This is a genomic window from Sunxiuqinia indica (assembly GCF_009847015.1).
GTDB lineage: Bacteria > Bacteroidota > Bacteroidia > Bacteroidales > Prolixibacteraceae > Sunxiuqinia > Sunxiuqinia indica.
This window is the reverse complement of sequence record NZ_WVEM01000010.1, coordinates 115,344-173,014: the sequence shown is the minus strand read 5'-3', so window position 1 is coordinate 173,014 and position 57,671 is coordinate 115,344. Positions and strand designations below refer to the sequence as shown.

Genomic DNA, 57,671 nt, shown 5'->3' with positions numbered 1-57,671 from the left:
GTGATCGGCTGCTGCGGAGGCGGTAGCAATTTTGCCGGACTTTCATTTCCATTTATCTACGACAAAATTAATGGAGCCGACATCCAGATCATTGGAGCTGAGCCATTTTCGTGCCCAACTCTAACCAAAGCTCCTTTTATTTACGACAATGGTGATGTGGCACAAATGACCCCGCTCATGGCGATGCACAGTTTGGGACATAACTTTGTTCCTGCGCCAATTCATGCTGGTGGTTTGCGTTACCATGGAATGTCTCCATTAGTAAGTGCTGCTTTACGCGACAACCTGATGGAAGCTCAAGCGATTCACCAAAGTGAGTGTTTCGAAGCCGGCCTATTATTCTCAAAAACAGAAGGCATCATTCCGGCACCAGAAACAACACACGCCATAGCTGCCACTATTCGCGAAGCCAAAAAGGCTAAAGAAGAAGGTAAAGAAAAGACCATTCTTTTCAACTTTAGTGGTCATGGCTTAATGGACTTGGTTGGTTACGACAAATACCTGAACGGAGAATTACACGACTACGAATACCCAGATGCAGAGATTGCACTAAATCTGGAAAAACTGAAGGGATATCCTCTTCCAAAGTAGAAGACAAAGTTATCTTAATTACTATAATTAAGTCCTGCCATTTTGGTGGGACTTTTTTGTAACTTTGCCGGAAATTCAATTTAACATGGAATCAACTCGTCAACAAAAAATAAGCAGACTGCTGCAAAAGGAGTTAGCGGACATTTTTCTGAAGGAAAGCCGCAACCTATTTATGGGAAAAATGATCAGCGTAACTACGGTACGCGTAAGCCCTGACCTTGGTCTTGCGAAATCGTATATCAGCATTTTTCCAACTGAAAATCGCAAAGAAGTTTTAAAGCAAATCAGAATTGCGAATCCAAAAATTCGAGGATTACTTGGACGCAAAGTTGGTAAACAATTACGTGTGATTCCCGAGTTGGAATTTTACATCGACGACAGTTTGGATTACATTGATAATATCGACCGCCTTTTAAATAAGTAAACATGCAGTACGACCCAATTAAGCGCTCGCTAGGCAAGGTTTTTAACCAAAATCCATTTCTTCGGAAAACCTTTTACCAATTACTCGATTGGCTACTGCTACGTTCCTGGCATATTCGCAAGGAGTTGCGGGTTTTAAGAAAACAGGGAATGGCTAGTCCAACTATTTTAGATGCCGGTTCAGGATTCGGACAATACACTTATCGTATGTCGAAGCTTTTTCCGGGTTCTAAAATTACAGCTGCCGATATAAAACCCGAACAAATTGAAGACTGCAACCAGTTTTTCAAACAAATAGGGAAAGAAGAGCAGGTTAAATTTCAATATGCTGATTTGACAAAATATACCAACAAAGAAGCGTACGATTTAGTGATTTCCATTGACGTAATGGAACACATCGAAGAGGACACCAAGGTATTTGAAAACTTTTGCCAGTCAATGAAGAAAGGCAGTGTTCTTTTAATTTCAACCCCTTCAGACCAGGGCGGATCAGATTCGCATCACGACCACGAAGAAGAAGGCGTACATGGCTTTATTGATGAGCATGTGCGTGACGGATACAATATCAATGAAATAGAAGACAAACTAAAAAATGCCGGGTTTAGCAAAGTAGAAGCCCGCTATTCGTATGGTGCTCCCGGAAAAATTTCCTGGAAACTGTCGATGAAATATCCCATTTTGCTATTGGGTGTCAGCAAATTGTTTTTCATTTTGCTTCCATTCTACTATTTAATTGTTTTTCCACTTTCTCTTGTGCTGAATTATTTAGATGTCAGCAATACGCATAAAACCGGAACCGGACTGATTGTTAAAGCCTACAAATAATTGAAGCTTGCCTTTTACATAGCGCGTCGTTATCTGATATCCAAAAAGTCAGCCAATATTGTCAACCTGATTTCTGCGATTTCAATGGTTGGTGTCGCTGTTGGAACCACCGCTTTAATTGTTGTACTTTCAGCTTTTAACGGGATCGACAGCTTTATTGGAGGCATGCTTTCCAACTTTGATCCTGACATTAAAATTACCGCTGTAAAAGGCAAGAGCTTTACTTTGGAAGATGCTGATTTCGAATCAGTCAAACACCTGGAAGGAGTAATTGACTATGCTGAGGTGGTTGAAGAGAATGCACTTCTTCGTTACGAAGACCGGCAAAAATATGCCGTTGTTAAAGGTGTTCCGAACGACTACGTTAACTTTTCAGGATTGGATTCTATTTTACTTGAAGGCGACTTTTTCCTAAAAAAAGGCTCGCAAAGCTACGCCGTTATAGGCGAAGGTGTGCGGCATGACCTATCGATCGGATTATCGTTCATCAGTCCTATTCATGTGTACGTTCCGCGTAAAGATTTTAAAAACCTGATAAACCTGGAGCAAGCACTCAATCATGATTATATTTTTACCGCCGGTGTTTTCTCTGTTGAGCAGGAAATCGACAGCAAGTATATCTTGGTTCCCATTGATTTTGCTCGCTCCATATTTGAAATGGAAGGGCGAATTTCTTCATTCGAATTGAAGCTCGATAATCAAGCGGACATCGACCGGGTAAAGTCAGCTTCGAAACAAATATTGGGTGATGATTTTGTGGTACAAGATCGCTTTGAACAGCACGAATTCCTATACCGGGTAATGCAATCAGAAAAATGGTCGAGCTTTTTAATACTGAGCTTCATTTTGGTTATCGCTTCATTTAACCTGCTGGGCTCGCTAACCATGATTATTATTGACAAAAAAAACGACATTAAAATACTGGAAAGCATGGGAGCCAACAGAAAACTGATTCGACAAATTTTTCTGTTTGAAGGATGGTTGGTTTCATTTTCAGGCGCCATTTTAGGAATGCTACTAGGAATTGCCCTGGTTTGGGCGCAAACAAAATTCGAGTTATTAAAACTTCCGGGCAATGGCTCTTTTGCACTATCGGCTTACCCTGTAAGTTTGCAATTCTTCGACGTTTTAGCTACTTTTTTAATCGTATTAAGTATCGGATTTTTTGCTGCCTGGTATCCGGTCAAAAACTTATCTTCAAGATTGGACTAGCCCACAGAGATCTCTGACAGGTATTTTTTATTCGAAATTTAACGTTAATTATTTGTTAATTACACATCTCTCGACTTAACTTTGTCTTAACAAACAGAAAAGTACTAATAACAATAAAGAAAGGAGCCCCAATGAAACAATTCAGCTTAATTATCAGCTTATTAATGTTTTTTGCTTTATATACCAGCTCACAAAACATCAACGAAATTAATGGTGTCTATTATGCCGATTCAACACCATACACCGGCCAGTACACGACTTATTTCGAAAATGGCAATACAAATGTACAAATGACCCTGAAGGATGGATTAAAAGATGGTGAAGTAAAAATCTATTTTGAAAATGGTAAATTAAACGAAATTCGGAATTATAAGAATGGTAAAATGGACGGAACATGGACCACTTATAACGACAAAGCTCAAAAAATTGCATTAGCAAATTACAAAGAAGGTGTTAAAAATGGTAAATGGTTAATTTGGAACGACAATGGCAAACTGATTTATGAAATGATGTATGCCGAAGGAAATAAAGTCGGAACATGGAAAAAGTACGATGAAGTTGGTGAGTTAATCAGTGAGCGTACATTCTGAATTGAGTTAATAAACAAAAAAGACCAGCATCCAAAATGGATGCTGGTCTTTTTTGCTTCGTGTTGCACAAGATACTATCTCTTCATAATACCGTAACACAATATTTTTAAAATATTATCGACTCCTTTTTCTAAATTTACTGCGCCATAATTTCCGGCCGACATAGGCATTTCCAATCCTTTAATAGCAGTCGTAATTCCAATGGCAGCCAAGGTGAAATCATAAATTTCAAACTCGTTTTTACGAACCCCCTCAATCAAAATACGTTTGATCATCCGGATTTCTTCCTGATCGTATTTGTCTTTAATGTTGTCAATAAATTCGATGGCTGTTACATCGTTTTCCAGCGCATGATAAAAATTAGCCAACCCGCGATAGGTCGTCAGCTTTGTTAAAATATATTCTCTGAGTTTCTCTACCGGATCCGTGTTTCGGAGTACAACTTTTTCAAGCTCGCGTTTTAGCACGTCAACTTCTTTCATGATAACTGCCTGGAACAGATCCTCTTTACTTTCAAAATAATAATACAAAGAGCTCTTTCCTTTACGAACGGCATTAGCGATGTCATCCAGAGTCGTTTTCTTATAACCATATTTACTGAAGATATCCTGAGCTATCTTTAAGATATTTTCCCGGTTGGCGTCTCTTTTATTCACCCCGTTTTGCAGATTCATCACCATCGCTTATTGATTTTCTTTTGAGTGTTTAAATATATTCAATTTTTCGAATAAAATGGCCTTGTTTTTCCCAAGAAATAGGCATCACCCCTCAATGAGCTTAAAATCAAGCTGCTTTCGCTCAAGATTTGCTCTCGAAATTTCGACTTTTACATTTTCACCCAACTGATACTTTTTATTTCCGTGCTTACCAACCAAGCAATAATTTTTCTCATCAAAGATGTAAAAGTCATCATCCAGCTCCCGAATTGGAACCATGCCTTCGCACTTATTCTCCAGCTCCACATAAATTCCCCAATCAGTAATCCCCGAAATTACTCCGGGAAAAACTTCGCCAATCTTATCCTTCATAAACTCAACCTGCTTATATTTAATTGACGAGCGCTCTGCCTGGGAAGCACGAGATTCCATTTCGCTGGAATGCTGGCACATATCTTCGTATTTCTGTGCATTTGCCGATCGTCCACCCTCTAAATAGCGCTCCAATAAGCGATGCACCATAATGTCGGGATAACGACGAATAGGCGATGTAAAGTGCGAGTAATATTCGAAACCAAGCCCATAGTGCCCAATGTTGCGGGTCGAATACTCAGCTTTTGCCATCGACCGAATCGCAAGCGTTTCAATCACATTTTGTTCGTTTTTCCCCTTCACCTCTTCCATCAAAACATTCATCGATTTTGAAATGGCACGCGAACTGGTGGTTTGAATACCATAACCAAACTTCTTGATAAAGTGATTGAAGTTTTCCAGTTTTTCGGGATCCGGTTTATCATGAATTCGATACACAAAAGTTTTCGCCTGCTTTTTGTTTTTTTCTCTTCCAATAAATTCTGCGACCCTCTTATTTGCCAGCAGCATAAACTCTTCAATCAGCTTATTACTTTCTTTCGATTCTTTAAAGAACACAGAAAGCGGCTTCCCGGTTTCTTCTTCAATTTTGAATTTCACTTCAATCCGATCAAATGCCAGCGAACCTTCTTTGAATCGTCTGTTTCGTAATTTAACAGCCAAATCCTGTAAGGTTAATACTTCACTTTTCAGGTCGCCTTTTCCGGTTTCAATAATCTCCTGAGCCTCGTCGTAAGTAAACCGCCGATTAGAATGGATCACTGTTCGTCCAAACCATTCGTTGCTGACATCAGCATTATCGTCCATCTGAAAAACAGCCGAATAGCATAATTTATCTTCGTTTGGGCGCAACGAGCACACACCATTTGATAGTCGTTCCGGTAACATGGGAACCACCCGATCAACCAAATAAACCGAGGTAGCTCTTGAAAAAGCCTCGTCATCCAATATCGTATTCGGACGAACGTAGTGACTCACGTCGGCAATGTGTATACCAACTTCCCACAGCCCGTTATCCAGTTTGCGAATCGATAAGGCATCATCAAAGTCCTTGGCATCCTCCGGATCAATTGTAAATGTGGTTACCTCCCGCATATCCCGACGATTTTTGATCTCCTCGCCCGGAATTTCAAGTGGAATTTTCTCTGCGGCACCCAATACGTTTTCCGGGAACCGAAGCGGAAGATCATACTCAGCTAAAATAGCGTGCATCTCGGTTTCATTAGCTCCCGAGTCTCCCAATACTTCAATGATTTCGCCAAAGGGATTTTTTGCTTTCTGCGGCCATTCGGTAATTTTGCCAACTGCTTTTTGCCCGTCTTTAGCTCCATTCAGTTTCTCGGCCGGAATAAAAAGATCGAACCCGACTTTACCAACCGGAACCAAAAAAGCAAAATTACGAGAGCGCTCAACGGTACCTACAAAAGTGGTTTTGGCGCGTTCAACAATCTCTGAAACTTCTCCTTCTATTTGATGTTTCTTCCGTCGGGCATACAGGTAAACGCGAACTTTGTCGCCTCCCATGGCATGGTTCAAATTCCCTTGGGACACCAATATAGGCTGGTCCACTTCTTCGCTTACAACATAAGCAAATCCCTGACGCTGCATCTCCACACGCCCGAGAACATATCCGCCACGCGATTTTAACTTAAACTTACCTCGTTGTATCTGTTCTAATTTTTCATCTCCAGTCAATTCATCCAGAACAACATTGATAAGCTTTCTGGTTTCCATGTCTTTCACCCCAAGAAGGCTACCTAACTGTTTGTAGTTGTATGTTTTTTGAGCGTCGCCATAAAATATTTCCAGTATGGAAGTTTTTAGCTGGCGCTTATTGAAATTCGAGAGTTTTTTCGTCTTATTTTTCTTATTTTTCTTCTTTGTCATTCTTAATAAAATATTTTTTTTGAAGGTAGCCTATTCAATAATAATAAAAAAGAGGAACGCATTAATTCGCAATCCTCTTACTATTATTTTTTTGTATTCTAATTTTACTTCGGCTCATACATTGATTTTATCGGATAAACTTCAAGTTTTTCAACAAAAAGCTCACCCCCTGTATTATATAAAACAAGATCCCGGGCATCTGGTTCAGCCGTGTAGCAAGAACTTAAAACAGCCTTACCCCCATTCCCAAACAACTCAATGGAAGTCCGGTCAAGTAACACCTCCAGTTCAATTTTTCCATCTTCGGGTGCTAATTTAACTCCTTTACCCTGACATGATAAAATCCCCTTTGTTACATCGTAACGGATTTCAATACCCACGGCTTTTTTCGAATTTCGTACGACAAAACCAAAACTACTCGCTGATTTCAAGTCGAAAGTCCCTTGAACATGAAGACAATCGCCTTTTACCTTTTTAGTTAAGTTCTTGCCTAATCCTGGGATAAGATTCTTCTCCTCCCAGGTATCTCCTTTTTCATGAAGCAATTCCAATTCATTTACAGGTTTGCGCATCAGATAAACGCCATCAAGGTATTTTTTTAAGCCCAGCTCACATGGAAAGCTTAATTGCCCTTCAAAAGGCATCCCTGGATACTCTCCACCTTCCATAAAAGCTAATTGAAAAATTCGGTCATCTCCGCCTGAACCGTTTTGGAAGGTAATCGGTCCCTGATAGTTCTTCCCAAAATCGCCCTGAGCTTTGGCTGTTTCAGGTTCAAACTTCTTACCGTCGAAACTCCCAATGGTATAGGAGCCATCACCTTCAAAAGCTACCCATCGGGTATCATCATCTCTTCGGTTAACCTTTAACTTAACCATGTCGACACAAGTACCGGGTCCGGCAAAGTGGCTTTCAAAATTCCAGTCAATCAGGTTTTCTGATGAATAATACGAAACCCCCTGCGAGCTTAAATCCCGGCCGGGTACCCGATAAACTGTTAAAATATATTTCTTGCTATCTGGATCCCAAAAAACTTTCGGATCATCGATTAAATCATCCTCAGCAACTGATAGGTCAATTTTGTCAGGGTATTGTTTCCAGTTTTGGCCTTCGTCGATGCTATATAAAATAATTAGTTCTGACCTTCCGTTTAAACAAAAAACAAGTAACGAAGATGTTTCACCGGCATTTTGCAAATTTAGCAGATTCTGGGTGTCAACAAGAACTGATCCTACAGCGAACAATTCGTCTTTTTCATCATCCGGGGCAGGAAGTAAAATAGCGGACTGTTGCCGCCAATGGACCAAATCAGTTCCAACAGCACGATTGCACAATACCTGACGATCTTGCAATCCTTTTAGCTCTTGAGGATAAAAAAGATGGTATTTCCCATTTAAAAAGACGATTCCATTGGGCTTACTTAACAAACTTTCGGCTGGAGTATAGTGAAATTGCGGTCGATAGACCTCATCAATCAATTGGTTTTGCGCACTTAAAACCGGACTCAGAACAACTAAACTAAATAAGATGAACAGGTTACAAAAACTTTTCATGCCTTGTTTGTTAAAGTATATAGATAACACAAATTAACAAAAATCAGACAAGAATTCTTTTAATTTTGAAGGGAATATTGACGCTATTATCCATGAAACAAATAACGCTGACATTAATTATTTTAACAATTACTTTTTCGTCTTTTGCACAAAAAGAATGGCAAAAAAAGGGTGTAAAATTCCCGCCTCCTATTTGTTATGGCTCCGAGGAAGTGCATCAAAGCTTTGTTGATGCTCCCGACCAATATTTAAAACGGTTGAAATCGACCCAACAAAAAAAGTCGTCAATCATTGTTGATTATATTGGATTCAGTGCTGCTCCAAAAGCCGCCTTTCAATATGCAGTCGAAATTTGGGAACACCTGGTAGCTTCACCCGTACCGATTTACCTAAGTGCCCGCTGGACTGCACTCGATGAAGGAGTCTTGGGAAGTTGTGGACCCTACATCTTTTTTGAAAATTTTGACTCTGCCCCCTACAAAGACCGCTACTACCCTGTAGCTTTGGTTGAAAAGCTGGAGGGTGAAGAAATTACAGATGAAAGTGTTCCAGACATGATTGCTCAGTTTAACAGTGATAATGACTCTTGGTATTTTGGTACTGATGGCAATACTCCGAGAGGAGAATACGACTTCGTATCGGTGGTTTTGCACGAAATAGGGCACGGTTTGGGGTTTACAGGCTTTTTCTACGAACAAGGTGGTTTAGGAACTTACGGACATGTGCTTCCTTATCCCGGAATTTTTGATGAGTTTGTCATTAATGGTTCCGGACAACAATTGATTGACACGAGTGAATTTGCCAATCCATCGGCTGCATTGTATGAGCAAATGCGCTCAAATAATTTATATTTTAAAAGCCAAACGGTGAAATCAAACAACCCTTCTGATTCCTATCCGCGCTTGTATGCGCCATCCAGCTTTGATGAAGGATCAAGTATTTATCATTTGAATGAATTCACCTATAATGTTGGAGATACAAACTCTCTGATGACTCCATTCTTCGATAAGGCTGAAGCGATTCATGATCCGGGCCCGCTGATGTTGGCAATATTTTCGGATATGGGCTGGGATTATACATCCATCATTCATTCTCCAATACCTGACACAGAAACAGCAACGATTATCCCCATAGAAGCAACGATTGAAGCTGATTCCCAAATCGATAGTACTTCTGTAGCAATGGTCATTTCGGCCGATTCATTTTTAACTTCTGATACGATAGACCTTGTCTACTCCGCAGATCAGGATCATTTTGTTGCCAACCTCATTCCACAGTTTGCCGAAACCTATCAGTATTACCTGATGGTAAACGATTCAAGTGGAAAAACATTCTACCTTCCGGGTCAAGCTCCAACAGAATATTTCGAATTTACAATTGGCCCCGACCTGGTAAATCCCGAACTAACTCACGATCCGGTAAGTTCAATGCTGGAGTCAGATCTTAACGTTGAAGTAGCCGCTGAAGCAACCGATAACATTGGTATTTTAAGTGTTGTTATGCCATATCGCATCAACGAAGGAAGCCCCGGAACCTTGATTCTTGAAGATCAGGGTGAGAACCTTTATAAAAGCACACTTAGTCTTACCGGATTGACAGACGGCGACTCGATTCGCTACCAAATTATTGCCACCGACAGCGGTTCTAACAACAACCGTACAATTTTACCTGTCGAAGATGAATATTACACCATTTATATCGATGGATTAAACGCCCCCGTTAAAACCTATACGAACGATTTCAACAGCGATACACGAGATTTTATCTCCTCCGACTTTTATATCGGTATAGAAGATCTGTTTGACGATGGAGCTTTACACAGCCCGCACCCATACCCGAGTCCTGATGAAGATGATACGGAATACAATTTTACAGCACTCTTAAAATACCCAATCATCATTGATGATCGCGCCATGGTCTCTTTTAACGAAGTTGTTCTTGTTGAACCCGCCGAAAAGGGTGCCGAGTTCGGAGATTCCGATTTTTGGGATTATGTAATTGTTGAAGGATCCAAAACAGGCAACAGCAACTGGCAACCTCTAATAGATGGCTACGACTCGCGGGCAAACGCCACTTGGGAGATGAACTACAATAACAATCAGGTTGGAAACAATTCAGCGGCGCAAGGCAAAGCGACCTATTACATCAACCGTGAATTTAAGATGACCGAAAATGGCAATTTTGCTGAAGGGGATACCCTCTTTGTCCGGTTCCGGTTATTCTCTGATCCTTATGCCCACGGATGGGGATGGGCAATTGATGATTTAAGAATCCAGGATCCGCCAACTGCCAATGGAGAACTTACTTTTTCACCGGGAGAAGTCATGATTTACCCCAATCCTGTAACCAGCAAACTATACATTAACGGTAGTTTCAAATCGAAAGTTGGTCAGCTTAAACTAGCCATTTTCAATAGCTACGGACAGCAAATACGTTTGGATGAGATTAACCTAGCTTCGAACCAACTTCACCAAACAATTGACGTTGAGAACTTAAAGAAAGGATTATACCTGTTGTCATTCCAATTTGAGAACGGGCAGATAATCACAAAAAAGTTTGTCAAACGATAATTAAAGGTTTTTATTTAGACAAAATACAAACTATCAACTAGTTCATTTGGTGAATCTTACCGTCACAAAAAACAAAGCAAAACGAAAAATAACAATCGCTTAAGTTTTGATTTTAAAAGAAATGGCTATATTTGCTTCCGAATTAACACAGCGCACCATGATTTTTAGCAATTCTTTTTATTACTGGTTTTATTATTTCGGTTCAAACAACGGGGTCGAACAGTAGTGTATTGCTTTAAATTCAAAAATATATTACAGAAAGGTCCCGAGAAATCGGGATCTTTTTTTTTACACTAAATCGAATGTATTTGAGACAGGAGATTTAGATAAACGAATCGACAGAAAGATGAATATAACAGTTATTGGATTGGGATTGATTGGGGGCTCGATGGCTAAAGACCTGCGAAAAAGTGGTTTTGCCACCTCAATTATTGGCGTAGACTCGAACAGGAAACATGCTGAAAAAGCCAAGGAAATTGGCCTGGTCGATGAAATTCTGACAATGCCAAAGGCTCTTGAAAAAGCTGATCTGGTTATTATTGCCATTCCGGTTGATAAAATAAAGGTCGTGCTTCCACAAGTACTTGATCAGGTTTCCGATAGCACAACGGTAACCGACATGGGCTCTACAAAAAAGGAATTGTGCCGTGTGGTAGAGAACCATCAAAAACGTAGAAACTACGTGGCAGCCCACCCCATGTCGGGAACCGAAAACTCCGGGCCTGAAGCTGCTTTGGAAGGTCTGTTCAACAACAAAATAACGATTATCTGCGATCATGAAAAAAGCGGACCTCAACACCTGGCACTGATGGAGAAGATGTTTCAAACGTTGGGAATGGACATTGCTTACATGTCGGCTGACGAACAAGACCACAGCACCGCATTTATTTCGCACCTACCACATGCCGCCGCATACGCACTGGCCAACGCTGTTCAGGATAAGGAAAAGCGATCGATCATATTTGATTTGGCAAGTGGTGGTTTCCGCTCTACTGTTCGACTGGCAAAAAGCACCCCTTCAATGTGGGGACCAATCTTTCAGCAAAATAAAGGTTACGTTGTTGAATCGCTTGAAGTTTACATCAAACACCTGAACGAATTTAAAGACAGTATTGAACAAGACGAAGACAGAATGTACGAGCTCATGAAAAATGCCAACAACATTCGCTCGATATTGGGTGGAGACAGCCCTTCATTAATAAAAAACGAAGAGAAGATTATTAAATTTTACACAAAATAAGATGGGAATAGAATTAGACATCAGACCAATGAAAGATTGGTTACCACAGCTGGATAATCCGCTGTTAATCTCAGGTCCTTGCAGTTTAGAATCTGAAGAGCAAACCATGGAAACTGCTCGCCAGTTAAAAAAAGACAAACGGGTTTTTGTCTTTCGCGGTGGCGTATGGAAACCACGTACTCGCCCGGGCAGTTTTGAAGGTGTTGGATCAATTGGTTTGAAATGGCTTCAGCAAGTAAAAAAAGAAACCGGACTTCCGGTGGGAACTGAAGTTGCCAACGCACAACACACGGAAGAAGCTCTGAACGCCGGACTGGATGTTCTTTGGATTGGAGCCCGATCAACCGCCAGCCCTTTTGTTGTGCAAGAGATTGCTGATGTTGTGAAGGGAACTGATGCGGTGGTGATGGTAAAAAACCCGGTTAACCCCGATGTACAACTTTGGATGGGTGCGCTGGAACGTTTGAACCAGGCTGGTATAAAAAACCTGGTAGGAATCCACCGCGGATTCACCCCTTTCCGGGAAACAAAATACCGTAACTACCCCAACTGGAAAACCTTTATCGAATTGCGTCGATTGTTGCCCAATCTACCCGTAATTTGCGATCCGAGTCACATTGCCGGGAAACGTGAATACCTGTTGGAAGTATCTCAAAAAGCATTCGACATGGGCATGGAAGGACTAATGCTTGAATCACATCGTGATCCTTCGTGCGCATTAAGCGATAAAGATCAACAAGTGACACCAGAGGAGCTCGGAAAGATTCTGGATAAATTGGTGATCCGTCAGTCAACTTCAGCAAATAAGCAATTTGAAAATCAGTTGGAATTACTTCGTAACCGCATTGATGCATTGGATTCGGAGTTGATGGAAACCCTGTCCTCGCGAATGGAAATTGTGCGTGAAATTGGTCGGTACAAAAGAGACAATAATGTTACCGCACTACAAATGAGTCGGTGGACTGAGTTGATGAATAAGCGTATTACTACTGGAGAACAGTTAAATTTGAACAAGACGTTTGTGCAAATTCTCTTTCAATTGATCCACGAAGATTCGGTAAGAATGCAGACTGAAATTATGGATCAAGAGTAGACTGAAATTATTGACTACCATATCGAAGGGATTGCTGCTGGCAGTCCCTTTTTTTATTGCAAAAGCTCAGCTAACTTCCCGAGTGCCTTTTGCATGCTTTTCTCAATTAGCTGGTAATCTTTCTCTTCCCTTGCAGTGTAAATAAACATTAAAGCGACTTGTTTGCCTGAGGGAATTGCCTCATAAAACCCGGGCTTATTCAACCGATAAGCTTCACGCATTCGACGTTTCAATAAGTTTCGCTGAACGGCGTGCTTGAAATTCCTTTTTGAAACCGTAAAACCAACCTGAGCCGGGTGATTCTCCCAAAGCGATGTTTCAAGGTAAACAACTTTCAATGGAAAGCAGAAAAACGACTCTCCTGAATCGAAGAGTTTCCCGATCAGTTTGGTACTGCATAGCCGTTCTTTCTTTGTCAACTTGAGGTTGTTCATTCTGATATCGAAAATACAATAAAAAAAGGGGAAACAACTTCCCCTTTTCCTTATTGAATATGTTGAGTATTTCTTACTTCGACTTGTTATGTTTTTTAATAAACTGCTCTAAAGCCATCGTCATCGAAGGAGCCTGTGCTGTTGGCGCTTGAATATCCAAGCGTAAACCGGCCTCTTGCACCGCTTTTGCAGTTGTTGGTCCAAATGAAGCAATCTTCGTGCTGTTCTGCTCAAAATCCGGAAAATTCTGAATCAGCGACTTGATTCCCGAAGGACTAAAGAAAACCAGGATATCATAATTCACATCTTTTAAATCAGACAAATTACTTGTAATTGTCTTATACAAAATTGCTTTCGTATAGTCGTATCCGCCTTTATCAAGTAATTCAGGAATTTCTTGTTTGTGGATATGAGAAAGAGGAACCAGGAATTTTTCTCCCTTGTGTTTTTTCATAACCTCCATCAAGTCGTCGAAACGGCCATTTCCGTAAAAGATTTTACGTTTTCTGTAGACGATGTACTTTTGCAGATAGTAAGCAGTAGCTTCTGAAATGCAGAAGTATTTCATGGAGTCGGGTACAGTAACCCTTGTTTCCTCGCAAATTCTAAAAAAATGATCAATAGCTGTGCGACTTGTAAAAATCACAGCTGAATGATCAAGAATCTGAATTCTTGTTTGACGAAATTCTTTTGACGAAACTGCTTCTACCTGAATGAATGGTCTGAAGTCGACCTGTACGTTCGTTTTTTCAGCCAAGTCAAAATATGGTGATTTTGCAGATTCAGGCTTTGGCTGCGAAACTAATATTTTCTTGATTTTCAAGTTGTAAAACTTTTAAATTATTTAATCCCGTTTTTAACCAATACCATGTTATAGATAAAAATCAACGGTAAAATTTCAAGGGTACAAAGGTACAAAATCAAATAAAAAATAGAAAAATGTTTTGTCATTAATATTTTTGCCCCACGAATTAAGAGCAACAAGTAAAAAAAAGCCACCACAAAAAGTCCTGCATATACCATCAACCGTGGATTTTGCAAAGCACCAAATGCAATGACAAGTGTTACCGGAATTAGGAATAATCCTAAAACACGGTTGTGCAAATGCATATTATACAGAAATTCAGCTGTTTCAGCAGTACTTCCGGCAACAATCCCAGCGAAAGAATAAGCCACCCGTTTCAAGATATAATAGCCAATAACCATCCCCAAGATAAGTAAATAAGTAATAATGCTTGACTGATTGAAAGACACGTGAAATAAATCGAAAAACTGGTAAACAAAAACACCAAACGTAAAGTAAAAAATCAAATCAAGCCGAAAAGAAGCATGTGTTAAACTTAGTGTTCGTTCCCGAAACAGGCGTGCCGAAGTCGGATAATTGATGATGGCATGAAACAGTTGGTTCAGGTATTTATTAAAAAACAAACGCACGGTGGCCAGTAAAACAAAAATCAAGATAAAAATCCCAATCAACCAATCTGGTCGTTCACGCTCAAAAGACTTTTCAGGTAAAACGATGCCGGGCTTCGAGTCCTTTTCTGTAAAAACCTTGACTTGTCCTGACTGGATTGGTTGAACTGAATCCAACTTGCGGCTATTATTTCGGGGAAGTTTTGAGCTGACCGATTGTGAATTTTGATTGACCCTTGTATTGGATGGAGCGCTAATGTCCGGAATTTCCACGGTCGCTGAATCTACTGTTTCAATAGGCTGTTGCTCGATCAACGTTCTTACTGTGTTAATCGTGTTTGCACCAACTGCCTGGTCAAGCTGTTTTAATATTGTATCGTTTTGTTGCGTGCGTTGTAACATTCCGGGCAGTTGTAAAATTTCACACAAAAATAAGGATTTCCAAGGTTAAATTGACTGGCTTGCTACCTTTGTATTTAAATTAGTTATAAACAACCTATGTCCGAACAGGATTCTTTCTACTTTGCTCCATTACAGGGATTCACCGATTTTGTTTATCGCCGCTGTTATCACGAAGTTTTCGGTTCCATTGATGAATACTACATCCCATATATTGCCATTGGGCCGGGACAAAAAATAAGAAACAGCCAATACCGCGATGTTTTGCCCGAGAATAATGAAAATGTGCCGGTAGTTCCTCAAATACTTTGTGCCAATGTTGGAGAACTCAAGTTATTGGCCGACGAACTCAAGCTAATGAGTTATACAACAATCAACTTAAACCTGGGATGTCCCTACCCCATGGCAACTAAGCGTGGCCGCGGAACTGCTCTGTTGGAAAATCCCGATCAACTTAAACAAGTATTGGATTACCTCTTTGCTGAATATGATTTCAAGGTATCGGTGAAATTTCGGGCAGGCTTAACAGATGAAAGCACGATTGTTAAACAATTTGAACTTTTGCAGGCCTATCCCTTCGAAAAGCTGATCTTTCATCCGCGCACTGCAAAACAATTATACAAAGGTGCTGCCAACCGCCAACTTTTTGCCGAATTAGCTGCCAAATCAAAAAGTCCGTTGGTTTACAATGGCGATATCCAATCCATTGATGACCTGAACGAAATAAGACAACAGGTTCCCAACCAAAGCGAATGGATGATTGGCCGCGGCATTTTAAACGACCCGTTTTTACCCACCAAACTAAAAGGCGAGCTTCACTCTGATGAAGTCAAACTTGAAAAGCTGATCGCTTTTCACAACGAGATCCTGAAAAACTATCAGGTTATCTGGACGGACGAGGGAATTGTGATTCATCGCATGATCCAGTTTTGGAGCTACTTCCAGCAATCGTTCATGCAAGGCCGAAAAGCCTACAAAGTGGCCAAGAAAGCCCGAAATTTAGACAGTTATCAATCCGGAATTGATAGCTTTTGGGTGAATGCCAAGCTTGAGTAGGTATTTTATGCGGGGGTGTTGATGAAAGGTACCGAATGTTGCCGAGCGTTCATGTCCGCCAGGACTGAACGGCGATGCGAGAATCCGCAGTTATGAGCTGGTTTTATTCATATTAAACTTATACCCCAAAGTCAGTCCAAGGTTTCTGTTTTTTAATACAACAAGGTCTTTGTTTTGTGAAATATTTGCCAGCCCGTAACTATAACTAATTTTTATAACAATTCTTCGAATTTCCATTCCAACTCCAGCTTGTAGTCCATAATCCCATCTTTTCCAATTACCATCTGCACCCATCTCATGACTATATACCTGTTTTTCAGCTATTCCAATTGAGTAGCTATTTGCAGTCATTTTCCCATTTAACCCTATTCCAACATATGGCCCGATAGTCGAGAAAATTGATAATTCCCTCACCTTGGCAGAGCCTTTAAATAAGAGTGGAATCTCAATATAGTTTAGAACCGCATTTTGATAAACACGGAAAGGTTCGCTATTTTGATACAGCGCATAGTTGGTTTCCAGTTTGTATCCTTTAGATGAAAAGAGTATTCCTGATTCGAACGAAAACCGTTCGGTAAAAGGATAATCTGCAGTGATTCCAATTAGTAATCTTGGGGTTAGTTGATAATCTTCACTGTATGTCTCGATTCTATCTTTTGAAAGCATCGTTGATAAATTCGTTCCGCCTTTTACTTCAATTGTCTGTGCAGAAGATTCATCGTAAAAGATTAAAGTAGAAGCGATGAGAATAAATATTTTCAATTTTTTCATTTGGTTGATTCTTTGTTCCCAATAGAGTAGAGCCTAACAGCCCACCCGATAATTAATGCACGTAAATGTACAAATTATGAGCCGGTTATCGTTCAACCGGGGCTCTAAGCTGGGCACTACGTGCCGCTTAAAGCCCTATTTATTGTACGTAGTTTTTTTTTGAGATTAATCTCCATTAAGCTGTTTCCCGGTGTCTATTTATATCAAAAGAAACAGGAACAAATTTATTGCTGTTTCTTTCTTATTCAGGGAAACGGCCAAATTTATTTATCTCTTCCAACGACTCATCCCAACTTGCTCTATTTGAGATAAAAATATGTGCATTCGGTCGTTTTTCTAATTTAGTATCCAAACATCCTGCTGGAACTACTAAAAGCTTACCGTCCATTTGTAAATTAGGCAGAGCTGAACCACAATTGGTACAAAAGGCTTTCACATGATTACTTTTATGTGGTTGAAATGTTTTAATTTCAGTTTCCGCTTTTATCCATTCCAGTTTAGCTGTTGTAGAAAACAAATTTGCAGCATGAGCAGACCCTGTGTCTTTCCTACAATATCTGCAATGGCATAAATAAAAACTGTCAAAGTCACCTATAACTTTAAATTTAATTCCTTTGCATAAACAAGAACCTAAGTATTCCATTTGATAAATCACTTTTCTAATTTATGAATGGTTTACAATGTTTAGTATTAGAATAGTTGCCGCCTGCGTGGCACTTCCCTGTCAAGTTACAGAAAAGTTGAAGCGGGCTACAACCATTGAATTTACTGCTATTTCGGCTATTATTTTTATACATTACAAACAGTAATTATTTTAGTTTATATCCAATTGTCAAATTTATTGTAAAAGTATTTACTGACACTTCTCCACTATTTCCAGTACTTTCAATTGTCCAGTCCGCAACTTTTGTGAAATCTAAATAGTAATCCGCTCGTAATCCAAATTGAAGATTTGAAATATCGTATCTTAGTCCTCCGCCAAGTATTAATCCAAACGATGTATCTTTTAGTTGGCCAAGCCCCTCAAGAGCATAAAAATCTCTACGATCAACTAAAAAGTCAACACGAGGCCCCATGCTGATAAATGGAGCGAATTTCTCTTTTATTGAATACTTAAAATCAATAGTTGTATTAATTGATAAATAATCTAAGATTGGTTTACCTGAAGCGACCTCATCAGAACCGAAATTAATATCATATTCACCACCTTTTCTAATCAATCCGATATTACTTGAAAGATTAAAATATTGCTTATCAAAGTAATCTAATCCTGCAAAAACAGCATGTCCTATAAGTTTCTTGTTATCTTGTTGATTAGCATTTTGCCAATCAAGTTTAGAAATCGAAGTTCCTCCTTGTATTTTTATAGTCTGTCCGTTTAATAGAATTGCAAATGTCAATCCGATTAATAATAATCCTATTTTTTTCATTTTTTTTATTTTGTTATGTAGATTATGTCTTTTCATTTATTGGTGCTACAACGGCAGTCTGTCTAAAAAGTAAAATTAAGCCGTTGAGATTTCAATATTTCTCCTTTTTCAAAATCAGCTATCCGAATACCCCTGCTGCGCCGAATTTACACCACCCCAATGCAAAGTGGCTGGCGATATTTTATAGTGTATTCCCATCAAAGTATACTGATACCGATTCGTTCGCCTTTATGGATTGAAAATCCATCGTTAACACGGATCGGATTGCAAATCCGATCCAGCAAGGTATTAATCCCGGTTTACGTCAACACCGCGTTCAAGCTCTGCGCTGCGCGCGGCTCGAACGCTTAATTATTGTGTGCTGGCCTTATTTTTTTTGCTTGGTTTTTCACGTTGTCGTATGAATTTTTCTTTCAATTTTTCTTAATTGGATAATTGAAAAAATACCAATTGGTAATACAATAAATTCTATGATAAAGCCAATCCTTATTTCACTAAAACTATATCCTGCAATAAAGGGTGTCAAATATGCTATTGGAAGAATCGTTCTCATGGCAAATAGAACCAATACAATTTCTTTTATATATTTCCAATTAAGAAATAATCCAACAATCATAATTATAGCAAGACCTGAGTCGAAATAGCCTATATTCCCTGTACTCAAAACATATAATTCTTTATCAATCTTTGGTAAAAAACTAATGATTAAAATTCCTACAGAAACTATAATCTTGTATAATTTTTCTTTGGTCATACTTGAGACTGTTTACGATTTTTGATTATAAGTAACATTTAGCATTCTTGAGTCTGACACAATTAAGTCATATCGATTTAAAAAGTTTTCTAAATCAAGTTTTCTAGTATTCAAGTCTATTAAAACCTTTTCTACTCCTTCTTGAAGTACTCTGATAAGCGCCATGATTTCAAAATATTTAGTTTGAGATTCCTCAGCTAATTCAATTACAGTTTTTGGTATTTCTCCACCTACGTATGCTATTAGTCTCTTCTCCTTGCCTTGTTTTACCTTATTAGAGTCTAGGCTTGTAATATGAAGAATTGCATTTCGATGTTCCCACATCTCAGAAGACAAAATGTCAATTTGTTCAATATTACAATATTCATCAAGCCACTTCTTAAAAGAATTACCTGAAGACTCTCCGTTTACTACAAAACTAATAGAGTCGATAAATGATACTATTAATTTTACAGACGATACATAAAGCTGATTATTATAACACAACTTGATTGCCAAAAAGAAATCGTCATTTATTAATTCAGCTATATCAAGTCCTTCATTTTTAAAATAAGGTTTTAAATAGTCTTCCATTTATTTAACTATATATCCATTTAAATTGAGTATTCTTTTCTTCTAAATCTAAAGCTATGGCAATATTTGATATTTCAGCTTTATCACCATTTTTTATAATTTTGAACATCGCAACCTTTTCAAGTTCGAGATACTTATCCACAACTTCAATTGGCAAGACTATATTACGACCTTTTCCCTCTGTTCTTACACTGGGGTATATAATCCCGCCATGTCCTCTATTATTAATTGCCATATTTGTATAAACAACTGATACTTTATAATCATCATCGTTTGAAATTTCCTTTTTAGCAAATTCATTTGAAAAAAACTCAAGCATCTTTGCGAACTCTTCAACCTTCTCAGGGAACTCCTGTCTAATATTGTTCAAATGATATTCATACGCTTTTTTAATATCAGGAATCCTTTTAATAGTTTCTTTATCAAATACTATTTCAACAACCTCAAAATCTTCTTTTATCTTCCATTTCCCAACTGTAAAAATAAACTCTCCATTTAATATTAAATCACCATCTCTAAACAAACCACTAATTTCAAATAAATTCACAATTCTAGGGTATTCAACAAAATCAGATTTTAATGCACCATAAAACATGGATTGTTTCGGGCAATTTGCACGCCCATATTTATTTATATTTTCAATATCTGTTCGATAACTAATATCTGATTCAGAATAAAAGATTTCTTCAGGAGAATTTATTCGTCCTCTTTCTATGTAGTTTCCCTTTTTGAGTTTTGCTGTAACAAATGGTATTATTTTTAATTCATATGCTAATTTCTTGAAAATATCATCATATGATACTTCTTGAAGGTTCATCTCTCTTAATTCAGAAAGAACTTTACTAATCTGCTCCTTTGTCGGAAAATCATTCATATGTAATTATTTAATAATGTCGCAATTTCTGCACTAATGGGGTACAACGATTGAGTATATCTACCAGCACATACCCACCGCTATTCGTTTTATTTTATCAATTTTAGTTTTCTGTTTATCAACGCTTCACAAAGTACAAAAAATAGCTTGTCTGATTATCATATGTTGAGACTTTTTGCACAACAGTAAACCAAACACTGGTGCGCTTGAAGGCAGGCTGTGGGGTAAAAAAATAGCAAGGAGCGGCTTGTCTGGCCGGGCTGGCGGTTGTTTCGGAGCCCTGAGGATTTTGTCACCGGTTGTGGATCAAATTCTGGAAAATCCGGGAGCTTCTCCACACAGAAAAACGCAAAAAAATATTTTCTTTTTGTTGAAACGTGCGGCAGACAAGGAAATTAATTTTCTTTTTTGTTGTTTTCTCCCTGCGAGAGCAAAAAATATTTTCCGGTTTCTTCTCCACACAGAAAACAACGTTCTGGAAAATTTTTTTCCTTCTCCACACAGAAAACAAGAAAAAAAAAAGCCGGAACCAGTGTTTTCGGCCAAAAAAAAGAATGCAAGAAAGAGGAATTCAATGTCGTTGTATTGAATATCGATAAGCTATGATTAAGTAGATGGGAGGGGTGTGTATTATGTTTCGAAATCACTGTTGCCCGGGGAAAATAAATGGGCTAAAGCCCCGACGCTCCGGTGCGATCACTAACCCCGGGATTAATCCCGGGGTTAGTGAATGCCAGATATGACGCGGGCTTTAGCCCATCATTCCGCCGCTACCGCACGATTGTATCGTGTGGTTGATTTATTAAAAAACGGTAATGCCACACAATGGAATCGTGCGGCAGCAGAGGTCTTCCTGTTTTTCATTATTCGGTGGTTGCGATTGTATCGGTTCTCAATTTGGTTAAAAAAGCCCCGTCAGCTCATTCACCAGGTTGGTTTGCTCTTGCAGCTCTTCCCGTGAACTGCTCCCAAAATATTCGGTAAGGATGAGCTCCACCGCTGCCCGGAAATCCGTAATAAACGGGTCGCTCCAAGCCGGCATTTCACTCACAAACGTTTCTTTTTCCTGTTCAAAGGTGATCGGCAACTGTTAAAGCTGCAATCAACATCGGTAGTGTTTTGTAACTGAAACTTCTTTTCATTTTTTTGTGTTTTTTAGTTTGACAAATTATTTAGTTATCTAAAACCTGGCCTGCATCACCAATTAATGATGATCAGCAGACCAGATACTTAGTCTCAATCCCAATTTATCTTTTCAAAAACACTCTTTAGGCGGGCAAAAGCAAGGTAAAAGTTTAACAGAAAATTGAACTTTTGTTACCTGCTACGTATTGTTTAATACCTTTTTCACACAAAAGGTTACCCCAATCCATAAAAATAGTTTATCCGGGGGCTCGATTATTTGTAGCGGCTTGTCTTTTTGCCCCGAAGTCCGGCAGACCAACATCGCTCATTTAAAATCAAAATGAAGATCTAAATTTTGAAAAAGAAGAAAGATTAACTCTACCTTTACAACGACTGGAATTTCACGATCTTCCAGCCGGTACAAATTAGTTTTAAGCATGAGAAAAAATTATTCAGGAGGTAACGCCTCCCATTCAAAAAAACCACAAACACAAAGCTTTGAGGTCAAAGAGCCGGAAGAGTTGATGAAATTCTTAATTGCCAGCCTGCCGCATAAAAATCGCAACAACATCAAAACCCTGCTCAAAAAAAAGCAAGTGCGGGTCGATGGTAAATCCATCACCCAATTTAATCACCTGCTAAAACCCGGACAAAAGGTTTCGCTTGACACAGCTCCGGCTCCAATTGCCAAGCAAATGCGGGGCATTTCTATTGTTCACGAAGACAAAGACCTCATCATCGTTAATAAAAATGCCGGACTGCTGACCATGGCCACCGAAAAGGAAAAACGAGCCACGGTTTACAGTATTTTAAGCAACTATGTGAAAGAAGAAAACCGCGAAGCCAAGATCTTTATCGTTCATCGGCTCGATCGGGAAACATCGGGATTGATGATGTTTGCAAAAAGCGAAGAAATGCAGGAGCTGCTGCAGGAATCGTGGAAACATACTATTTCGGAACGTACTTACCTGGCCGTGATCGAAGGCAAGCTTGAACAACCGGAAGGAACCATTAGCTCGTACCTGTTTGAAAGCAGCGTATTTAAAGTACACTCAACACAAGATCCGGAGAAGGGGCGGCATGCTATTACGCACTATTCAACCGCTAAAAGCAACGAGGAGTACTCCTTGTTAAAAGTAAATCTGGAAACGGGTCGGAAAAATCAGATCCGGGTGCACCTGCAAGACCTAAAACATCCGGTGATTGGCGATAAAAAATATGGCTCGAAATCGAACCCCATTGGCCGGCTTGGATTACACGCCTGGGTATTGGCTTTCGAACATCCGGTAACCGGTAAAAAGATGCGCTTTGAAACGTCCGTTCCGGGAAGCTTCCTGAAACTGTTTTAAAGGAAAACCGACAAGCTCAGGCATGGAGTCGTTCTAAGTTTGACTTTCCTTTTTATCAATAAAACCCTACTTTTGAGTTCGTAAAATCAGTAGCATGAAACGACCATGATCAACAGTTCGCTCACAAAGGAGGAGGACTATTGAGAGTTCCATCGAATACCGTTGAAAATTTTAAATTATCATGAGATGAAAACAATACTTATAACTGGTGGAGCCGGATTTATTGGCTCCCATGTGGTTCGACTATTCGTCAACAAATACCCCGAATACAACATTGTTAACCTCGACAAACTCACTTATGCCGGGAATTTGGCTAACCTGAAAGACTTGGAAGGAAAACCGAATTACGAATTTGTAAAGGCTGACATTGTTGATAGTGATGCGATGTTGAAACTATTCGGGGAAAGGCAGTTCGATGGCGTGATTCACCTGGCAGCCGAATCGCATGTTGATCGGTCGATTTCGAACCCCACTGAGTTTGTTTTCACCAACGTAATTGGCACGGTTAACCTGTTGAATGCTGCCCGCGCTAGTTGGAAAGATCAACCCGAAGGACGCTTGTTTTACCACATCTCAACCGATGAAGTGTATGGCTCGCTAAGCAATGATGGCACGATGTTTACCGAAGAGACCGGTTACGATCCACACAGCCCGTATTCGGCTTCAAAAGCCAGCTCCGACCATTTTGTGCGCGCCTATCACGACACCTTCGGATTGCCGGCGTTGATCTCAAATTGCTCCAATAATTACGGTTCATTCCAATTCCCCGAAAAACTGATTCCGTTGTTCATCAATAACATTTGCAACAACAAGCCATTACCCGTTTACGGAAAAGGCGAAAACATACGCGACTGGCTGTGGGTTGAAGATCATGCCCGCGCCATTGATGTGATTTTTCACCGGGGGAAACCGGGTGAAACCTACAACATTGGCGGCCATAACGAATGGACCAACATCGACCTGATTAAGTTGATGTGCTCCATCATGGATCGCAAACTGGGTCGCGAAGCCGGAACTTCGGAGAAACTGATTACCTACGTAAAAGACCGCGCCGGACACGATCTGCGCTATGCCATTGACTCGTCGAAACTGCAAAAAGAGCTGGACTGGGTGCCGAGTCTTCAATTTGAAGAAGGATTGGAAAAAACCATCGATTGGTATTTACAGAATGAAGAATGGCTACAGCATGTAACCAGTGGCGATTATCAGAAATACTACGAAAACCAATATCAAAAGCGGTAAAGTTGCCCGTTGAGATATGGCATGCACCAAGTGATAAGCTAAAGCCAGAACGGACTCAATACACATTTTGAAAAAAGCCGAAGACGATAGAAAACAATTGCATTCAACCGTCTTCAACTGACTCCAATTGTTTTCATTCCCCTATTTCTTAAATGAGAACCGGGTTGTGCCGATATTGTTGCCATCAGCAAAGATATCGACCGTGTATTCTCCGGGGATGAAGGGATCCTCACCGTTGTTATCCCAGAAAATATTTACCGGCAAATCATTGCCTTCGTAGGTTACTTCACGCATGGCTGAGTATGGAATTCTTAAGTCTTCGAATCGAAACAAATCATTTTTCGATTTGAGTAGCAAAATCTGGTCGGGACGCTGGATGCGAACATAAATGTTTTTGGCTCCGCGTTTAGCGGTAATATTTTTACCAAGGGTAAAGTTGACCTGGATTTTTTCTGCTTTCCCGCTGTTATTCACATCGTTCCCACGCGAATTGATGCCAAATGCGGTCAGGCCTTGCGCCTCCAAGGTAGCGGCCTTTTCAACGCGTTGCGACAAGCGTTCTTTCTCCTTTTCCAGCTTCTCGTTTTTATTTTCAACCTCAGCAAACTCCTGCTTTACCTGTTCATTTTCGGCCATCAGCTCCTGGTTCCGACGATTCAACGAGTCAACCTGAACAATGTAATTGCGCATAATCCGACGCAGCGAGCCGACCTGCTCCCGATACTGCTCTATCTGATCGTAGCTGGCCTTTTTTACCTGCCCAATTTCCAGCAACAAATCCTTCACTTTGGTTTGCGCCACAAACAATTGGGTATTCATGGTGTCGCTTTCCGTTTTCAGGCTGTCATAGTTCTGAACCATCTCAGTCAACTCAATCTGAATAGAATCCTTTTCGGAATTCAACGAACGCATAATTTGTTTATGCTCGTCTCGCTGCATAAAAAACAATACCACCACTACAATAAGAATAACCGAAAGAAAAATAACAATCAGATTATTACGTCTCTCCTTATCGGTTTCTCCCAGCGAAAACTTTTTCTTATTTTTTGCCGAATCACTCATATATTCAGAATTTTAGCCACCCAAAAACAACGCCCACAAAAATAGTATTATTTTGTGGGCAGTCAAATATCAAACCAAATTGGCAAAGACAATAACTAATCCGTAACGATTTGGGAATAGTCAACAAAATAAAGGGCTAAAACAGATTCCCCAGCTTCACTCCAAAATAGATGGTTCGGGGTGATAACGGCCCGTAAACATATCCGGGATCGCGGTCGATACCAAAATCAAAATCATCTTGATAATCATTAAACAGGTTTTTTACTCCGGCATAAACCTGCAACGACAATTCATTTGACAAAGTAAAGTTTTGGCTGATTTTTGCTCCGAGATCAAATGACGAATCCACTTCGTTTAACTGACCGACCTCTGGATTTGCCAAGGTATTTCCAAAGTAGGGAACCAACATCGATCCGGTGTAATTACCGGTAACCGATGCCTTAAAAGACTCGCTTGGAGAGTAACTAAACGAAAGGTATCCATAATTGTTGGGCGTACGGAAAAACCGCTTTTCATTAAATTCCTGTGGCGAATCGTATTCACTTTTTTGAACGGTGAATCCGGTTTGGAACATCCACCTGGCACCCGGAGAAGCATTGAATTCAAAATTAATCCCCTGAACTTTGGCTCCATCGTCAGCGTTTGTTCGGGTATAAACCACTTCGCCTTTTTCGTTGGGCGTTCCATATTCGTTGGTAAACGGATTCTCGAGAACCGTGTAAAACCCTTCAGCTAAAAACTGAGTTTGCCAACGTCCGAAGGTCTCTGATATATCGACTGAAAAAGTGAAACTATGCGAGTTTTCCTGCTCCAAATCGGCATCATTCTCATGCGTAACCCGCCGGGCACCCGACGTTTCAATATGTAAGTCTTCATCAAAAATTTGTGGCGCACGGTAACCCTTGGCAAAGCTGGAGCGCAATTGCACCTTTTCACCCAAATTATACATTAAGCTTGCCCGTGGGCTAAACACATTGCCTGAAATACCACCATCAGAATCAGCTTTATCCGAAATGGCATAATGCTCTAAGCGGAAGCCAAGAGACACACGCCAGTTATTAGTTACCCATTCGTTTTGAGCGAAAAAGCCAACTGTGCTCACTGACTGATCGGTGATGGTTGTTGTTCCAACATGTTCCATGGTGGTAATATCAAGATAACCAAGCTTCTGATCTTTCAAGGCGTCGTTGGTCATTTCGGCTCCAAGCAATAACTCGGAAGGCGAAAACAAACATTGTTCTACATCACGATGATACTGGGTGCCGACAGAAATAGCTAAATCCTCCGTATGTCCGTAAGCCGTCAGATCCTGCTCAGCACCATAGTAGGAACCGCGATTGACAGACTGCATCGCAGCATAAAAGCTTAACTTGTCATGATCGCGCATAAACTTGTCGAATGTCAGGTTCGCCGAATTGATTTCGTGATCGACGGCTTCTGAAATGTCGGCTTCATGATTCGGAAGATCAAAATCATTTCCTCCCCGCCGTGATTCATTGATAAAAAAGTAATCCAAATTGATTTTAGAGCGAACACCCATGCGTTTAAAGAAACTGGCTCCAAATGTACTGTTGCTTAGTTTTGAAAGCTCTGAATATCCATCTCCGTTCACATCATGAGGATCCCGCTTTCGTTTAAAACCATAAAAGCTCATCCCTGATCTAAAATCTTCACTAACAATCGATCCGTTCATACTCAGGTTGTAATCGGCTGTTTGATTATCACCAATCAATCCAACCGAACTATTGATGCTGTAGGTGTCCTGAACCGGCTCTTTTGTAATCAGGTTGATGGTTCCGGCAATGGCATTACTGCCATACAAAGCCGATCCGCCACCCCGAACGACCTCCACCCGGTCAATCATATTTGCAGGGATTAATTCCAATCCGTAAACGCCAGCCAAACCACTAAAAACAGGTCGGCTATTAATCAGGATTTGGGAGTACGGCCCTTCCAGTCCATTCATCCGAACTTGAGTGAAACCACAATTCTGACAGTTATTTTCCATACGTAAGCCGGGGGTAAAACTCAAGCCTTCGCTCAGTGTTACACTTTGCGTATTTTCCAGCAACTTCGGACTAATGGTACTTACAATGGTGGACGCTTCACGGCGTGATTTTTCACTCCGATCGGCAGTAATCACCACTTGATCCAGCCCAATCTGGTCGGGTTTTAACTCAACAACCAATGTGAGCGGATCACCAATCTTGAGATCCACCTTATAAGCCCTGTTTTGGTAACCAACCGCCGACACCACGACTTCCTGCTTTCCTGCCGGCACTCCTACTAACTTATAGTGCCCGGTTGCATCGGCAGCGGTGCCCATTGTTGTTCCTTTAACCATGATGGTTGCAAATGGAATGTGCTCACCTTCCGATCGCACATCTCCAAATAGCATCGTATCTGTAAATTTGTCCTTGGGTTCTCCTTCGGCGAATGACAAAAGGGTGAATAGTGACAAGACTGCCACAAAAATTATGCTTTTCATTACTAGTTGATTTGGTAATTGATTTCTGCTGAAATCAAACAAGTGATAAATTGATATTCGGTTTTATTAACTCAGCCTTCTGTGAAGCTGAATAATTTATTGTCAAAAGTAGGCTGAGCCCGCCTGGCTGACAATCCCAAAAAATTGGTATTTAAAAGCAGATAATGTTTGTCTTTTCAATATATACAGCACCATTATCATCAATAGTTATGAAAGGGGTGGACCACGAAGTCGCTGATCGTTCGCACTTTTGAAGCAGTAAAGCTGAACGACGGGAACAGAAACAATTTTGTATGAAGGACGAATAACCTCCAAGTCTGGCAAAGGCGCTGAGTTGTCAAAGTAATTGTGAAAGAAAGCCTGATAAAACTGATACTCAGCATGTGAATGCTGGTGTGGTAATTTGCTTTCACCCTCGCGATCAAAAGGGTGAGCATGCTGTATCACAACTCCATTCGAAAGTAAATGAACATGCATATTGCTAATGGAATTAACCAGCAAAATGAGATAAACCGGTAAAACCAGAAGAATAAATACTTTTATATATTTGCGAAGCGCCATCATGCCGCTGCAAATATAAGCGATGATGGATTAAGAGGAATCAATCTAAATAAAAAGCGACAGAAATTTAACATACAATTGGGCAAGAAAAAGATCGATATTGATTTATACAGTTACGGCGAATATACCGAATGGGATCGCAACAGCCGAAAACTACCGAGAATAGTTAACATTTCGCACACCGTTCAAGCTGAAATCGGAACTGAGTTTGGCTATATTTTAAAAATCAAACGGGGAAAGGGTAAAAAGCTGGAATTCAAAATTATTCACCCACCGTTTAAAGACGAGAGTGGTGCCGTGATGGACGACTTTACCGGTGAGTATTACATCAATAGCAACGACTATGAGTTCTTTTTAGGCGATTGCATTTGGGAACCACTGGACGACAAACTTGGCCCGTGGCGATTAATCACCTACCTCGATGGGCAGGTGATTGCTGATAAAACACTGCAGCTGGTTAGAAAAGAAAACTAGTTAATCTTCTTTCTCAATCAATTTTGCAAGTTTTGCATAGGCTTCGTCGCAAGCAACCAGCAAATCTTTACCGATGCTCTGATAGTGTTTTCTAATCAACTTGGGGTTGTCTTTCCCGTCCGGGTGATTGACCCTGCTTATGAGATCTTTCCGCTTGGCCATAATCTCATCCACAATCTTGAAAGCCGCCTCTTTATCTGCATTTTCAAAAGCATTGATGTACTGAAAATTGTCAACAACGACTAAGGATACCAAATAGTCAATGTCTTTTTTTAAATCGCGAACGCTTGCCATAATTAATGTATTTCTGAAGTTAATGGATATTTGATATGCTCAACATTTGTTAAAATTGCATTGACTGAACCAACCAATATTTCGGTTTCAACTTTTACCGGTATTCTATTCTGGTCGGCTGTAAACCACACATTCATGTACTCTCCATCAGGGAAAAAATCACCGCCCAATAAACGAATGATTATATGATGACAGCGGAATTTTCTTCCATTGCGGGTTTTCACAACTTCTTCTCCGCGGTAACGAAAGTACAAATCTTCCGTCTTGTTATCAACCAACATCTTAAAATTAACCTGTTCGTTCTTTTTGAGACCGTCAAAGTTATAGTTCCGAAAATCATAAACCGTATTCAGCATGTCCGAAACGGTTGGTTCCCAAACAAGCGTGTCTCGAATAAACGGCTGATCTTCTTGCTTGACAAAGGAATAGATTTTTCGGAATCCATCGTTAAACTGATACTCGTGAACAGTTGAACTTTTAGCATGATTCACTTTTCGAATAAAATAATCAGGCTCGAAGTTTGAGAAATTCACCCGACTGATAAAGGTATCGCGAACCGTATAAAAAAAATCGTAGGCTTTGTACGTTTTACCGATTGCTGAAAAACGCCACATCTTCTTTTCATTCACCCTCACGGTATCAGCACTGAAGATAACTTCTCCGGCATTTATCCAGATAAAATGCCAATTATAATAAGCTCCGTAGGTCAATTGCTCCTGAGGAACAAAAGCTACTTGCGCTTTGCCCGGCTGGCTATTCAGTAAAAAAGCATTAAAAAGGAGAACGCTGAAAATTGCTGCTCGAAGAGCGCTGTGATTTTTTGCTTTTGTTCTTCGCATCTTCTTTGGGCTTGTCTTCGTCAATCAACTCTTTTTCATACTGAATTAAAGGTAGATTCCAGGTTTCCCGAACTTCAAAGTTCGAACGCAATTTCAACACTTTATTGTAATACATAACCTGCTCAGGCTGAATATCTTCGTCGATATTTCCAGTGTCCCACCTGCCATTGTTATTGCGATCAATAATCAAACGGATTTTGTACTTATCGGGTTTCAGGTATGGAAATTCAATCTCTCCATCTTTATCAATCCCAATTTGTTGTAATACCTTTTCTTTATCTGAGTTATCAAGCAGTTGCACAATTCCATGATCATTTATTCCATTCAACTGCAAAATGATCTTTGCATAATAACCTTCTTCCTGAATCGTAAACCTTTTATTGAGCTCGTTTGTCGGATGACCGTCGTAATTGTACGCAGCAGCCGAATCAATAAAGAGCCGGTATGTTTCCATAAACTCCCATGGATACTGGATGTAGAACTTCCGTATCGAAAAGGAGTCCTGCCACATCTCAAATTCCAGTTCTTCCTCTAGGGTATCTACTTGCTGATACAAATGCACCGCCGACCAATCAAACGTTTTTAAAGGCTCGGGAGCTTCCAGTTTAATATTCCGATAGACATCGAAGCCACTACTTTTCGTATTCTGTTTAAATGAAATATGCGGCATCGGTTCCGGTTCTTCCTCTTCTTCTTTTTTCTTGCGTCTTTTCTTGCTGGTATCCTCCGGTTTGGTATAATTAAATTCCAGTGTATCGTGCTTCAGTACCAAATTATTCAAGCTGTCTGCTACCAGATAGCTTACATCCATCAACAATGAATCAGTGTGGCTTAAAACGGTATCTGTCAACCAAATCATCAACGAATCTCTGGTCGGATTAAACTCAATATAACTCCAATCTTCATTCGTCGGTTCTGGCTTTAAAAGCTCAAAACGAAATGAATCGCTTAATGTTTCGGTGAAGTAAAGATTAATCAGATTAGCCTGATCACGACTGTAGCTGTCAATGTACTGATCGAAAAATTCCTCATCAAAAAGCATCAGAAAGAAAGGTGTTTCCAATGCATTTCTTCGCTTGGTTTTAATGCTTATAGTATCGCCGGAGATTGTATCAGTCTGATAATTTGGAAGATTCAAATCCTGAGGAGAAATCAAGGTGTCCAAAAAAGCAATCCGCTCCAATGGTTGATTATAAGTCAGCGAATTGTCTTCATCGACCAAGGCATACAAACGGTATTCTCCGGCAGCGATATTGCTGATTACATAAAACCCATCTTCGTCGGTTGTTGCAATATAATTCGGAAATGTATCTTTAAAAGCTTCCAGCTTGTCGGTAGCATGCATCATAACCACAGCGCCTTCAACAGGCTCCAGATTTTTCGCATTCTTTACATATCCACCAATCATCAAACTATCAAAATCAGCCCCGGTACTAAACGCAAAACGAAAGTCCTCCAACGGATTTTGTTCGTTATTATCGACAATTGCACTTTTAAAATCAAGTGAGTAGGTTGTGTTTTGTTGCAACGAATCTCCTAAGTCAATAATTAGTGTTTTTGACTTTGTCCGAATCATAGGACGCTCTTTTAACGGAGGAGAAACCACAAGCGCTTCTCTTAATTTATCAACAACGACAAATTCGTTAAACGTCAGGCTGATCTCGCTGCCATCAAAATTTATAGCGTTAAACTCAGGTCCCGTTTTAATAACATTCGGCGGTATCGAATCCTTTGGACCTCCGGTAGGCATTCCCGGGTTAGCACACGATGTTGTGAAAACCAGATACGCCACATAAGTCAATATGAGTATGGGGAAAATTTTTCTCATAGTTCTAAAACCTGAACAAACATACTAATTTCAGAATGATTTGCTGACTTGTAATTGTTAATTATTCCACGGTTACCGACTTCGCCAGATTTCGTGGTTGATCAACATCGCAACCTCGTATAACTGCAATGTAATAGGCAAAAAGCTGAAGCGGAATAACTGTTAGCAAAGCAGCAACTGCCGGGTGCGACTCGGGAACTTCGAATAAGTCATCAGCCATTTTTCGCAATCCATTGTCTCCTTCGGTTACAACCGCAATGACATTTCCCTTGCGAGCTTTCACCTCCTGAATGTTGCTTACAACTTTCTCGTAATAGCTATCCTTAGCCGAAACCACCACCACCGGCAGATTATCATCAACCAGAGCTATTGGACCGTGTTTCATCTCTCCTGCAGCATAACCTTCGGCGTGCATGTATGAAATTTCTTTCAATTTTAACGCACCTTCCAAGGCAACCGGGAACAGATATCCGCGCCCTAAATACAGAGCATTAATCGCGTCTTTATATTTTTCAGCCACCTCCTTGATATGAGGATGGCTCATCAAAATCGTATCTATTTTAGCTGGAATTTCCAACAGCTCGGCAATGAGCATTTCGTAGAACTCCTGATCAATTTCGCCACGTTCTCTAGCAAGCTTAAATGCCAACAAGGTAAGCACAGTAACCTGAGCTGTAAACGCTTTTGTGGAGGCCACTCCAATTTCAGTTCCGGCGTGTGTATAAACTCCGGCATCGGTTTCGCGTGCAATACTTGAGCCAACAACATTGCAAATACCTAAGATCAGCGCGCCTTTTTCTTTCGCCATTTTCAACGCTGCCAGGGTATCGGCAGTTTCGCCGCTTTGGCTTATCGCAATGACAACATCTCCCTTGTTGATAATGGGTTTTCGGTATCGGAATTCTGAAGCATATTCAACTTCAACAGGCACCCGGGCATATTCTTCAATAAGATACTCTGCCACCAAAGCTGCATGCCAAGATGTTCCGCATCCTATAATGATGATCCGGTTGGCTGAAACAATTTGTGGGAAAACATCAATCAAACCACCCAGATTGATGTCGTTTTGATTTGGGCGGATGCGACCTCTGTAGGTATCGGATATGGTTTTGGGCTGTTCAAAAATTTCCTTCAGCATATAATGCTCAAAGTCGCCCTTATCCAAATCGCCAATGCTCAGGTCAACTTTGGTAATTTTAAAGTTGGCCGGATTATTCTGCACTGTTTTCAGGGTCAGGCTATTTTTTTCGATAATAGCCACATCACCGTCATTCAGGTAAATCACACTATCAGTGTATTCAACAATCGGGCTGGCATCCGAAGCTAAAAAATACTCTCCTTGCCCAATGCCAATTACCAAAGGACTCCCCATCCGGGCGGCTATAATCCGATGTTTTTCGTCCTTGCAGATAACAACGATACCATAAGCACCAACGACTTTCGAAAGCGCCAAACGAACAGCTGTTTCTGCATCTTCAACCTCATCTAGCTGATAAAAATATTCAATCAGGTTGGCCAGCACTTCCGTATCGGTGTCCGATTGAAATTCAAATCCTTTCTCCGCAAGATCTCTCTTTAGCCTGGCATAGTTTTCAATAATGCCATTGTGCACCAAAACAAAGTTTCCATGCATCGATTGATGTGGATGAGCATTTTCATCATTGGGTTCGCCATGTGTTGCCCACCGGGTATGGCCTATTCCAATACTCCCCTCAACATTTTTATCGGCAACAAAAGCCTCCAGTTCACTAACTTTTCCTTGACGTTTATAGACGTTTAATGTACTGTTATAAATAGCAATACCGGCGGAATCATATCCCCGGTATTCTAATCGCTGCAACCCTTTTATAAGGATCGGATATACATTTTTATCGCCAATATAACCAACTATTCCACACATATTTGTTTCTGTTAATTTTCGGTGGAACCGATTAGTAAGCGCTAATTCAATTTTGTATAAGTCACTCCCAAACGAATTCCAACATGACTAGTTGAACCTTTTAAAACGACCCTTCGCGTCTGTTCATTTTGATAAAGAGTAGAAAGATAAAATCCATCATTTGTAACCTCTTCATTTTCGAGGATTGCTTGCAAATGATTCGTGATATTGAATCTGTAAGTCGCATCTTCTGCATAAAAAAAGCCTCCATACAAATTCGGGGATACACCATAATCATAGGGAAAATATAAATATTCATCTTCACCTGGCTGATAGGTTTCATCTATTGCAAAAAGCGCGAGCTTAGGCGGAACAGAATACGTTTGATAATCTGAAGCTAAGGTATCCACCTGGAATATCAATTGTGCTTTATTGATGACATAATCCCCGTATTGAACGGAATCTTTCCAATCATCTAAGTTTGGAATATTAATTTTTGCTCTCAGCCCACCGAGTGTTTGTAAATAGATCAAGCTGTCGGGTTCGCTTTGATTCGCACCCAGTTGATCAGCAAATGCGGTGCCTGAATAATCGTGCGTATAACTGCTGATACGAGCAGAACTTGAATTGATGCCGTAACTAAAGGTGTATTGCTTGATCAGGGTGTCTGTTTCTGCTTCATGATCGCTGTAGAACAACGTTAAATTAGATCCCGCAGAGAGAGTTGAAATTCGAACTAGGCCCCCCCCGTTTTCAATATCCTGTGGCTCAACATAAAATCCTTTAAAAAAATCTAAAAAGGTATCGTTGTTAACCATTTGAGTAGAATCGGCATTGTACAATTCCTCTGCTACGCTATCATCCAACCTGATTGCCAATTCCTGAACAAGTGTGTCTGTACCGGTAGAGTCCAATTCAAGTTTTGGAATAAAATCCAGCTCTCCGACAGGAGTTGAAAACGCCAGCGATTTCAAATCAACATCTTGGTAATAGGAGTAATCACTTGCTCCTGCATCCGACAAAGTATCAATGTAAATATCTTCTTGAAGCTTATATACTTTCAGACTTTGAGTTGTTATGGTATCGCCATAAAATTCTTTATACAAAAGATATAAAACAACAGAATCAAGTTGCAATGTATCAGCATAACCAGGATATCCGGGAAGCCGAACATGAAACGCCATGTCTGCAGTTGTTTTCCCAAAAACCGGATCGTTGAATGTACCAAAAACATTGTAGTTTGGCTCATCGGTCTTCAGTGGACCATCTTTTTCAGTAAACGCTTCTATTGATTCGCTATCGACACTCTGTCCAACTGTTTTTAAATCCGATCCGGGCAAAAGTTCCATACCTGTTCCATTCGGATCGTCTTTACAATTCCACAGCGCAAAAGCCAATAGCATAAAAGCTACGGCCAGCTTTGCTGGTTTTATCTGTTTCCTATTCACGTAAACATTGTTTTTCAGCTTTTCAAAAACTTACAGTACCTTATCGTAAAATTCGTTGTAGGCATCGATGTAAGTCTCTTCAGACTGATAATTTAAAAATAATTTGTTTTTATCCTGCACATACGCCGCCAAATTTGGATCAATTTCATCACTGCCTTGAATAACAGCATCTGCATATTCAATTCCAAGTTTTGACATGTTCTCATAGGTTGGCTCATCAAGGAGTTTAAGATCTTCCTCGGCTACACCATCCAACAAAACATTATGCTTTGTATTTGGACTTAACGAATTCTTGAAGTTTTCATTGTATACCGAGTAAACAACTTTTGAGTTGGCGAATAACGGATCGTTATGATACGCTTTCTTAATATAGAGAGGGATCAGAGAGGCCAGCCATCCATGACAATGAATGATATCGGGAGCCCAGCGAAGTTTAATCACAGTTTCCAACACGCCACGGGCAAAAAAAACAGCACGTTCGTCGTTGTCTTCAAATTCCTTTCCTTTTTTATCTTTCAGAATCTCCTTTCGGTGAAAATAATCCTCATTATCAATAAAATACACCTGCATCCGAGCTGCCTGAATAGACGCTACCTTAATAATAAGTGGGTGATCTGCATCATTAATTACCAAATTCATTCCTGATAAACGAATGACTTCATGTAATTGATTTCTACGTTCATTAACACTACCATACCTTGGCATAAATGTCCGAATCTCGCGACCTTTTTCCTGTATCCCCTGAGGCAGATACCTAGACTTTACCGACATTTCTGATTCTGGGAGGTAGGGTGTAATTTCCTGAGAGATAAATAGTACTCTTTTCTTTTCCATTGAAAAATTGATGAATTTGATTGTGCAAAATTAGTAAAAATATCGCTAACATTCAATTTTATGTAATTACCAGACTCTTAAAAAAACTTAAGAAGTCGACTATCCTATGTTTTGAATTATTTATTTACTTTTGCACCGTTAATTTTATTGCTGTATGCTGGTTGTAAAGGAAATAACAGAATTGCAAGCGATCATTGATCAAGAGAAAAAAGAGGGCAAAACGATTGGTTTTGTTCCGACTATGGGTGCTTTACACAATGGACATATTTCATTGGTTGAGACAGCCACACAACAGTCAAACTATGTGATTGTTAGTATCTTTGTAAACCCCACCCAATTCAATGATAAAAAAGATTTAATTAATTATCCGAGAACTCTGGAGCGAGATTTAAAATTGCTGGATAAAACTTCCTGTAATTTAGTCTTCTCGCCTGATACTGACACCATGTATCCTGAAGAAGACAAACGACAGTTTAATTTCGGACAGCTTGAAAAAGTTATGGAAGGTCAGTTTCGCCCGGGGCATTTTAACGGTGTGGCACAGGTTGTAAGCAAGTTTTTTGAAATCGTAAAACCAGACAAAGCTTTTTTTGGGTTTAAGGACTTTCAACAGTTGGTAATTATAAAAGCTCTGGTAAAACAGTTAAATTTGCCCATTGAAATTGTGCCTTGTCCAATTGTCCGTGAAAACGATGGATTAGCCATGAGTTCTCGAAACCAAAGGCTTACAGAAGAACAAAGACACAATGCCTCACATATTTATAAAACGCTATGTGAAGCTCGGAACAAAGCCCACACAATGAGCGTAAAAGAACTTAAACAGTGGGTTGCAGAAACAATTAATCAGAATGAATTTCTGGAAACAGAATATTTTGAAATATCTGATGATGAACAACTTAACCCAATCAAAGATTGGAACAGCCCACTAAACAAAGTTGGATGCATAGCTGTTCAGTGTGGTGAGGTTAGGTTAATTGATAATATTGTATTTGAATAAAAAATTACAACATGTTTATTGAAGTTTGTAAATCGAAAATACATAAAGTAAGTGTTACTGAAGCGAACCTACAGTACGTTGGAAGTATCACAATTGATGAAGATTTAATGGACGCTGCGAATCTTATTGAAAATGAAAAGGTTCAGGTAGTAAACATTAACAATGGAGAGCGTTTGGAAACCTACGTAATCAAGGGTAAACGAGACTCAGGTGTTATTTGCCTGAACGGTCCGGCAGCGCGCAAAGTTGCCGTTGGCGATGTCGTTATCATTATTTCGTATGCAACCATGGATTTTGAAGAAGCTAAAACATTTAAACCCAGCTTGGTTTTCCCCGACATCGAGACCAACAAACTCGTGTAAAAGAGTTGATGATCATATTTTAAACCTCAAGGCTTTTTTTAGCTTTGGGGTTTTCTTATTTTTACTGAATATCCTTCAGCCAAATTATGAATGAAATTACGGGTAAAATCCATCACTCTTTCGACGAATTTTTCGACACACTCAAATCATGGAAAACAACGAATCAAAAGCTTGTTTTCACCAACGGATGCTTTGATCTGGTTCACCGCGGACATATTGACTCTTTAGTGAAATCTGCCAAGTTTGGTGACAAATTAATTATTGGCCTCAACACCGATCATTCGGTCAAATTACTAAAGGGCGAAACACGTCCCCTCGTCGATGAAGAGTCGCGAGCAATCCTGATAGCTTCGCTGCAAATGGTTGACGCCGTAGTTCTCTTTGATGAAGAAACCCCCTACGAACTGATCAAAGCCATTCAGCCCGATGTGTTGGTAAAAGGAAATGAATATAGTATTGAAGAAATTGCCGGACACGATGTGGTGCTTGCCCGCGGAGGAACAGTAGAACGAATAGAGCTCACCGACGGATTTTCCACTTCCGCACTAATCGAAAAAATAAAAAAACTCTGACCATGGCTAAAGTAAAAACGGTTCACGTTTGTCAAAACTGTGGAAGCCAATCGCCCAAATGGGTGGGACGCTGCACCAACTGTGGCGAGTGGAACACTTTTGTTGAAGAAGCGGTGGTGAAAGAAACAAAAAGTCCGCTGAGCTCGCGAACTGCAAGCGGCTCAAAACCGCAAAAGCTAAATGAAGTCAGAACAGAGCAAACCCAACGAATTGATTGCTGCAACCGAGAACTGAATCGTGTATTGGGTGGCGGCCTCGTTCCCGGCTCATTGGTTTTAGTTGGTGGCGAACCCGGCATTGGGAAATCGACACTGGTTTTGCAAGTTGCACTTGATTTAAAATCGAAGAAAATCTTATATGTTTCGGGCGAAGAAAGTATTCAGCAAATTAAAATACGTGCTAACCGACTAAAGCGCGAAAACGACAACTGCTATTTTTTGAGCGAAACATCACTGGAGAATATTCTGACACATTGCGAACACCTGGAGCCGGAAGTGCTGATCATCGACTCCATCCAAACAGTAGCAACAGCACATATTGAATCATCGCCGGGATCAGTCAGCCAGATTCGCGAGTGCACCAATGCCATTTCGAAGTTCTCCAAAGAACGCCAGATTCCGGCCATTTTAATCGGCCATATCACCAAAGAAGGAAGTCTGGCAGGCCCCAAGGTGTTGGAACACATGGTAGATACTGTTTTGCAGTTTGAGGGTGAAAATCAATACCTCTACCGAATACTGCGATCAATAAAAAACCGCTTTGGCTCAACCAGCGAACTGGGTATTTTTGAGATGAATAACGAAGGAATGCGCGAAGTCAGCAATCCATCGGAACTGCTCATTAACCGCGACCACGAAGGGCTGAGTGGAACGGCTATTTCCGGAGCCATTGAAGGAAATCGACCTTTGCTGATTGAAATCCAATCGTTGGTTAGCACTGCCGCCTATGGAACACCGCAACGCTCATCCACCGGATTTGACCTACGACGACTGAATATGCTACTGGCTGTATTGGAAAAACGCGCTGGTTTTAAACTGGCTTCCAAAGATGTGTTTCTCAATATCGCCGGAGGTATTAAAGTTGACGACCCGGCAATCGACCTCGCTGTTATCTCCGCCATTCTATCATCCAATTTCGATCTGTCCATCGATAAGAAACTTTGTTTTACTGGGGAAGTTGGGCTATCTGGCGAAATTAGAGCTGTAAACCGACTGGAACAACGCATCGCTGAAGCCGAAAAACTGGGAATGCAAAAAATATTCATCCCAAAAAACGGGAAAAGCCTCAACCTGAGTAAATTTAAAATTCAAATCGAAGAAGTAAATCGGGTCGATGATTTCTTCAAAAAGCTTTTTCAGAAAAACTAATAGCCGATACTTTTTCATAATTTTAACCTTTTCCCCAAATAAGCCATCCAAAAATGAAAGGGAATTCTAACTTTGTCAAGCCATTAAAGAAAAACATGCAACGAATAACTTTCTATTTTTTTGTTTTATTATTGACTTTCGGGAGTTTTGCCTGTAAAGAAAAAAAAGGTTATCCAAAGCCTGACAACCTGGTGAGCGAAGAAAAAATGGTGGATATACTTTACGACATTCATCTTGGCGAAGCATACTCCGAAAAATTTCGATATTCCGGCGACACCACCAAACTTGAATCGAAAGACCTCTATTTTTCAATATTGGAAGAACACAAAATGCAAGATTCAATTTTTGCTGAATCAGTGGTGTATTACTCCAGCATGCCTAAAATTTACGCCCGGATATACCAGCAAGTCATAGACCGGTTGAAGATGCTACAAGAAGAGAGTAACAAAAAAGAAGAAGTTAACATTCAACCCGAAAAATGAGAAAATATGCCGCTCACTACCTGTTTCCTGGCAACAGAAACCCAATTGCAAAAGGAATAATCAAAGTCGATTCAAGCGGCTTGATTCTCGAATTAATTCATCCCGTTAATGGGCTGAGCGAGCAGGAAGGCATGGAGTTTCATAACGGAATTATTTGCCCCGCATTTGTAAATGTTTTTCACGAATTTGAAGATGAGCGTTTTTTTAGAAAATTTCCTTTGTTGCAGAAGTTTAATCACCTGAAACCGGAGCGACTCAATACCGAAAAAGATATCTTGTCGTGGATTAAAGCAATTCAACGTGAAAACCCGCAACTAACACTTGACGAGCTAATCAGAATCTTCACGCTTGATGCAGCCAAGTCCATTAAGCTCGAAAAGGAAGTTGGTAGCCTCGAAAAAGGGAAACGCCCCGGCTTAATGTTGATCTCCGGAATGGATTATCGAAACCTCAGGCTTTCTGAAAAGAGCTATTTGAAAATGCTGATCTAATCAATTTCGTATTGGTTAAATATTTCGTAATTTCGGTTTTCTCAAATCAAACATAACGTACAATCCATGACTTATGTAGCTGACAACAATCGGTATAACTCAATAGCGTACAAACGATGTGGAAAATCAGGACTAAAACTACCCGCGCTATCGCTTGGCCTTTGGCACAACTTCGGAGGCATTGATGTTTTTGAAAATGGCCGCTCCATTCTGCGTCACGCTTTCGACAAAGGAATTACTCATTTCGATTTGGCAAACAACTATGGTCCTCCATACGGATCGGCCGAGGAGAATTTTGGCAAAATCTTGCAGCAAGACTTCCAACCCTATCGAGACGAAATGATTATTTCAACCAAGGCCGGCTACGATATGTGGCCCGGCCCATACGGCAATTGGGGTAGTCGAAAATACTTGTTGGCTAGTCTGGATCAAAGCTTAAAACGAATGGGCCTGGATTATGTAGACATCTTTTACTCGCACCGACCAGATCCGGAAACCCCACTGGAAGAAACAATGATGGCGCTTAATCAAGCTGTAAGGCAAGGAAAAGCTTTGTACGTTGGCATTTCAAATTACCCGGCTGACCGCGCACTGGAAGCTGCTAAAATACTTCGCGAGCTGGGAACTCCACTACTTATTCATCAGCCCAAATATTCGATGTTCGAGCGTTGGGTCGAAGATAAACTTCTTGATGTCCTGGAAGAGGAGGGCGTTGGTTGCATTCCATTTTCGCCACTTGCCCAAGGTTTGCTTACCGATAAATACTTACATGGTGTCCCGGAAGGATCGCGAGCCAACCGGGCTCATTTTCTGAAGCCTGAAATGGTAGAATCCTCAATCAACAAAGTACAAAAGCTCAATAAAATTGCACGCCAAAGAGAACAGAGTTTGGCCCAAATGGCTCTGGCGTGGATCTTAAAAGACAGGCGCATCACCTCAGTCCTGATCGGAGCCAGTTCAACCAGCCAGCTGGATGACAATATCAGAATGTTGGATAAAACGCAATTCTCTGATGATGAACTTACTCGCATCGATGATATTCTGAAAAGCTAGAATGCAAAAAGTGTCTGGAGCAACCATTTAAAGTACAATGAAGACAATTTATTTCTTAATATTGACTGGCGGATTAAGCTCGCTGTTAACACAAGCGCAAAATCAAGCTCCTGACCCCAATTTTATAGAACAAATAGCTCGACAAGAAAAACAAGGTTGGTTGAAAAAAATGCGGTTTGAGGAAGCAGCCGACTATGCCAACTACGATCTGACTTTTCAACGCATGCAATGGAGAGTCGATCCGGCGGTTCGTAAAATTGAAGGAGCCATCACCAGTTACTTTCATCCCTTGGTTGACGATTTTGGCAGCATCAACTTCGATGCCTATTCCGACATGCAAATTGATTCGGTTTTTTACCACGAACAATCGTTGAATTTCACACACGAAAACAACCAGCTAACCATCGTTTTTCCCGAAACACTCCCCCCTCAACAAACCGATTCGCTGACTATTTGGTATCAGGCAATTCCTCCTTCTGAGGGATTTGGTTCGTTCGAAACGTCGACAACCTTTGGCGGAAACCCGGTTCTTTGGACACTTTCGGAGCCCTATGGAGCGATGACCTGGTGGCCTTGCAAACAGAGCTTGGTTGATAAAATTGATAGTATCGAAATTCAGGTTACCTGCCCCGAAGGAAATAAAGTAGGCAGCAATGGCAAGCTGATTTCTGAAACAACAGTGGACGGTAAAACAACGGTTGTTTGGAAACACAAATACCCGATTGCCACATACTTGGTCGCCATTGCTGTGACGAATTATTCAGAGCTTTCAGTTTATCTGAAACAAGAGGAAAACTCTATTGAAATCCTAAATTACGTTTATCCGGAATATCTGGAAACAGCAAAAGAACGAACAGCCGATATGCTTGATATTATGGAGCTGTTTAATGAATTGATTGGAGCCTATCCGTTTGCCGACGAAAAATACGGACATGCTCAATTTGGCTGGGGCGGTGGCATGGAACACCAAACCATGAGTTTCATGAACAACCTTAATTTTAGCCTGGTAGCCCACGAAATGGCTCACCAGTGGTTTGGCGATTGCCTCACATTAGCCAGCTGGCAAGATATTTGGCTCAACGAAGGATTTGCGACCTACCTCACCGGATTGAGCTACGAGCATTTAATTGACGGGGAATATTGGATGACTTGGAAAAAACAACAGGTTGACAGAATAGCCGGAATACCCAATGGCTCTGTTTTCGTCACTGATACCACCGACATCACCACACTTTTCAGCTCTCGCCTTTCCTATTCAAAAGGAGCTTATCTACTCCATATGCTGCGTTGGGAATTAGGTGACCATGCCTTTTTTGAAGGATTACAAAACTACTTCAACGACCCTAATATTAAGTATGGTTTTGCCTCACAGGAAGACTTGGTCAGGCATCTTGAAACGGCAGGTGACACAAGCCTTACCAAATTTTTCAACGATTGGTATTATGGCGAAGGATATCCAAGTTTCGACATCGCTCACTTTACCGACAATGGCAAATACAAGGTCACGATCAACCAAACCACATCTGACGAATCAGTTGATCTTTTTGAAATGCACGTGCCTTTACGGCTCTGGAGAGACGGCAACAGCACGGATGTTCGCTTACATCAAACAACCAATCCACAAAGCTTCGAGCTAAACGAAAAACCAGACTCAATTCAATTCGATCCTGATTTATGGCTGATCAGCAAAGGTTCAGTTGTTACATCCGCCGTTGAACTAAGCAATAAGCAACTGAAGTTGTACCCAAATCCGGTAACGGACATTTTACACATTTCACTTCCAAACAAGGTGAAAATTGAGCACGTAAAAATTATTGATTTTAAAGGAAGAAACGTTCTATTTCAAACGAATGGAGATCTTGACGTTGACGTGAGTCAACTTACCGCCGGTTCGTATTTCATTCAGATAAGAACCAACAAAGACACCTATAATCAGCAATTTGTGAAATCTGAGCCATAAAAAACAGAGTCTTTCTAATTTCGCTATTCCCATTTCACCAATTCCACTGAATTCGGTAACTTCGCCCCATAAAAAAACAAAGCATATGTTTTCAGGAATAGTAGAAGAATATGGCACGGTGAAAGCCATCGAAAAAGATCAGGAAAATTATCATTTCACATTAACCTGCTCATTTGTTGACGAGTTAAAAATTGATCAGAGTGTATCGCACAATGGCGTTTGCCTGACCGTAGTGAAAATTGACGACAAAGCAAAAACATACACCGTTACGGCAATCAAAGAAACCTTGCTAAAAACCAACCTCGGTTATTGGGAAGTGGGTACCAAAGTTAATCTGGAACGCAGTATGATGATGAACGGCCGATTGGACGGACACATTGTTCAGGGACACGTTGATCAAACAGCAACTTGCACCAAGGTTGAAGAAGCTGACGGAAGCTGGTACTTTACCTTTGAATACGAGTTTGACAAAAGCAAAGCACAACAAGGCTACATGACCGTTGAAAAAGGCTCAGTAACGGTTAACGGTGTTAGCTTGACAGTGGTGAACTCGAAAGACAATTCGTTTCAGGTAGCCATCATTCCTTTCACTTACGAGGAGACTAACTTTCATACTTTTGAGGCCGGAACTGTAATTAACCTTGAGTTTGACATTATCGGTAAATATCTCAGCAAATTAGCAACTTTCAAATAAAAAAAAGCCGGGCAGTTGCCCGGCTTTTTAGCTCTCATTCATTCACGCATGAAACACCAATAAAGGTGTTTTCAAATGGAAAACCATTTTTCGCGCAATACTTGGATTAAAGATCCGCGTAATCATATTGCGCTTGTGTGTTGTGAGTGACAAAATATCAATCTCGTTATCCTGAATATAGTTCTCCAAATCAGCCAGTACATTCTGGCCATGAACCATTTCACAAGAAAGAGCATCATCTTTGTACTTCCGTTTTAACTCTTTCTTCATAAACTGAAGCCTGGTCTTTGCCAACTCCCCTTCTTCCAGGTCTCCAATGTGCAAACAGGTCGTTTCTGTATTAAACGGTTTCAAAATACCCACTAACTTATCGATTGCAACAAAATCCTTCTCATCAAAATTGGTTGCATAAACCACTTTTTTAACCGAAGCTAAATTGAGTAGCGGTGCCTTTTCGGGGATGACCAACACCGGAACTTCCGCCCGATAGATTACTCCGGCAGTAGTGCTACCCATAACCGCATCCGAATCCTCTGAAGGACCTTTTATTCCCATAACAATCAATCGTGGGGGGTGCAACTCAATATAGGCTAAAATATCTTCTTCAGGATAACCCATTTTAACGATCTGTTCCATCTTCACCGTCTCCCAAACAGATGTTCCAACCAGCTCTTTGAGCTTACTCAAAAATTTAGTAAAATCCTCATTAACCGCCTCTTCACGACCTTTCAAATGCTCATAAAGTCCAGCGTCAAAAGCCATCACATCAGAGTATGGAATCGTAAAATAATCTGGTTGAGGAATGACATGATAGAACACAACGCTGGAATCCAACTTGTTTGCAATTTCGAAAGCCATTGATGCAGCTTTCAACGAATAACCAGAAAAATCAACCGGTATAAGAATAAAGTTCTCCGACTTCGGCCCCGTCCTTTCTGTTTCACCCAACAACTTGTTTAAAACAGGATAAGCTTTTTTGGCATCTTTGGCATGAATTCGAACCTTCACCCCTGTCGCGACAGCTCCTTGTATCAGGTTAATGTTTTCCAATGAACTATCAATCCCCTTTGCCTCAAGCAACGACCGTAGCACTTCCGCTTTGGAATAAGGCAACAACGCGATGGTTATGATCTTTTCTTCCATGGCTATCAATTTTTAGATAAACTCAGTTACTAATCTATTTTATGGAAATTACCACCTTTTAGTTTCAAAATTGCGTCAGATTCTGCTGAAACCTATTGCTTAACATATCATCGGAGAGATGTCCAACTTGCATTGTTCGTTGGCAAACAAATTCAACAGTCTGCTGTTGTCATTTTTGACATAAAACAGTAAATTTCGATATGAAAAAGACGGCATTAATTACAGGCGCTTCAAAACGAATTGGGAAAACGCTGGCAAATCACCTGGCCTCAAAGGGATGGAACATTGCCCTTCATTACAACTCATCAGGCAAGCAGGCCGAAGAATTGGAGAGTGAACTGTCGAAACAATTTGCGCAAAACAAGTTTGCTATCTTTCAGGCCAACTTAATGGACGAAAAAGAGGTACAACGATTAATTCCTGACGTAATGAAGAAATTTCAATCGTTGGATTTGTTGATTAATAATGCCTCGGTTTTTGACCCCTCGTATTTGAAAGATACGGCTCTGGAATTACTACAAAAGCAAATGACTGTTAATTTTCAAGCTCCGTTTTTGCTAAGTCGAGATTTTGCAAATTATGCCAAGCAAGGATTAATCATTAATTTTGTTGATACCCGGATTACAACGAATAAGTCAAACTTTGCGGCTTACTCGATATCGAAAAAAGCCCTCTGGGAATTGACAAAAATGGCAGCACTTGAGCTGGCCCCAAAAATAAGGGTCAATGCAATCGCTCCCGGAGTAACTTTGCCACCAGAAGATCAGGATGAAGATTATCTTTGGGAGCTGGCTAAAGAGATTCCGATGCAAAAGCCGGGTGGCCTGGAGCCAATAATCCGCAGTCTGGATTTTATTTTGGAAAACGACCACCTAACCGGGCAGTTGCTTTTTGCTGACGGCGGTGAAAACTTAGGAAAAAACTAATCAATAACTATGGCACGAATTTGCGTTAAAAACCTCTTACTTCGTACATTTATCGGTTTCAACCCTGAAGAACTGATCAACAAGCAAGATGTCATCATTAATCTTGAAATCGAAGTTTCAATACCCGAACGAGCGCTGGAATCAGACGATCCGGAAGGTATTTACGATTACAAGAAAATAACTAAAAAGGTAATTGCTTACGTGCAGGAAGGCCGATTTAAACTACTGGAAGTATTGACCAAAAACCTACTGGAAATGATTATGGAAGATGAATTGGTGCTTTGGGCAAAAGTTGAAGTAGACAAACCACATGCGTTACGTTTCGCCGAATCAGTCTCTTTTCAAATGGAATCTGAAAAATGAATACTTGTATCATTGGCATCGGTTCGAACATTGAAGCAGAAAAAAATATTCAGCAAGCTCTGAAGCTTCTAAAAAAAGATCTTCTTATCTTGGAAGTTTCCAAAATGATAAAAACAAAACCGGTTGGTTATACAAACCAGGCTGATTTTACCAATGGAGCAATCAAAATTGAAACAAACTGGTCGCAAAAAGAGTTAGTTATTTACTTGAAGGGTATTGAAGACCAATTAAAACGCGATCGAACGCAAATAAAATTCGGCCCTCGAACCATTGACCTTGATGTGATGATATGGAACGGTGAAATTGTAGACAAAGATTACTACACACGTGATTTTCTTCGTCAATCTGCAGCCGAGCTTGGCTTTAACGATAAAAAGTAAACTTTAAAATAAATAAAAATACGATGAAAACTCACTATAAAACACTCCCCTTTTTTCTGATAATCAGCGCCCTGATCATTTCATGTTCTAAGAACAACGATCCGGTTATTGACGAACCTACATTCTACACGCTGGAATCGGACGAATATATCGGTTCGATGCAACCCAGTATTTCTAAGCTAATTTTTACGGCAATGGCACAACAGTTTGATCAGGCACAGGGATTAGCTGATGAAGTAATTACCGATGCCTCATTTTATAAAATCTCGTACCGAACAAGCTTTCAAGGAAAGCCTCTTCTTGCTTCGGGTGTCGTTTGCATGCCAGATACCCCGGGCAGTTATCCTGTCATTAGCTTCCAAAACGGCACCTATGTTGAACACAATAAAGCACCCTCGGTTGACACAGGCAGTGACCTTTTCAAACTTTTGAAAAGTGTTTCCACAATGGGCTTCATCGTAGTTATTCCGGATTATCCCGGATTTGGTGAATCTCAAGAAGTTTTACACCCCTATCTGGAAGTAAACAATACTGTTCCTTCAATGATTGACATGCTGAAAGCCACTCGTGAGTTTTCGAAGCGCGCGCATATTCATGCTGATTTGAACAACGATCTGTACCTGATGGGATACTCGCAAGGTGGTTGGTCAACCATGCAACTGCAAGACTCAATTGAACAGGCTGGACTTGAAGACTATACACTCAAAGCAAGTTCGTGCGGTGCCGGTCCATATGATCTCAACTACACGACCTCATTGATTTTGAATCAGGAGGCTTATCCCATGCCTTACTTTTTAGCTTATCTGATGCATGCCTACAATGTCCATGAGCAATTTCCAAATGAACTGGATGAAATTTTTGCTGATGAATATGCATCAAAAATTCCTGCCCTTTTTGATGGCGTGCAATCGGGAGAGCAAATAAACGCCCAACTAACCACACAAATCGACGATCTCCTGCAGGCTGATTATATTTTAGGGTATCAAGACAGTGTTGCCTATGAGCCAATCAGGCAAGCTTTTTCAGCCAATAGCGTTACTGCCTGGGATATTGCGACCCCTGTTCATTTGTACCATGGCGCTAATGACACCTTCGTGCCGGTAGAAGTATCTCAAAAGCTTAAGGCGGATTTTGATGCACTGAATATATCCCAACAAGTTCAGCTGACTATACTTCCTGACGTAAATCATAAATCGGCGATTCTACCATTCGGCTTTGCCACGTTAAAATGGTTTCTGGAATTGAAGAATAATTAGGCAGAACTGACATTTTTAATACTTTTCCTGAAGTAAAGAGCTTACTTTTGTTGGATTATGGATATTCAAACAACCATAAAATTTACACTCAAAAACATCAAAAACCGCGATGCTTTCCCCATTCCTGCACTCTAAACTGAGATTGTAGTTTGATTATTTTTTCACCTAAAATAAGCAAGGAATGGATTTACCTTTTGCAGAAAATTATAAAATAAAAATGGTAGAGCCGATCTACCAAAGTACCCGCAAACAAAGGGAAAAATGGATAGACGAAGCGCATTACAATTTATTCAATTTGCGGAGCGATCAAGTTTTTATCGACTTGTTAACCGACAGTGGAACCGGAGCAATGAGCGACCGCCAGTGGGGCGCATTAATGACCGGAGATGAAAGCTATGCCGGATCATCATCTTTTCATCATTTAAAAGATAAAGTTAAAGAGATATTCGGGTTCGATTATTTTTTACCTGTTCACCAGGGAAGAGCTGCTGAAAATGTGCTGTTCTCTGTATTAGTAAAAGAAGGACAGGTAGTTCCCGGAAACTCTCATTTCGACACTACAAAAGGACATATCGAATTTCGAAAAGCAAAAGCGATCGACTGCACTATTGACGAGGCATTTGACACCAATGGCGGTCATCCTTTTAAAGGGAACATCGATATCGAAAAGCTTACCAACGTTTTGGAGAGCCATACCAAAGAACAGATTCCCCTAATTATTGTCACCCTGACGTGCAATAGCTCTGGAGGTCAACCTGTTTCAATGAAAAACATAAAACAAATTAGAGCAGCTGCAGATCAATATGGCATTCCTGTTATTTTTGATTCGGCTCGTTTTGCTGAGAATGCCTGGTTTATTCAAAACAGGGAAGAAGGCTATGCGAATAAAAGCATCAGAGAAATCGTTGCTGAAATGTATCAATATGCCGATGGAATGACCATGAGTAGCAAAAAAGATGGGATTGTTAATATTGGAGGAATCCTGGCAATGCGCAATGAGAATTGGTACAAACAAGCCATGGTTTTCAATATTATGTACGAAGGTTTTAATACCTATGGAGGTATGGCTGGCCGCGATATGAATGCGCTGGCTGTTGGACTGGATGAAGTCACGAACGGTGATTATCTGGAGAATAGAATCAGGCAGGTTCATTACCTCGGCAACCAACTCATTGATGCCGGAATTCCTGTGCAAAAACCGTTGGGCGGACATGCTGTATTTGTTGATGCAAAAAGCTTTTTACCCCGGATCCCAAAAGAAGAATATGTTGCTCAAACCTTAGCCATTGAGCTGTATTTAGAAGCGGGAGTTCGAGGAGTGGAAGTTGGCACATTGCTAGCCGATCGAGATCCGGAAACAAAGCAAAATCGCTATCCAAAATTGGAGTTTCTGCGGCTGGCAATTCCTCGCCGTACCTACACCAACAATCACATGGACGTAGTGGCAACAGGCTTAATGAATATTTTCGAGAGAAGGAATAGTATTCAATCGGGATTTCAAATTGTGGAGGAAGCTCCAATTATGAGACATTTTACTGTTAAATTAAAACAGAAATAACGACCATATTTCAGCAGTGGAAAGTTTTTAAGATAAAGCCAAATTTATTTGGATTAAAAGAACAATTAATTCGAAAATTCTTTACATTTGTTACAATCAATCAATTCGAAAACAAAATAAATACTTGTTTTTACTGAGGTAAGCTTGATTCAAGATCTTGAATCAAGCTTATTTTTTTAATAGCTTAAAGGCATGATTCCATTCGTTATTCAAAAAGCCCGGGATGCACCACAGCATGCACAAGGGCTCAATGGCACGAGCCGCTTCAACTTTACCTAGATCTGCGACATCCCAACCAAATAAGTCCAAAACTTCTTGAACATCTCCTTTGGCTTTGTCATTGTTTCCACAAATAAACATGGTTGGTCTACCCTCTTCAAACTGCGGATCGACCATTAAGGCATTGCCAACACTATTGAACGCCTTCACAAAATGAATGCGAGAATACTTATTTTGCAATTTCTCCATCAGTGAGAAGTTAGGCTTTGTAAAAAAGTTCAGAACCCCGTTTTCTAATGGCTCTTCACTTATCGGATTGCACGTATCGATCACTGTTTTCTCATGCAAAGTAGCTGCTCCGGCCATGTCAAGCGCAAACTCCGCGGCATTGCCTTTTACCGCCAGCACCACCAAATCGCCAAAATGCGCGGCCTCCTCAAAACTACAAACCGTAGCTTTTTCACCAGACTTTTTTAGCCAATCAATCAGCCGATCCGGATTTCGGGTGCCAATTTTCACTTCAAAACCATATTTTAAGAAGCCATCAGCCAACGCACGGCCAACGTCTCCTGAACCGATAATACCAACTCGTTTTCTCATTTTAGTTTGAATATAAATTACTGCTGGAACTATTTTGGGTGATACGATTTTATTTGAAATATGGTTTTCAGCCACCCGGAAGATTTGTAACTTCATCCAATCTAAAATGAACAGGAATGCAGAAACCAGACTTTTTACAATCAGGCGATCGAATACGAATTGTTTCTCCATCAGGAAAAGTGCAAAAAGATAAAATCGTTCCAGGTATCAACTTGCTTCAGAAACAGGGATTTGAAGTTCTGGTAGCACCCCATACTTTCAGCAATCACTTTCAATTTGCCGCAAAAGATGAAGAACGTTTAAATGATTTACAATTGGCTTTTGACGATCCGGATTGCAAAGCCATTATCTGCGCACGTGGAGGTTATGGCGCTATTCGTATTGCAGATAAACTTAACCTTTCAAATTTCCAGAAACAGCCGAAATGGTTGGTTGGCTTCAGCGACATTACCGTTTTGCATGCTCTTTTTCAAAAAGAAGGATTTTGCAGTATTCATGGAGCAATGCCAGCTTTCTTTTTAAAAGAAAATCAACCTTCCGAGAGTTTTACTGAATTGATAAACGTGCTAAAAGGCAAAAGTTCGGATGTGCTTGTTCCACCTCATGAATTTAACCGAAATGGAAATACGTCTGCCCAGGTAATTGGGGGTAATCTGTCGATCGTTTACAGCTTATTAGGAACCCCTTTGGAACCTCAAACTGATGGAAAGATTCTGTTTATTGAAGATTTAGCTGAATACTTGTATCACCTTGATCGCATAATGCACAGCCTGAAATTGTCGGGGAAACTCGCCAAACTTCGCGGGCTGCTCGTTGGTGGATTTACCGACATGAAAAACAATGATTCGCCATTTGGACAAACGGCACTGGAGATTATTCGTGATGCGGTAAAAGATTACAACTACCCGGTTTGCTTTGATTTTCCAGCCGGACACATTGCGCGCAATTTACCCTTGGTTTTTGGTGCCGATTATATTTTAACGGTTACCGAAGAAAAGGCACAATTAAGTAGATCATAAAAAATAAAAAGGAGAACCTGTAGTCAGCTTCTCCTTCTCATACCTTTTCGCGACTTGCTCTTATTGAATCGCAGCCGGTTTCTTTCTCCGCTTTTCAACCCACAGATAAATGGTTGGCAACACCAAAAGAGTTAGCAAAGTAGAGGTAATCAAACCTCCTATAACCACCGTCGCCAGTGGTCGTTGCACTTCAGATCCCGGTCCCGAGTTAAACGCCATTGGAATGAAACCCAAGCTGGCTACCAAAGCAGTCATCAAAACCGGGCGCAAGCGGTCGGCTGCTCCGCTGATCACTGTTTTCTTCAGCGATAATTTGCTTTCCTTTCGTAATTCATTGATGTGATCCAGCAATACAATTCCGTTCAGTACAGCCACTCCGAACAAGGCTACAAAACCAATACTCGCTGAAACCGACAAATACATTCCGCGCATCCAAAGTAGAAAAACGCCCCCGGATAATGCAAAAGGCAGGTTCAGCAAAATAATCATAGCATAACGCATATTTCCAAAATTGAGGTACAGCAAGCCAATGATTATAAACAACGATAAAGGCACAACCAATAACAAATGATTCATTGCCCGACGCTGATTCTCAAAAGTACCCCCATACTCGAGAAAATAGCCGGACGGAACGTTGGCTTGATTATTTATACCCTGCTGCAAATTGGCAACATAGGTTCCAATATCAATATTTTGAATGTTGACTCCCACAATCAATCGCCTCCAGCCATTTTCGCGCTGAATCTCGCGAGGTCCTTCCTGCGCTATAATTTTGCTTACCCGTTTCAATGGAATGAACTGCCCGTTGGCCAAATGCACCGGAATTTCCTGAATCTGTTGTAACTGCTTCCGAATATCTTCCGGATAGCGCACCTGAATATCAAACCGCCGTTGTCCTTCGTAAACCTGTCCGGCCACTTGTCCGCCAATTCCGGCTTCAATCACTTGCTGCACTTCATCTACATTCAAGCCAAATGATGCAACTGCTTCACGATCAATTTCAATGGTTAGGTAGGGTTGCCCAATAGGCTGTTCCACAAAGAAATTATCCGTTCCTTCCATCCCTGCAACAACTTTCGAAACAGCTTCACCAATGCGATTTAATTCATCCAAATCTTCACCATAAATTTTCACGGCCAAATCGGATTTAACGCCACTGGTCAACTCATCAACACGCATTGCAATAGGCTGGGTAAAGTTGTATGCTAAGCCCGGCTCCGTTTTCAGGTAGGGCTCAATTTGAGCAATAATGTCTGGTTTTGATATTCCTTCCCGCCATTCATCGGGGTTTTTCAAAACCACCCACACATCGGTTTGGTGCACGCCCATCCAGTCGTTTGCCAAATCAGATCGGCCGGTTTTGGGAACCACGGTTTTAATCTCCGGAATGTCTTTCATCAGCTGACCGGCAAGCCAGTTGGCATTTTCGATAGATTCTTCTAAAGTTACTGAAGGCATCCGAACCTGCTCAACCAATATGGAGCCCTCTTCCAATTCCGGTAAAAACTCACTTCCAAGCCGAAACATGACCACCATGGACAATCCGAAAACTGCCAAAGCAATGCTAAGCACCACCACGCGCTTTTGAATATTCCGTTCCAGAAATCGCTGATAAATTGGCTGCAACCAATTTACCAGCCAATTTTTTCGCGGCTTTACTCCGCGCCTGAAAACCAACGCAGAAATTGAAGGAATAAAAACCAAGGCTAACAATAGCGACCCCAAAACCGCAGCTGCAACGGTAATTGCCATTGGACGATATAAAATTCCTTCCATTCCACTAAAAGTCATAATGGGAACGTAAACCATCAGGATAATCAGCACCCCAAAGAAGATGGGACGGGCCACCTGTTTTGCCGCCGAAACGATCGTCTCATCGGTAGATTGGCCTTTCTTACTATCGTGTAATCGGCGAATGATATTTTCAACCATCACCACCGAACCATCAACCACCATCCCGAAGTCAATCGCTCCTAAACTCATTAAGTTGGCAGCCAAGCCAAATTCGCGCATACCAATAAAAGCAAATAGCATGGAAAACGGGATAACCATTGCCACGATAATCGCCCCTGAAATCTCACCAAGCATTAAAAGCAAAACGACGATCACCAAAAAACCACCTTCTACCAGGTTGGTGGTAATGGTTCCTGTTGTACGCTCAATTAGATCGGATTGATCGTAAAACTTTTCAATTTCTACTCCTTCTGGTAAACTCTGATTGATGGAGGTTATTTTCTCGTCAATCCCAGCAATGACTTCGCGCCCGTTTCCTCCCCTCAGCATCATCACAATTCCAGTGACTACTTCACCTTTACCATCGCGGGTTACTCCTCCTTGCCTAATTTGTGTCCCCAATTCTACATCGGCTAAATCTTTAATAAAAACAGGCTTGTTGTCTAGTTTGGTCACAACAATATTCAGGATGTCTTCTTTCTTGTTAATTTGACCAAATCCACGCACAATGTATTGCTCGCGGTTGTGTTCCAGGTAATTTCCACCCGACACGCTGTTATTTTGCTCAATGGCACTGATGATATCCTGAATGCCCACCCCATAATTTCGCATTTTACCGGGCTGAATAATGACATCGTACTGCTTAACAAATCCTCCAAAAGAGTTAATTTCGGTTACTCCCTTAACCACTTTCAACTGCGGGGCAATCAGCCAATCCTGTATTTCTCTTAGTTCGGTTAGCGAGTAGTTCTCACCTTTTACTTCGTATTGATAAATTTCGCCAAGGGCTGTTGAAATTGGCCCAAGTTGCGGTGCTGATACATCCGGTGGCAACTCATCAGCAATCGATTGCAAACGCTGGCTAACCATCTGACGAGCAAAATAAATGTCTGTACTTTCCTGAAATTCAACAGTCACTGCCGACAATCCGAATTGCGAAATAGAACGCACTTCTTTCACATCGGGCAGGCCATTCATGGCGGTTTCAATTGGGTAGCTAACGAGCTTTTCGACATCGTACGGAGAATAACGGCCGGCCTTTGTAATAACCAATACCTGCACCGGAGTAACATCGGGCAGCGAGTTGATGGGAATCCTCAACAGAGAATAGACTCCCGCTCCGGCCATTAGCACAACCAACGACAGCGCTACAAACTTTTGTCTTACTGAAAATTCGATGATTTTATTGAGCATGATTGAAGTCGTTTTGGTTATTATTCAGCAATTAATTCGTAACGCGAAAGCGCTTTTAAGCTAAAAACCTGCGAAACCGCTAGTTCTTCGTCCGCTTGCATGCCTCCACTAACAATGGCAAACTGATCCCGGATTTCGGTAATTTCAATAAATCTCTTTTCAAATGTATTCCCATCTTTTTGCACAAAAACAACGGCCCGATTGCCATCATAAGTCACCGCTTTCAACGGAACTGCAAAAACTTCGCCCAACGAGCTCGTAGAAATTTCCAGCCGAACATTTTCGCCCGGTTTTGGCCACCCATTACTCGAATTGACTTCAATGTTAACAACAACCGATCGGTTATCTTCATCCAAACCCGGATTCACCGAAGTCACAACTGAAGTCAATCTGTCGTTTCCGTTCTCGCGACGGGTAATTTTTACCGAATCGCCAGCAACAATGAAACGTGCATCTTCCGGACTAAGATAACCGCGGATCAACACTTTTTTCAGATCGATGATCCGACCCAACTTTTCGAGAGCATTGACCGATTGCCCCAATTCAACCATTCGCTGGTCCAAGCTGCCTGAGATGGGGGCATGAATTTTTAGGGTTGGGTCAATTTTTTCAGCATTTTTCAAAGCTTCAATCTCATGATCCGGAACACCAATAGCTTTCAACTTGGCAAAAGCCGCAATAGAAGCAGCCGTTGCCCGTTGATAATCAGACATGGCTCGATCTAATTCTGATTTAGAACTGATGGTTTGCTCTACCAATTGCTTCATGCGCTCTAAACGGGTCGTCTGAAATTTTTCTTCGGCAATAGCTTGTAAATACTCAGCTACCAGGTTTCCAAACACAAGGCTTTCAATTTTAAATAGCTCCTGCCCCTGCCTGATGAGTTCGCCTTCCCGAACCATCACTGCACTAATTCGTCCATCGATCGGAGTACTGATAATACTGACATGTCCCGATGCCGGAAAAACAACTCCCGGCGCCAGCAAACTATAATTCTGGACATTGCTCGAAACCTTTGCCGTTTCTATTTTCAATTCGCCTTTCTCTTTATCCGAAAGATGAATCACCAACTTTCCTCCTGAATCACCTGATATTGATGGTGGTGTTTCCGAGACTTCGGCTGCAGGTTCGTTTGCAACTTTATCGCCTGAGCAGGATACAAAAAACAACGGCAGTCCGCCGACTAAGATGAACAATAAGTAATGCTTGAATTGTATCATGATGATGAATTTTAATAGACTAATTCTTGATCGAGAAATTTTTCCAATTGTGCTAGCTGTAAGTAATAATCGCGCAAGGCTGTGAGGTATCGTTTTTGATTCAACAAATACGTCTGCTGGGCATTAATCAGGTTCAACAAATCGCTCTCACCCAACTGGTAAGCTTTCAAACTTAGCTGCTGTAACTTTTGCGATTTAGCACTCATCGTTTCATTATATCGGTCGATAATCTGCTTGCTGCTTTTATAGCTGTGCCAGGCATGTTCAATCTGCTGTTTCATATCCAATTCAATGGACTTTTGCTGCCACTCAATTTCGGTTTGCCGGGCTTGCGCCATCTCAATTTTCCCTTTTTGCTCAAAAGGCAGCCAAATCGGAATACTCAGTCCAACTTCAAATCCAGTATAACTAAATCCTCCACCGTAATTTTGCTTGTATAAATTGAGACGAATATCGGGTAGGATGTTGCTTTTCGCTTCTTTCAACTTATTGCTTGAAGCGTTATAATCACATAAGGCTGCCATGTAATTGGGCTGCTCCTGCAACTTGGCCAAAGCCTGTATTTGATTAATTTCAACAGGCCGACTTTTTAGTGAATCTGAAAATTGGATGCTATAATTAATCTCCGAAACTTCAAGCCCCATCAGGTAAAACAAACTGTACCTAGCCATGTGCAACAAGCGCTCTGCTTCGCTCAGTACATTTTCGGCCTCCGAAACTTGCAACTCAGCATTCAACAAATCGATGCCGTTGCCCATTCCGGTTTCAAACCGGGTGTAAGCTGCATTGTAAAGTTCATCGGCTAATTTTTTCTGACGTTCTCCTACTTCCTTCAAATGAAGCGCATACAGTACTTCGATGTAGCGTGATTTAACCTGCGAGGTAATTTCATTTTCCATCGCCTTTATTCGAAATCCCACCGCTTTGGCTTCCTCTTTAACCGCCTTTAGTCGATAAATGGTGGTTAACGGGAAATCGACTGATTGAGAAATGGTCCATCGTCTTTCTTCGAAGGGTTTGGGCACATCCGGATTGACTCCTTCTTCAAAATAGCTAATTTCAGGTGCTTCAATTCCGGTAAGTGTTCGCCACTCACTTTCTTTCTGCTTCAAGATAGCATTTGCTTGATTCAGATCAGGATTGTTTAGTAAAGCTGAGTCAACCGCTTGTTGAAGGAGTAATATATTTTCTTGTGCGCCGGAGACTCCTGCATATAAGACAAATAAAAACACGAAATATTTCATCATAGCAAAAGGAAGTTGATTAAGGGAACAAATGTTTATTACTATACAAATAAAAACTAAAATTGTTTGATGTAACAAATTACAAATTTTGTACTTATCATCCATTGAACTATCTTGTTACATCAATAAACAATAATATGAGTCAGCAAAAAGAAATTGGAAACAAAGGTGAAGCAATCGCGCAAGAGCATTTGCGCTCATTGGGATACCAGATTTTGGAAACCAATTGGCGTGCTCATTACTATGAAATCGATATTATTGCCCAAGACAAAGACGAGTTGGTAATTGTAGAAGTAAAGACACGAAGTAATGATAGCTATGAACACCCTTCGGAAGCCGTGAGCAATAAGAAAATTCGTTTTCTGGTAAATGCAGCCGAAGCGTATATTTTTGAAAAAAACAGCCACCGTGATACTCGTTTTGACGTGATCTCTATTGTTTTTTATGGACAAAACTTTGAGTTGGAACATATAAAAGAT

56 protein-coding genes (2 of these 56 cut by a window edge) are annotated in these 57,671 nt (G+C 40.7%); 29 read left to right on the top strand and 27 right to left on the bottom strand.

Going from position 1 to position 57,671, the window contains the following annotated elements:
• From GR929_RS15680 to GR929_RS15660, 5 genes are all read left to right on the top strand, one after another.
• Positions 1–591, top strand: partial view of a TrpB-like pyridoxal phosphate-dependent enzyme gene (locus GR929_RS15680; RefSeq protein WP_159521475.1) — the 3' portion only. 786 nt of this gene lie to the left of the window's left edge; the window shows 591 of its 1,377 coding nt (coding positions 787–1,377); the start codon falls outside the window, past its left edge; its stop codon occupies positions 589–591.
• A gap of 85 nt (positions 592–676) precedes the next feature.
• Positions 677–1,015, top strand: a complete 339-nt coding sequence (rbfA, locus tag GR929_RS15675) for a 30S ribosome-binding factor RbfA (protein ID WP_159521473.1) — start codon at positions 677–679, stop codon at positions 1,013–1,015.
• A gap of 2 nt (positions 1,016–1,017) precedes the next feature.
• Positions 1,018–1,839, top strand: a complete 822-nt coding sequence (locus tag GR929_RS15670) for a class I SAM-dependent methyltransferase (protein ID WP_159521471.1) — start codon at positions 1,018–1,020, stop codon at positions 1,837–1,839.
• Positions 1,840–3,051: an ABC transporter permease gene (locus GR929_RS15665; RefSeq protein ID WP_159521470.1), complete on the top strand. Its 1,212-nt coding sequence runs from the start codon at positions 1,840–1,842 to the stop codon at positions 3,049–3,051.
• Between the two features lie 131 nt (positions 3,052–3,182).
• Positions 3,183–3,641: a toxin-antitoxin system YwqK family antitoxin gene (locus tag GR929_RS15660; protein WP_159521468.1), complete on the top strand. Its 459-nt coding sequence runs from the start codon at positions 3,183–3,185 to the stop codon at positions 3,639–3,641.
• A gap of 74 nt (positions 3,642–3,715) precedes the next feature.
• Here the strand turns inward: GR929_RS15660 and GR929_RS15655 are convergent, their stop codons facing one another.
• The 3 genes from GR929_RS15655 to GR929_RS15645 all read right to left on the bottom strand — a co-directional run bounded on the left by GR929_RS15655 (position 3,716) and on the right by GR929_RS15645 (position 8,109).
• Positions 3,716–4,321 (bottom strand): TetR/AcrR family transcriptional regulator, encoded by a 606-nt coding sequence (locus tag GR929_RS15655; protein WP_159521466.1) that lies wholly within the window; start codon positions 4,319–4,321, stop codon positions 3,716–3,718.
• A gap of 81 nt (positions 4,322–4,402) precedes the next feature.
• Positions 4,403–6,556: a ribonuclease R gene (gene rnr / locus GR929_RS15650; protein ID WP_159521464.1), complete on the bottom strand. Its 2,154-nt coding sequence runs from the start codon at positions 6,554–6,556 to the stop codon at positions 4,403–4,405.
• 104 nt (positions 6,557–6,660) lie between these two features.
• Positions 6,661–8,109 (bottom strand): glycoside hydrolase family 32 protein, encoded by a 1,449-nt coding sequence (locus GR929_RS15645; RefSeq protein WP_159521462.1) that lies wholly within the window; start codon positions 8,107–8,109, stop codon positions 6,661–6,663.
• 92 nt (positions 8,110–8,201) lie between these two features.
• Between GR929_RS15645 and GR929_RS15640 the strand changes: the two genes are divergently transcribed.
• From GR929_RS15640 to GR929_RS15630, 3 genes are all read left to right on the top strand, one after another.
• The gene (locus GR929_RS15640; RefSeq protein WP_159521460.1) at positions 8,202–10,679 is read left to right on the top strand and encodes a T9SS type A sorting domain-containing protein; all 2,478 of its coding nucleotides are present in this window, start codon (positions 8,202–8,204) and stop codon (positions 10,677–10,679) included.
• Between the two features lie 346 nt (positions 10,680–11,025).
• Complete coding sequence (locus tag GR929_RS15635; protein WP_159521458.1) at positions 11,026–11,919, top strand: prephenate dehydrogenase; 894 nt, start codon at positions 11,026–11,028, stop codon at positions 11,917–11,919.
• Position 11,920: 1 nt separating this feature from the next.
• Positions 11,921–13,012 carry a chorismate mutase gene (locus GR929_RS15630; RefSeq protein ID WP_159521456.1) on the top strand — a complete coding sequence of 364 codons (1,092 nt, stop codon included), beginning with the start codon at positions 11,921–11,923 and terminating at the stop codon, positions 13,010–13,012.
• Positions 13,013–13,065: 53 nt separating this feature from the next.
• On the opposite strand, the gene rnpA is transcribed toward GR929_RS15630, so the two are convergent.
• The 3 genes from rnpA to GR929_RS15615 all read right to left on the bottom strand — a co-directional run bounded on the left by rnpA (position 13,066) and on the right by GR929_RS15615 (position 15,261).
• The gene (rnpA, locus tag GR929_RS15625) at positions 13,066–13,431 is read right to left on the bottom strand and encodes a ribonuclease P protein component (protein WP_235934403.1); all 366 of its coding nucleotides are present in this window, start codon (positions 13,429–13,431) and stop codon (positions 13,066–13,068) included.
• A gap of 88 nt (positions 13,432–13,519) precedes the next feature.
• On the bottom strand, positions 13,520–14,269 hold the full coding sequence (locus tag GR929_RS15620) for a uroporphyrinogen-III synthase (protein WP_159521452.1): 750 nt from the start codon (positions 14,267–14,269) through the stop codon (positions 13,520–13,522).
• Between the two features lie 17 nt (positions 14,270–14,286).
• Positions 14,287–15,261, bottom strand: a complete 975-nt coding sequence (locus tag GR929_RS15615) for a DUF4271 domain-containing protein (protein WP_159521451.1) — start codon at positions 15,259–15,261, stop codon at positions 14,287–14,289.
• Positions 15,262–15,357: 96 nt separating this feature from the next.
• On the opposite strand from GR929_RS15615, the gene GR929_RS15610 reads away from it, so the two are divergent.
• Positions 15,358–16,314 (top strand): tRNA-dihydrouridine synthase family protein, encoded by a 957-nt coding sequence (locus GR929_RS15610; RefSeq protein WP_159521449.1) that lies wholly within the window; start codon positions 15,358–15,360, stop codon positions 16,312–16,314.
• A gap of 90 nt (positions 16,315–16,404) precedes the next feature.
• On the opposite strand, the gene GR929_RS15605 is transcribed toward GR929_RS15610, so the two are convergent.
• The 6 genes from GR929_RS15605 to GR929_RS15580 all read right to left on the bottom strand — a co-directional run bounded on the left by GR929_RS15605 (position 16,405) and on the right by GR929_RS15580 (position 20,716).
• On the bottom strand, positions 16,405–17,085 hold the full coding sequence (locus tag GR929_RS15605; protein ID WP_159521447.1) for a porin family protein: 681 nt from the start codon (positions 17,083–17,085) through the stop codon (positions 16,405–16,407).
• Between the two features lie 241 nt (positions 17,086–17,326).
• Complete coding sequence (locus GR929_RS15600; RefSeq protein ID WP_159521445.1) at positions 17,327–17,728, bottom strand: GFA family protein; 402 nt, start codon at positions 17,726–17,728, stop codon at positions 17,327–17,329.
• Positions 17,729–17,894: 166 nt separating this feature from the next.
• Positions 17,895–18,515, bottom strand: a complete 621-nt coding sequence (locus GR929_RS15595; RefSeq protein WP_159521443.1) for an outer membrane beta-barrel protein — start codon at positions 18,513–18,515, stop codon at positions 17,895–17,897.
• 388 nt (positions 18,516–18,903) lie between these two features.
• The gene (locus GR929_RS15590) at positions 18,904–19,269 is read right to left on the bottom strand and encodes a hypothetical protein (RefSeq protein ID WP_159521441.1); all 366 of its coding nucleotides are present in this window, start codon (positions 19,267–19,269) and stop codon (positions 18,904–18,906) included.
• Positions 19,270–19,281: 12 nt separating this feature from the next.
• Entirely contained in the window at positions 19,282–19,842 is a 561-nt protein-coding gene (locus GR929_RS15585) for a hypothetical protein (RefSeq protein ID WP_159521439.1), read from the bottom strand.
• A 4-nt stretch (positions 19,843–19,846) separates the two neighbouring features.
• Positions 19,847–20,716 (bottom strand): hypothetical protein, encoded by an 870-nt coding sequence (locus GR929_RS15580; protein ID WP_159521437.1) that lies wholly within the window; start codon positions 20,714–20,716, stop codon positions 19,847–19,849.
• A gap of 175 nt (positions 20,717–20,891) precedes the next feature.
• On the opposite strand from GR929_RS15580, the gene GR929_RS15575 reads away from it, so the two are divergent.
• Entirely contained in the window at positions 20,892–21,305 is a 414-nt protein-coding gene (locus tag GR929_RS15575) for a hypothetical protein (protein WP_159521435.1), read from the top strand.
• A 312-nt stretch (positions 21,306–21,617) separates the two neighbouring features.
• Here the strand turns inward: GR929_RS15575 and GR929_RS15570 are convergent, their stop codons facing one another.
• Positions 21,618–21,803, bottom strand: coding sequence for a hypothetical protein (locus GR929_RS15570; RefSeq protein ID WP_159521433.1), 186 nt, complete (start codon positions 21,801–21,803; stop codon positions 21,618–21,620).
• Between the two features lie 475 nt (positions 21,804–22,278).
• On the opposite strand from GR929_RS15570, the gene GR929_RS15565 reads away from it, so the two are divergent.
• A complete protein-coding gene (locus GR929_RS15565; protein ID WP_159521431.1) occupies positions 22,279–23,190 on the top strand; it encodes an RluA family pseudouridine synthase in 912 nt (303 codons plus the stop codon).
• 186 nt (positions 23,191–23,376) lie between these two features.
• Complete coding sequence (rfbB, locus tag GR929_RS15560) at positions 23,377–24,432, top strand: dTDP-glucose 4,6-dehydratase (RefSeq protein ID WP_159521429.1); 1,056 nt, start codon at positions 23,377–23,379, stop codon at positions 24,430–24,432.
• 141 nt (positions 24,433–24,573) lie between these two features.
• On the opposite strand, the gene GR929_RS15555 is transcribed toward rfbB, so the two are convergent.
• From GR929_RS15555 to GR929_RS15545, 3 genes are all read right to left on the bottom strand, one after another.
• Positions 24,574–25,494 carry a hypothetical protein gene (locus GR929_RS15555; RefSeq protein WP_159521427.1) on the bottom strand — a complete coding sequence of 307 codons (921 nt, stop codon included), beginning with the start codon at positions 25,492–25,494 and terminating at the stop codon, positions 24,574–24,576.
• Between the two features lie 136 nt (positions 25,495–25,630).
• Entirely contained in the window at positions 25,631–27,982 is a 2,352-nt protein-coding gene (locus tag GR929_RS15550) for a TonB-dependent receptor (RefSeq protein WP_159521425.1), read from the bottom strand.
• Positions 27,983–28,189: 207 nt separating this feature from the next.
• Positions 28,190–28,546, bottom strand: a complete 357-nt coding sequence (locus GR929_RS15545; protein WP_159521423.1) for a hypothetical protein — start codon at positions 28,544–28,546, stop codon at positions 28,190–28,192.
• A gap of 75 nt (positions 28,547–28,621) precedes the next feature.
• On the opposite strand from GR929_RS15545, the gene GR929_RS15540 reads away from it, so the two are divergent.
• Positions 28,622–29,017, top strand: a complete 396-nt coding sequence (locus tag GR929_RS15540) for a DUF3859 domain-containing protein (RefSeq protein WP_159521421.1) — start codon at positions 28,622–28,624, stop codon at positions 29,015–29,017.
• Here the strand turns inward: GR929_RS15540 and GR929_RS15535 are convergent, their stop codons facing one another.
• The 6 genes from GR929_RS15535 to GR929_RS15510 form a co-directional block, all read right to left on the bottom strand.
• Positions 29,018–29,311 carry a hypothetical protein gene (locus tag GR929_RS15535; protein ID WP_159521419.1) on the bottom strand — a complete coding sequence of 98 codons (294 nt, stop codon included), beginning with the start codon at positions 29,309–29,311 and terminating at the stop codon, positions 29,018–29,020.
• A 2-nt stretch (positions 29,312–29,313) separates the two neighbouring features.
• Positions 29,314–30,150, bottom strand: coding sequence for a DUF3108 domain-containing protein (locus GR929_RS15530; RefSeq protein ID WP_159521417.1), 837 nt, complete (start codon positions 30,148–30,150; stop codon positions 29,314–29,316).
• Positions 30,083–31,978, bottom strand: coding sequence for an Ig-like domain-containing protein (locus GR929_RS15525; RefSeq protein ID WP_159521415.1), 1,896 nt, complete (start codon positions 31,976–31,978; stop codon positions 30,083–30,085). The genes GR929_RS15530 and GR929_RS15525 overlap by 68 nt, the downstream gene beginning before the upstream one ends.
• Positions 31,979–32,039: 61 nt before the next feature.
• Entirely contained in the window at positions 32,040–33,878 is a 1,839-nt protein-coding gene (glmS, locus tag GR929_RS15520) for a glutamine--fructose-6-phosphate transaminase (isomerizing) (RefSeq protein ID WP_159521413.1), read from the bottom strand.
• Positions 33,879–33,919: 41 nt separating this feature from the next.
• Complete coding sequence (locus tag GR929_RS15515; protein WP_159521411.1) at positions 33,920–35,305, bottom strand: DUF4270 domain-containing protein; 1,386 nt, start codon at positions 35,303–35,305, stop codon at positions 33,920–33,922.
• Positions 35,306–35,335: 30 nt separating this feature from the next.
• Positions 35,336–36,139, bottom strand: a complete 804-nt coding sequence (locus GR929_RS15510) for a glycogen/starch synthase (protein WP_159521409.1) — start codon at positions 36,137–36,139, stop codon at positions 35,336–35,338.
• Between the two features lie 154 nt (positions 36,140–36,293).
• Between GR929_RS15510 and panC the strand changes: the two genes are divergently transcribed.
• The 9 genes from panC to GR929_RS15465 all read left to right on the top strand — a co-directional run bounded on the left by panC (position 36,294) and on the right by GR929_RS15465 (position 44,117).
• Positions 36,294–37,136 carry a pantoate--beta-alanine ligase gene (panC, locus tag GR929_RS15505; RefSeq protein ID WP_159521407.1) on the top strand — a complete coding sequence of 281 codons (843 nt, stop codon included), beginning with the start codon at positions 36,294–36,296 and terminating at the stop codon, positions 37,134–37,136.
• Between the two features lie 11 nt (positions 37,137–37,147).
• Positions 37,148–37,498 carry an aspartate 1-decarboxylase gene (panD, locus tag GR929_RS15500; protein WP_159521405.1) on the top strand — a complete coding sequence of 117 codons (351 nt, stop codon included), beginning with the start codon at positions 37,148–37,150 and terminating at the stop codon, positions 37,496–37,498.
• Positions 37,499–37,584: 86 nt separating this feature from the next.
• Complete coding sequence (gene rfaE2 / locus GR929_RS15495; protein ID WP_159521403.1) at positions 37,585–38,070, top strand: D-glycero-beta-D-manno-heptose 1-phosphate adenylyltransferase; 486 nt, start codon at positions 37,585–37,587, stop codon at positions 38,068–38,070.
• A 2-nt stretch (positions 38,071–38,072) separates the two neighbouring features.
• Positions 38,073–39,437 (top strand): DNA repair protein RadA, encoded by a 1,365-nt coding sequence (gene radA, locus GR929_RS15490; RefSeq protein WP_159521401.1) that lies wholly within the window; start codon positions 38,073–38,075, stop codon positions 39,435–39,437.
• Positions 39,438–39,490: 53 nt separating this feature from the next.
• On the top strand, positions 39,491–39,919 hold the full coding sequence (locus tag GR929_RS15485; protein ID WP_159521399.1) for a DUF4296 domain-containing protein: 429 nt from the start codon (positions 39,491–39,493) through the stop codon (positions 39,917–39,919).
• On the top strand, positions 39,916–40,410 hold the full coding sequence (locus tag GR929_RS15480; protein ID WP_159521397.1) for an amidohydrolase family protein: 495 nt from the start codon (positions 39,916–39,918) through the stop codon (positions 40,408–40,410). Before GR929_RS15485 ends, GR929_RS15480 begins: the two co-directional genes overlap by 4 nt.
• A 66-nt stretch (positions 40,411–40,476) precedes the next feature.
• Complete coding sequence (gene mgrA / locus GR929_RS15475) at positions 40,477–41,463, top strand: L-glyceraldehyde 3-phosphate reductase (protein WP_159521395.1); 987 nt, start codon at positions 40,477–40,479, stop codon at positions 41,461–41,463.
• Between the two features lie 37 nt (positions 41,464–41,500).
• Positions 41,501–43,423 (top strand): M1 family aminopeptidase, encoded by a 1,923-nt coding sequence (locus GR929_RS15470; RefSeq protein ID WP_159521393.1) that lies wholly within the window; start codon positions 41,501–41,503, stop codon positions 43,421–43,423.
• An 85-nt stretch (positions 43,424–43,508) separates the two neighbouring features.
• On the top strand, positions 43,509–44,117 hold the full coding sequence (locus GR929_RS15465) for a riboflavin synthase (protein ID WP_159521391.1): 609 nt from the start codon (positions 43,509–43,511) through the stop codon (positions 44,115–44,117).
• A gap of 42 nt (positions 44,118–44,159) precedes the next feature.
• Here the strand turns inward: GR929_RS15465 and GR929_RS15460 are convergent, their stop codons facing one another.
• Positions 44,160–45,260, bottom strand: a complete 1,101-nt coding sequence (locus GR929_RS15460; protein ID WP_159521389.1) for a universal stress protein — start codon at positions 45,258–45,260, stop codon at positions 44,160–44,162.
• Between the two features lie 200 nt (positions 45,261–45,460).
• Between GR929_RS15460 and GR929_RS15455 the strand changes: the two genes are divergently transcribed.
• The 5 genes from GR929_RS15455 to GR929_RS15435 all read left to right on the top strand — a co-directional run bounded on the left by GR929_RS15455 (position 45,461) and on the right by GR929_RS15435 (position 49,743).
• Complete coding sequence (locus GR929_RS15455) at positions 45,461–46,186, top strand: SDR family NAD(P)-dependent oxidoreductase (RefSeq protein ID WP_159521387.1); 726 nt, start codon at positions 45,461–45,463, stop codon at positions 46,184–46,186.
• Positions 46,187–46,195: 9 nt separating this feature from the next.
• Complete coding sequence (locus GR929_RS15450; RefSeq protein ID WP_159521385.1) at positions 46,196–46,549, top strand: dihydroneopterin aldolase; 354 nt, start codon at positions 46,196–46,198, stop codon at positions 46,547–46,549.
• A complete protein-coding gene (folK, locus tag GR929_RS15445; RefSeq protein ID WP_159521383.1) occupies positions 46,546–46,929 on the top strand; it encodes a 2-amino-4-hydroxy-6-hydroxymethyldihydropteridine diphosphokinase in 384 nt (127 codons plus the stop codon). The genes GR929_RS15450 and folK overlap by 4 nt, the downstream gene beginning before the upstream one ends.
• A 23-nt stretch (positions 46,930–46,952) precedes the next feature.
• The gene (locus tag GR929_RS15440) at positions 46,953–48,185 is read left to right on the top strand and encodes an alpha/beta hydrolase family protein (RefSeq protein ID WP_159521381.1); all 1,233 of its coding nucleotides are present in this window, start codon (positions 46,953–46,955) and stop codon (positions 48,183–48,185) included.
• A gap of 181 nt (positions 48,186–48,366) precedes the next feature.
• Positions 48,367–49,743: a tryptophanase gene (locus GR929_RS15435; RefSeq protein ID WP_159521379.1), complete on the top strand. Its 1,377-nt coding sequence runs from the start codon at positions 48,367–48,369 to the stop codon at positions 49,741–49,743.
• A 168-nt stretch (positions 49,744–49,911) separates the two neighbouring features.
• Here the strand turns inward: GR929_RS15435 and GR929_RS15430 are convergent, their stop codons facing one another.
• Positions 49,912–50,562 carry an NADPH-dependent F420 reductase gene (locus GR929_RS15430; protein ID WP_159521377.1) on the bottom strand — a complete coding sequence of 217 codons (651 nt, stop codon included), beginning with the start codon at positions 50,560–50,562 and terminating at the stop codon, positions 49,912–49,914.
• Between the two features lie 116 nt (positions 50,563–50,678).
• Here GR929_RS15430 and GR929_RS15425 point away from each other — a divergent pair, with 116 nt between their 5' ends.
• The gene (locus tag GR929_RS15425) at positions 50,679–51,581 is read left to right on the top strand and encodes a S66 peptidase family protein (protein WP_159521375.1); all 903 of its coding nucleotides are present in this window, start codon (positions 50,679–50,681) and stop codon (positions 51,579–51,581) included.
• Positions 51,582–51,641: 60 nt separating this feature from the next.
• Here GR929_RS15425 and GR929_RS15420 read toward each other — a convergent pair whose 3' ends face one another.
• From GR929_RS15420 to GR929_RS15410, 3 genes are read right to left on the bottom strand one after another with little or no spacing between them, the layout of a single operon-like run.
• Positions 51,642–54,728 carry an efflux RND transporter permease subunit gene (locus GR929_RS15420; RefSeq protein WP_159521373.1) on the bottom strand — a complete coding sequence of 1,029 codons (3,087 nt, stop codon included), beginning with the start codon at positions 54,726–54,728 and terminating at the stop codon, positions 51,642–51,644.
• Positions 54,729–54,748: 20 nt separating this feature from the next.
• Positions 54,749–55,948, bottom strand: a complete 1,200-nt coding sequence (locus tag GR929_RS15415) for an efflux RND transporter periplasmic adaptor subunit (protein WP_159521371.1) — start codon at positions 55,946–55,948, stop codon at positions 54,749–54,751.
• 11 nt (positions 55,949–55,959) lie between these two features.
• Positions 55,960–57,195 (bottom strand): TolC family protein, encoded by a 1,236-nt coding sequence (locus GR929_RS15410; RefSeq protein ID WP_159521369.1) that lies wholly within the window; start codon positions 57,193–57,195, stop codon positions 55,960–55,962.
• Between the two features lie 134 nt (positions 57,196–57,329).
• Here GR929_RS15410 and GR929_RS15405 point away from each other — a divergent pair, with 134 nt between their 5' ends.
• Positions 57,330–57,671, top strand: the 5' portion of a protein-coding gene (locus GR929_RS15405; protein WP_159521367.1) for a YraN family protein. It continues 21 nt past the right edge of the window; 342 of the gene's 363 nt are visible here — the first part of the coding sequence; the start codon lies at positions 57,330–57,332; the stop codon falls past the right edge of the window.

What these genes read in the sequence shown, in the direction of transcription:
- GR929_RS15630 (WP_159521456.1), top strand. Translation starts at nt 11,921, where the DNA reads ATGGGAATAGAATTAGACATCAGACCAATGAAAGATTGGTTACCACAG.
- GR929_RS15550 (WP_159521425.1), bottom strand. Translation starts at nt 27,982, where the DNA reads ATGAAAAGCATAATTTTTGTGGCAGTCTTGTCACTATTCACCCTTTTG.
- rfaE2 (WP_159521403.1), top strand. Translation starts at nt 37,585, where the DNA reads ATGAATGAAATTACGGGTAAAATCCATCACTCTTTCGACGAATTTTTC.
- mgrA (WP_159521395.1), top strand. Translation starts at nt 40,477, where the DNA reads ATGACTTATGTAGCTGACAACAATCGGTATAACTCAATAGCGTACAAA.
- folK (WP_159521383.1), top strand. Translation starts at nt 46,546, where the DNA reads ATGAATACTTGTATCATTGGCATCGGTTCGAACATTGAAGCAGAAAAA.
- GR929_RS15460 (WP_159521389.1), bottom strand. Translation starts at nt 45,260, where the DNA reads ATGGAAGAAAAGATCATAACCATCGCGTTGTTGCCTTATTCCAAAGCG.
- GR929_RS15545 (WP_159521423.1), bottom strand. Translation starts at nt 28,546, where the DNA reads ATGATGGCGCTTCGCAAATATATAAAAGTATTTATTCTTCTGGTTTTA.
- GR929_RS15605 (WP_159521447.1), bottom strand. Translation starts at nt 17,085, where the DNA reads ATGAAAAAATTGAAAATATTTATTCTCATCGCTTCTACTTTAATCTTT.
- GR929_RS15635 (WP_159521458.1), top strand. Translation starts at nt 11,026, where the DNA reads ATGAATATAACAGTTATTGGATTGGGATTGATTGGGGGCTCGATGGCT.
- GR929_RS15425 (WP_159521375.1), top strand. Translation starts at nt 50,679, where the DNA reads ATGCAGAAACCAGACTTTTTACAATCAGGCGATCGAATACGAATTGTT.
- GR929_RS15435 (WP_159521379.1), top strand. Translation starts at nt 48,367, where the DNA reads ATGGATTTACCTTTTGCAGAAAATTATAAAATAAAAATGGTAGAGCCG.
- GR929_RS15645 (WP_159521462.1), bottom strand. Translation starts at nt 8,109, where the DNA reads ATGAAAAGTTTTTGTAACCTGTTCATCTTATTTAGTTTAGTTGTTCTG.
- rfbB (WP_159521429.1), top strand. Translation starts at nt 23,377, where the DNA reads ATGAAAACAATACTTATAACTGGTGGAGCCGGATTTATTGGCTCCCAT.
- GR929_RS15465 (WP_159521391.1), top strand. Translation starts at nt 43,509, where the DNA reads ATGTTTTCAGGAATAGTAGAAGAATATGGCACGGTGAAAGCCATCGAA.
- GR929_RS15440 (WP_159521381.1), top strand. Translation starts at nt 46,953, where the DNA reads ATGAAAACTCACTATAAAACACTCCCCTTTTTTCTGATAATCAGCGCC.
- radA (WP_159521401.1), top strand. Translation starts at nt 38,073, where the DNA reads ATGGCTAAAGTAAAAACGGTTCACGTTTGTCAAAACTGTGGAAGCCAA.
- GR929_RS15485 (WP_159521399.1), top strand. Translation starts at nt 39,491, where the DNA reads ATGAAAGGGAATTCTAACTTTGTCAAGCCATTAAAGAAAAACATGCAA.
- GR929_RS15455 (WP_159521387.1), top strand. Translation starts at nt 45,461, where the DNA reads ATGAAAAAGACGGCATTAATTACAGGCGCTTCAAAACGAATTGGGAAA.
- GR929_RS15655 (WP_159521466.1), bottom strand. Translation starts at nt 4,321, where the DNA reads ATGGTGATGAATCTGCAAAACGGGGTGAATAAAAGAGACGCCAACCGG.
- GR929_RS15565 (WP_159521431.1), top strand. Translation starts at nt 22,279, where the DNA reads ATGAGAAAAAATTATTCAGGAGGTAACGCCTCCCATTCAAAAAAACCA.
- panD (WP_159521405.1), top strand. Translation starts at nt 37,148, where the DNA reads ATGTTTATTGAAGTTTGTAAATCGAAAATACATAAAGTAAGTGTTACT.
- GR929_RS15580 (WP_159521437.1), bottom strand. Translation starts at nt 20,716, where the DNA reads ATGAATGATTTTCCGACAAAGGAGCAGATTAGTAAAGTTCTTTCTGAA.
- GR929_RS15615 (WP_159521451.1), bottom strand. Translation starts at nt 15,261, where the DNA reads ATGTTACAACGCACGCAACAAAACGATACAATATTAAAACAGCTTGAC.
- rbfA (WP_159521473.1), top strand. Translation starts at nt 677, where the DNA reads ATGGAATCAACTCGTCAACAAAAAATAAGCAGACTGCTGCAAAAGGAG.
- GR929_RS15590 (WP_159521441.1), bottom strand. Translation starts at nt 19,269, where the DNA reads ATGACCAAAGAAAAATTATACAAGATTATAGTTTCTGTAGGAATTTTA.
- GR929_RS15470 (WP_159521393.1), top strand. Translation starts at nt 41,501, where the DNA reads ATGAAGACAATTTATTTCTTAATATTGACTGGCGGATTAAGCTCGCTG.
- glmS (WP_159521413.1), bottom strand. Translation starts at nt 33,878, where the DNA reads ATGTGTGGAATAGTTGGTTATATTGGCGATAAAAATGTATATCCGATC.
- GR929_RS15585 (WP_159521439.1), bottom strand. Translation starts at nt 19,842, where the DNA reads ATGGAAGACTATTTAAAACCTTATTTTAAAAATGAAGGACTTGATATA.
- GR929_RS15530 (WP_159521417.1), bottom strand. Translation starts at nt 30,150, where the DNA reads ATGCGAAGAACAAAAGCAAAAAATCACAGCGCTCTTCGAGCAGCAATT.
- GR929_RS15510 (WP_159521409.1), bottom strand. Translation starts at nt 36,139, where the DNA reads ATGGAAAAGAAAAGAGTACTATTTATCTCTCAGGAAATTACACCCTAC.
- rnr (WP_159521464.1), bottom strand. Translation starts at nt 6,556, where the DNA reads ATGACAAAGAAGAAAAATAAGAAAAATAAGACGAAAAAACTCTCGAAT.
- panC (WP_159521407.1), top strand. Translation starts at nt 36,294, where the DNA reads ATGCTGGTTGTAAAGGAAATAACAGAATTGCAAGCGATCATTGATCAA.
- GR929_RS15480 (WP_159521397.1), top strand. Translation starts at nt 39,916, where the DNA reads ATGAGAAAATATGCCGCTCACTACCTGTTTCCTGGCAACAGAAACCCA.
- GR929_RS15640 (WP_159521460.1), top strand. Translation starts at nt 8,202, where the DNA reads ATGAAACAAATAACGCTGACATTAATTATTTTAACAATTACTTTTTCG.
- GR929_RS15450 (WP_159521385.1), top strand. Translation starts at nt 46,196, where the DNA reads ATGGCACGAATTTGCGTTAAAAACCTCTTACTTCGTACATTTATCGGT.
- GR929_RS15535 (WP_159521419.1), bottom strand. Translation starts at nt 29,311, where the DNA reads ATGGCAAGCGTTCGCGATTTAAAAAAAGACATTGACTATTTGGTATCC.
- GR929_RS15595 (WP_159521443.1), bottom strand. Translation starts at nt 18,515, where the DNA reads ATGAAAAAAATAGGATTATTATTAATCGGATTGACATTTGCAATTCTA.
- GR929_RS15670 (WP_159521471.1), top strand. Translation starts at nt 1,018, where the DNA reads ATGCAGTACGACCCAATTAAGCGCTCGCTAGGCAAGGTTTTTAACCAA.
- GR929_RS15525 (WP_159521415.1), bottom strand. Translation starts at nt 31,978, where the DNA reads ATGAGAAAAATTTTCCCCATACTCATATTGACTTATGTGGCGTATCTG.
- GR929_RS15410 (WP_159521369.1), bottom strand. Translation starts at nt 57,195, where the DNA reads ATGATGAAATATTTCGTGTTTTTATTTGTCTTATATGCAGGAGTCTCC.
- GR929_RS15600 (WP_159521445.1), bottom strand. Translation starts at nt 17,728, where the DNA reads ATGGAATACTTAGGTTCTTGTTTATGCAAAGGAATTAAATTTAAAGTT.
- GR929_RS15415 (WP_159521371.1), bottom strand. Translation starts at nt 55,948, where the DNA reads ATGATACAATTCAAGCATTACTTATTGTTCATCTTAGTCGGCGGACTG.
- GR929_RS15430 (WP_159521377.1), bottom strand. Translation starts at nt 50,562, where the DNA reads ATGAGAAAACGAGTTGGTATTATCGGTTCAGGAGACGTTGGCCGTGCG.
- GR929_RS15610 (WP_159521449.1), top strand. Translation starts at nt 15,358, where the DNA reads ATGTCCGAACAGGATTCTTTCTACTTTGCTCCATTACAGGGATTCACC.
- GR929_RS15660 (WP_159521468.1), top strand. Translation starts at nt 3,183, where the DNA reads ATGAAACAATTCAGCTTAATTATCAGCTTATTAATGTTTTTTGCTTTA.
- GR929_RS15420 (WP_159521373.1), bottom strand. Translation starts at nt 54,728, where the DNA reads ATGCTCAATAAAATCATCGAATTTTCAGTAAGACAAAAGTTTGTAGCG.
- GR929_RS15555 (WP_159521427.1), bottom strand. Translation starts at nt 25,494, where the DNA reads ATGAGTGATTCGGCAAAAAATAAGAAAAAGTTTTCGCTGGGAGAAACC.